This window comes from Heyndrickxia sporothermodurans, assembly GCF_003055045.1.
GTDB lineage: Bacteria > Bacillota > Bacilli > Bacillales > Bacillaceae_C > Heyndrickxia > Heyndrickxia sporothermodurans.
The window spans coordinates 1-57,671 of record NZ_NAZB01000023.1 but is presented as its reverse complement, the minus strand read 5'-3'; the positions used below and the strand labels follow the sequence as shown (position 1 = coordinate 57,671).

The following is a 57,671-nucleotide window of genomic DNA, read 5'->3' as shown; positions in this document are numbered from 1 at the left end:
CCAAATATAAACCATGCAAAAATGCCATCCATTGCTATAAGGATGGCATTTCTATTTATCTATGCTTCTATTGCATTAGATTGTTGATAAACGTCTTTATCAAGCTCTTTTGTCGCCTTACCTGTTAAAATTCCAGCTGTCATACTTCCACTCACATTTAAAGCTGTACGGCCCATATCAATTAAAGGTTCTACTGAAATTAATAGACCAACGATCGCAATCGGTAAGTTCATAACTGATAATACGATTAATGCAGCAAATGTTGCACCCCCACCAACACCTGCAACACCAAATGAACTAATTGCTACCACTAAGATTAGGGTAATAATAAACGATGGATCGGTTGGATTAATTCCAGCAGACGGAGCTACCATAATCGCTAGCATAGCTGGGTAAATTCCTGCACACCCATTTTGTCCGATTGATAATCCAAAGGATCCCGCAAAGTTTGCAATTCCTTCTGATACACCGAAGCTTTTCGTTTGCGTTTGAATATTCAAAGGCAATGTTCCCGCACTTGAACGTGAAGTAAACGCAAATGTTAAAGTAGGCAAGCTTTTCTTCACATACTTCACTGGGCTAAGCTTAGCTAATGAAATAAGTACTAAATGAACGATAAACATAACAATAAGTGCCACATAAGAAGCGATAACGAATTTGCCTAGTTTGGCAATTGCCCCATAATCACTTGTAGCCATTACTTTCGTAATTAGCGCAAGTACACCATAAGGAGTAAGTCGTAAAATTAACGTAACAATGCGCATAATAATTGCATATAACGTATCTATTATTTTTGCAAAAAATTCCCCTTGCTCCGGACTTTTTCTCCTAACTCCAAGGTAAGCCATTCCGACAAACGCCGCAAAAATAACAACTGCAATTGTAGATGTTGGACGTGCACCTGTTAAATCTTGAAATGGATTACTTGGTAACAATTCGATAATTTGCTGAGGAATTGTCATATCTTTCACACCTGTGACTTTTTCCTGTAGAAGTGCATTTCGTGCAGCTTCTTCTTCCCCTTGATTTAAATGAATCCCATCTAAATGAAAGCTTAAAGCCGAACCAATACCGATTGCAGCAGCAATCGCTGTTGTGCCTAGTAAAATTCCAATTACGAGGAAGCTGATTTTGCCAATATTTTTCGTCAACTTTAATTTTGTAAACGCGCCAACGATTGAAATGAATACAAGTGGCATAACGACCATTTGTAATAGTTTTACATAACCATTACCAACAATATTGAACCAATCTATTGTATTAACAGTTACACTGTTCGTTGTTCCGTATAAAAGATGAATGATAAAACCGAAAACAATCCCCAATCCTAAACCTGCGAATACACGTTTTGAAAAGGATACATGCTTCTTCTGCATCATAAACAATCCGAAGATTAAAAGCAGTAAAACAATTATATTGATAATAATAAGTAAAGAATTCACTTTTATCCCCCTTTAATAAAGTAATAAGATAGTGCAAGCAAAACTATATTACAATTAATCCAATCAGTCAAGTAGGAATTACTACGAAAATAAATTATTATTTTTTGTTATGCTTTTACAATATGTCAATTAAACGAAAAAAAGTCCTTTCTCAAAAAAAGAGAGAGGACTTCAACCAAAAAAGTTTAATAAGGGACCTTCATATAAATTATTGTCACCTCACCCGCAGACTGAATACACTGCGCTTTCCGCGGGTGAGGTGTGAGCCTCCTCGCACGTACCTCGCTGCGGGGTCTCACATTGCTCACTTTTCCCGCAGGAGTTTACGTGTATTCAGTCTGCTTAGTACTTTTATAATGTTTCTATTCTAATCAAAAATACTAAGTAGAAAGTCATTATTTCTCATATACTATTAGAAAACAGTCTTTAATAAATTACCTTCCAGTTGTCATTCACTGTTGCCTTAACTACTTTCTTTTCTAATATATAGTTCGCGATGAGCTCGGATACGTCTGTAGGAATATCTTTAATGACTGGCTTGTCCTTATACATAAAGTACTCGCCGCCGCCACCTGCACGGTAGTTGTTCATAACTACATCATATTGCCCATTGGGGTCGATTGGGTTGCCTTTATATTCAAGCTTAATGACCCGTTCACCTATTGGCTTTCTTATATCAACAATATACTCGATACCTTCCCACATATCATAGTTGAAATGCTGTGGCTTTGGAGTTGTAAAAGCCGGATTTACCTCTACTTCTCCTCCAGTATATTGTTTAAAATAGGATGCCGATCGTTCAAGTGCTTCTTTCATATCGTTACCCGTAATACGAATGACCTTTAATGTATTAGGGTAAATATAATTTGAAACAACATCCCTCATCGTTACATGCTCAGGAAATCCTGGAGATTGATTATCGAATAAAGCCGTATTTGAAATTTCCACACCCGCTACTTCCATTTGAACATGATTGATAAATTCGATTAATGCATTATCCGTCATTCTTGTTTTCATCGGGTCACGAACAAGCATGTCCCCTTCAATTTTGCCAATTGGTTGATCCAGCCATTTTTGTGTCGCTTCCTCATATTCTTTTACCTTTTCTAAAAGTTGAAGATCTGCTTCAACTCCTGAAACAGGAAGCAGCTCTGAGGACTTTTCAACACATTTCCATTTACCATTTTGATTCTCAAGCTTTAGCGAAACCTTTCCTAAAGCAATTCCATTATTACCTGGTTGCACGACAATGACATCATTGATTTTATTTCCTGCAATTTGGCGATGTTGATGCCCGGTTAATAATACATCAATCTCCTCTACCTCTTGACAGATTTGATAGCCTTGATTTTCTCCTGTTAGCGTTTCAGTTGGTTCACCGGTCTCAAGATCTCTCTCAAATCCTCCATGATAGGAAACAATGACTAGATCAACATTCTTTTCATTTCGTAAAAATGATACCCATTTCTTTGCAACCTCTACTGCATCGGCAAATTCAATTCCTTCAATATTTTCCGGCTGTTCCCAATTCGGTATATATGGGGTCGTTAAACCGAGGATACCTATTTTTAATTCATTAACTTCCTTTATTAAATACGGTTGTCCATAGTATGGCTCGCCTGTTTCTTTATTTAAAATATTCGCTGACAACCATGGAAAATTAGAGTCTTCTATTGCAGATGATAGTATCTCTTGACCGTAATTAAATTCATGATTTCCGAACACTGCTGCATCATACTTCAACTCATTTGCTAATAGAATCATTGGATTGATTTTTTGGTGATCGATTCTTGCGTAATGATAGGTAAGTGGAGTTCCTTGGATTAAGTCTCCGTTATCAATAAGAAGAACATTTTCATTTTCCATTCTTTCTTTTTTTATCAAAGAAGCAATTCTTCCTAAACCGACCTCTGCTTCCTTATTCGTTCCATAATTGATCGGGAAAATATTCCCGTGCACATCGCTAGTTTCCAGTATTGTTAATGTTAGTTGCTTCATTTCTTTACCACCTGTCTATTAAATGTCTGTAACTATTATAAACTAAAATTAATTTAACTCTCTACTATACCTATCTAATAGCAGAAGTTTGAATAATTAAAATATATCACAAAAATAAATAGTGCTATTAACCAAACTTTAATACTTGATTAATATCTCCTTAACAATTAACATTTATCTACTAAAAATTTAATAATAAAGTAATTTTCTTATTTATTTTATAGTCAAAATATTATATGCTTAAAGCGTATTCAAAAAAACTTTTACATTCGGAGGTAAATGTATGCTGAAAAAATTTGCTGCATTATTTCTAGCACTTGGTGTCGTTGCAATGGTAATGGCTGGGTGTGGAAAAAGCGATGACAAAGCAAAAGATGGCAACAAAGACGGTAGCAAAGGATTCGTTCCTAAGGAATTAACAATTGGGTTTGTACCATCTCAAAACGCTGAAACATTAGAGGCAAAAGCAAAACCTTTAGCAGAACTTCTAGAAAAAGAAATTGGTATTCCTGTTAAAGTTAAAGTAACTACTGACTATAACGGTGTTGTCGAAGCTATGGGTTCAAAACAACTTGACCTTGGTTTCCTACCACCTACAGACTATGTATTAGCACACGAAAAAGGATATGCAGATGTATTACTTCAAGCACTTCGTAATGGGGTTGATGCTAAAACTGGAAAACCAACTAGTGACCTAGTAGATTATTATTATTCCGGTGTATTAGTAAGAACGGATTCCGGTATCAACAGCGTTGCCGACTTAAAAGGTAAAAAAATTGGCGTTCAAGCACCTACATCTTCTGCGGGCTATGTTTGGCCGGCGGTTTATATGAAAAAAGAAGGTGTAGATATTCAAAAGGATATGACAGCTATTCAATTACAAGGTCATGATAAAGGTGTACAGGGTGTTCTTAATAAAGATGTCGATGCAGCGGCTGTTTTTGTTGACGCACGTAATATCTTAGAAAAGGAATATCCAAACATTTATAAAGATACTAAATATCTATTCTTAACTGATAAAATTCCTAATGATACAATTAGTGTTCGCCCTGATATGGATCAAAAATGGAAAGATAAAATCGCTGATGCGTTTGTTAAAATCGGAGAAGATAAAGAAGGAAAAGAAATTATAAAACAAATCTATTCTCATGTAGGATATACAAAATCTCAAGACTCTAATTTTGATGTAGTTCGAGAATACACTAAGAAATTTCAAGAAATAGGAAAATAATAAAAAGTTGTACTTAATAACTATGCATATTCACCCTTTCTAACGAGAGGGTTTTTTTATTAAAAAGATGTCTTTTATTGTTACAATCGTTATTCGAGTTATTTTATTTTCCAAATGTCGGTTATTAAGCGGAAACCATTCTAACTACTAGTTATGATCTAAAATTTTAGTTGTTTGAAAACTACTTGCCAGAGTATTTTACTCATTTCTACAAAAAAGCCTTAACATCTTCCTTTTTAAAGAATGTTAAGGCAACATTGATAATAGGAAACTATCAAAAGTTATATAATAATTATATTCTTAGATATATATTTCAAGAGGTGGCTAACTCCTATTTATTTAAAGACCAAACTATTGAGCCTTTTACAGATACATCGTTCTGTGCTGTGTCCAAATGAAGTCTATATTTTCCACCTGAGACTTTAACTTTTGTATTTACCTTTTCACCATGGTTAACCCCTCCACTTTTATAAACTTTCCCTTTACTATCTACAAGCGCCCAGTAAACAGCTGACCAAATTCCGATGTCACCATTAATTTTAACAGTAATTACTCCAGGGTTTGTTGTAATATAGCTACTATTTCTTGCCTTCACTCCATCTATATAAGGACTTAATTCCACCGAGGTATTAGTAGCAGCAGATGACGGGATTGCAAAAACTAACAAACTAAAAATTAAAGCTACAGGTAAAGATAATTTTTTAATAGAATTTTTCATAATGTTGCCTCCTAGTTTTATAATTTTGGTATTAACTAAATATTAATTTAATTTTTACCTGTAAATAATTATAATAAATTCTAGTAAAAGTTTTTATTGGGAAAATAAAGTGCATTTTACTCTATTAAAATAGTATTAATTTTCCTACTTTCCTAAATATCCTTTTTGAATCTATTATTTTTCTTTTTTTAATAATTTGTTTGATGTTTTTTAAAGATATAGAGATGCTTTCACCAACAATACTCTTGATAAACGATTCTTATGGTTTAAATTGAATTATTAATCACATGTTAGATCATGATACCCTTTTTTCACTTGATGCATAGATAAAAAATAAATACTTGAATAAATATAAAAAAAAGCAAAACCCACAGAATCTGTATGTTTTGCTTTTTTTTATTTATATTGGGTACAATCATACTAATCGTTTACGAATAGCAGCAGAGATTAAATCAATAATTGTTACCATAATGATAATTCCATAAAGAATAATCCCTACACGATCCCACGAGTGTCCGTTTAATGCAAAGATTAATGGGGCACCAATCCCCCCAGCACCAACAATACCTAAGATAGTGGCTGAACGTACACTAATTTCAAATCGATATAATGTATACGACATGAATGCCGGCATGATTTCCGGAATAATCGCAAACCATAATACTTGAAGCTTGTTTGCTCCCGAAGCAATTAACGCCTCTCTTGCAGTAAATTCTGTGTTTTCAATCGACTCCCCAAACAATTTCCCTAGCATACCAATTGAGTGGAAACCAAGTGCTAAAATACCTGCGAACGCTCCTAAACCAACTGATTTAATGAATAAGAGTGCCATAATAAGCTCTGGAAACACACGAATACAGCTTAAAACAATTTTACCTAGACTTGAAATTGCGCGGTATTTCGTCATATTTCTTGCTGCCCAGAATGCAAAAGGAACACAAAGAAAAGCTGAAATAAATGTACCTAATACAGCAATTGCTAATGTTTCAAGTAATGTTCGTAATAAATCCTCTCCTGCTGGATCGTAAATATAGTCCCAATCCGGATGAAAGAATCCATGAAAAATCGCCTTCAGTGCTTGAATAGCGGAATCTTTAAACGCAATGGAGGGTGCGCTTGCAAATGCCCAAACATAAATTGCGATAACGATAAGTACAATTGCCCAGTTTCTTATCCGTTTTCCTATTGGTTTTTTTAATTGATTTTGGCTCATAATAATTTCTCCCGAATCTTATTACTTATCGCATCTACTATGATAACCACGATAAATGTATAAATAATAATAGATAATACACGGTCATATTGGAAAAATCCTAGTGCATTATTTAGGAATAATCCAATCCCACCTGCACCTACATAACCTAGAATAGCGGCTGCACGTATATTAATTTCAAAGCTATATAAGAAAAATGATGCATAGTGTGCAATAACTTGTGGAATAACTCCAAAGAAAATCCATTGAATCTTATTTGCCCCAACTGCTGTCATCGCTTCTAGCGGCCCTGGATCAATCGTTTCAATTGCTTCATAAAATAATTTCGCAATAATACCGAAGGAAAAAACAGAAATTGCAAGGATACCAGGGATTTCACCAATCCCAAAAATCGGTACAAATAATGCAGCCAATAACAATTCCGGAATCGTACGGATTAAATTCATTATAAATCTAGCAATTTGATAAACAACTGGAATTCTCACAACATTACTAGAAGAAAGCAATGCTACAGGGATAGCCACGATCCCACCAAATGTTGTACCTAAAACAGCCATTCGAATAGTAGCTAACATTGGTTCTGTTATCGATTTAAAATAACTCCAATCAGGAGGAAACATTTCATTAAGCAAGGTCCCCATGTTTGGAAGCCCATCCCATAGCTTTTGAAATGATACATCTGTATTGAGTGCACTGGCCCAAATGATGACTACAATAAGTAAGAATGTAACAATCCCCTTAACTTTTGACGGTTTTTTCACCTTTATTGAGTTCATTCTTCCTTCTCTCCTAGCAACTCATCTTTCTTAATCTCACGTCCATAGATTTCAGAGAAGACATCATCTGTTGCCTCTTCAACAGGACCATCATATACTACTTCCCCTGCACGTATACCGATAATTCTTGTGGCATATTGACGGGCTAAATCAACAAAGTGCAAGTTTACAATTGTTGTTATTCCTAATTCCTGGTTGATTCGTTTCAAATCATCCATAACTTGTCTAGTTGTAAACGGGTCCAATGACGCAACGGGTTCATCTGCAAGAATAATTTTTGCTTCTTGCGCTAAGGCACGAGCGATCGATACACGTTGCTGTTGTCCCCCAGAAAGTTCATCTGCACGGGAATAAGCCTTTTCTTTAATGTTCACACGATCAAGTGCATTTAAAGCGAGATCCACATCTTCTTTTGGGAACATTCCAAGTAGAGTACGGACAGTAGAGTGATATGCCACTCTTCCAGATAATACATTACGAAGGACGCTAGAGCGTTTTACAAGATTAAAGTTTTGGAAGATCATACCGATATCCCGACGGATATGGCGAAGAGACTTGCCTCTTGCAGCAGTTATAGATTTTCCATCGATGATAATTTCACCATCAGTAATTTCATGTAGCCTGTTAATAGAACGAAGTAGGGTCGATTTACCTGCCCCCGATAGACCAACAATAACAACAAAGTCTCCCTTATTGATGGTAAGGTTTACATTTTTTAAACCTTTCGTTCCATTAGGGTAAACTTTCGATACATTTTTAAATTCTATCATTTCTAAATAATTTCCCCTTTTGGATAATATTTTAATATAAAATTAATCGCAAAATACAACAACTTACAACATTAAATTTACCAGTGAATTCACATAAACTCAAGCTAGATTTTGTATTTATACAAATTTTATATAAACTCAATAATAAATTTACAATCTAGTACTTTTTAATTATATAGTAAAATGCTATTCAATGTATATGGAAACGCTTACTAATTAAGAAGAGGTAGGCAATAGCCTACCTTCACTTTTTCTTTGCTTTGTTATTATTTTGATCTCTATTCTCTGTATTAAATTCAACTAATTCTTCACTAATTTCATTTTGATTTTTCGCATTATTGTTTCTTTGAGCATTGGCATTTCCGCGTTTTGTTCGACCCATTCTATTCCACTCCTTTTTAATTTGCCTTCATGATGTAGTCTAATTAAAAAGGAATGGAATATTCACTATTATCTTCTTTTTCGTTTTCCTTTTTCTTGCTGGCCTTTTTGTTTATGATTGCGAGTATTTCTTTTATGATTTTTATTCGTTTTCAATTGGTTCTTGCCTGACTCAGATGGAGTAAATTGTTCTTTTGCCGGACTAATACTTATCTTTTCAATTTTATGCTGGATTCCTTTTTCAATCATCTCAAGATAGGAACGATCCTTAGGTGCAACAAAAGTAATAGCCATCCCTTTTCCTCCGGCCCTACCTGTTCGGCCAATACGATGGATGTAGCTTTCCACATCTTCAGGGATATCATAATTAAACACATGGGTAACCCCTTCTACATCAATGCCCCTCGCCGCAACATCTGTGGCAACTAAATACTGGATTTTGGCTTCGCGAAAGAGCTTCATTACTTTTTCACGTTTTGCTTGTGATAAATCACCATGCAGTTCCTCTGTTTCATATCCAAAGCCTTTTAATGCATCATTTAATGTACTTGCTCTCCTTTTCGTACGGCAAAAAATAATTGCCAGAAATGGACGATATTGATCCATCATCATGCGTAAAGATGCTTGTTTTGCCCGATCGGTTGTTTCAACAACTAGTTGATCAATCTCATCCACTGTTATTTGTTTATTTTTAATTCGAATATCAACCGGTTTTTTCATATATTGGTTGGCGATTGAGCGAACTTGTTTCGTCATCGTTGCCGAAAACAACATCGTTTGCCGGTTCGATGGTAAGGCCGTTATGATTTCCTTTACTTCCGGCAAAAATCCCAAATGTAACATTTGATCCGCTTCATCAAGGACAAGCATAGATATTTCCGAAAGATCGATTGTTTCCCTCCTCATATGATCTAATAAACGCCCTGGAGTACTAATAACAATATGTATGGCCCCTTTTAACTTTTTCATCTGTTGGGCAACGTCCTGCCCCCCATAAACAGCTAATGCTTGAATGCTATTAAGTACTGCTGTGAAATTTTTTAATTCCGCAGTTATTTGTAAAGCTAGTTCCCTCGTGGGTGTAACAATTAATGCTTGTACATTCGGTTGATTAGGATCGACTTTTTCCAAGATTGGCAAAAGAAAAGCCAATGTTTTCCCTGTCCCTGTTTGGGCTTGAGCAATCACATCTTTCCCTTCAAGGAGTACTGGTATCGTCTCACTTTGGATGGGAGTGGGCTCGGATATACCATTTGATTGTAATCGTTTTTGTATAATTGGTTGAATACCTAGTGTTTTAAAATCAGGCAAATTTATCATTCCTTTAGGTTTTTAAAAATAAGCGAAATAAAGTGATAACATCGCAATGATATTATCACTGAGTATCTATCATACCATTATTCATTAATGTTAATGCCATATTCTTCAAACCAATAATGAATTTGTGCAAGATAGGCGAGTAATTGCGGACCTGTCATCAATTGTCCAAACCACGGGACTTGGAATGCCCTTCCTTCCGATTCAACAATCGCAAGTAACTGATCTTTCTTTAAAAACTCATAAAGAACAGAACTCTTTTCTTGTAAAATTTCATGTAGCCACCCTTTTACTGCCTTTGTATAAGCTGGATGGTGTGTTTTCGGGTAAGGACTTTTTTTACGATAGAGCACATCATTAGGCAGTATTCCCTCCAAAGCCTTTCTCAGTAAGCCTTTCTCACGATTATCATACATTTTCATCTCCCAAGGGATATTCCATGCGTATTCAACCAACCGGTGATCGGCAAAAGGAACTCGAACCTCCAGACTTGCTCCCATACTCATTCGGTCCTTACGATCCAGTAAAGTGGTCATAAACCAAATCATATTTAAATAAAATAATTGTCTCCTTTTTGCCTCAAGCGGATCTTCACCTTCAAGAATAGGGGTCTCCCTAACCGTTTCCTCATACTTAGTTAACACATAATCTTTAATATTCAGCTTTTTATTCCAGTGATCTTTTACTAAATCAACACGCTCATTCACCGACCTCATCCATGGAAATCCTTCCCGCTCCAAATCATCCTTTCGGTGGAACCATGGATACCCGCCAAAAATTTCGTCGGCACATTCACCAGAAAGACTAACAACAAAGTCCTGTTTGATTTCCTTGCAAAACCATAAAAGAGAGGAATCGACATCAGCCATTCCTGGGGTATCTCGAACGATTACTGCTTCCTTTAAATACTCCGCCAACCGCTCTTGAGTGATAACACGATTGTGATGGATGGTTCCAAATGTATTGGTTATTTTGTCTATCCAGTGTGCATCGGAATTAGGTTGAAAATCATTGGCTTCGAAAAATTGGTCATTTTCCTCATAATCGATTGAAAATGTATGCAAAGCACCTAATCCATTTTCTTGAAAGTGATTGGAGGCAATGGCCGTAATCGCACTGGAATCAAGCCCTCCTGACAAAAACGTGCATATCGGTACATCTGATACTAACTGTCGGGTTACCGCGTCTGTAAATAAATAGTTGATTTTTTCTGCTGTTTCCTCCACAGAATCGTGATGCTTCTCACTTTTCACATTCCAGTATCTCCAGACCTTTAGTCCATCTCTTGAGAAGGTAAATGCATGCGCCGGTCTTAACTCATTAATACCGAGAAATATCCCATGTCCAGGTGTTCTTGAAGGTCCTAATCCGAGGATTTCTGTAAGTCCATCTAAACCAATTTCAGTCTTTACCTCCGGGTGAGCGAGAATCGCTTTCAACTCCGAACCGAAGATAACCCCACCAGTATACTCCCGATAAAACAAAGGCTTTACCCCTAACCGATCTCTTGCAGCAAATAAATGTTGTTTCTTTTCATCCCAAATAGCGAATGCAAAAATTCCATTGAAATGATGAATGCAATCCTCTTCCCACTCTAGATAAGAAGTTAATAACACTTCTGTATCCGAGTGACCCTGAAAACGATACCCTTTTGCTAATAGCTCCTTGCGAATATCTTCCGTATTATAAAGCTCCCCGTTATAACATAACGTATAAGTATATTCACCCTTTTTCCGTGACATTGGTTGAATTCCGCATAGAGGGTCCACTACAACTAGTCGTTTATGTCCAAAAGCCGCGTGTTTTGTAAACCATGTATTTGTATCATCTGGCCCACGTCTAGATAAAGTTTCCGTCATATTTGAAACAATCTCATGTGTATTCGATAAATTTCTTTTAAAATCAACCCAGCCTGTTATCCCACACATATATTGCATCTCCTCCTTAACATGTATAAAAAACTGATACTTATTATATGTGCGTTCGCCTAATGGTTGAGTTGTCTACAAAAAAAAACGCAGATTTCCGATTCGAAAATCATGCGCTATTTTTGAGTTTGCCGTCCGGATTTTTTAAAGGTTAGAAAGTATAAATTTTATAGGAGTAATGTTCCTAATAAATATCTGCTTTGTCTAGCTCCAGCGCCTATCGACTAGAAAACTTCAGGACTTTTCCCTACGATAAGTCAACATCGATTCGCCTTACATCACCCGTGTTTCCTTTATCTCAGTCGAAGTCCCGTAAGTCTTTTACGTCGATTAGCAAGGCGCTTTCGCTTTTCTAATCATTTGATTAATTACTTCTGCAAATACGATTCCAATCGCAATAGCACCAGATATCATGAATGCTTTTGCAGCCATTTGTATAGCTGTATTGTAATCATTTGCTACGAAATGTCTCATTGCATCATAAGACATTCCTCCTGGAACGAGCGGAATAATTCCTGATACACTAAAAATAATAATCGGCGCCTTATATATTTTTGCAAATACTTGACTAATCACAGCAATAACGAACGCAGCAACCAAACTAGCTACTGCCGCGTTTGCATGTGAATTGATTAGTAAAACATATATGAACCAGCCAATCATTCCAACAAGTCCACAAAGTAATAATTTTTTCCTCGGTATATTAAAAATTATTCCAAACGCACCCGTAGCGATAAAGCTAGTAATCAGCTGTTGAATCATCACATATTTCCCTTCATTATAATATTGAAAAAAACGAAATAACTACAGCAATCCCTGTTCCAATAGCAAATGCTGTTAAAAATGCCTCTGCACCTTTTGAAATACCTGATACAAGATGTCCTGCCATTAAATCCCGTACCGCATTCGTTATGAGCAATCCTGGAACAAGGGGCATAACGGAACCAATAATAATCTTATCTATTTCATTTCCTAGCCCCGACCTCACAAAAAGGACTGCTAATAATCCGATGATGAGTGAGGCCAAGCATTCCGAGAAGAACTTTACTTGTACGAGGCGATGTAAATAAATAAAACCCGTGAAACCTAAACCTCCAGTAATGATAGCGGGAAGAAAATCATGCCACCCGCCATTGAACATAATTAAAAAACATCCGCTCGATATCGCTGCAGCGGTAATCTGTATCCAAATAGGATAGGCGAAATTCGTTCTTTCGATTACCTTTAATTCGTCAAAAGCCTCACTTAACGATAGTTCGCCACTAGTTAATTTCCGCGATATACTATTTACGATTGTTACTTTTTTTAAATCTGTTGAGCGTTCAGATACCCGAACAAGTTTAGTCGGCTCTGAACCATCGATTGAAAAAATGATACCTGTTGGCGTCACAAAGCTATGTGTTCCTTTAATACCGAACGCATAAGCAATTCTTGTCATTGTGTCTTCTACCCTATATGTTTCAGCTCCACTTTGAAGCATAATTTTCCCTGCCAGTAAGCATGTTTCCACGACTTTATAACTTTGACTTGTGTGAGTTTCCATACCTTTTTCTCCATTTATCATATTAAATTCATTATATATTAACACATCAATCAGCGTTGATTAAGACCTATTAAAAAAAAAGAGAGATGATTGAAAAATCACTCAATTGGTTCAACTTTATTGAAGTTAACAAAAAAAATATTTATACTAAAAGAACAAGTTTCCTATTAATACCCCTTTAATTAGTAAATACCACCTTAAAAATACATATATGAAGGAGACTAACATGCTAATAGGTTTAATCATTATTTTATTATTTGTTTTATTTCTACCTTTCTCCGTTAAGTTTGTTGAGCATAATTTAGAAATATTTTTATTCATTATGGGACTTGCTGCTGTATTAGTTAGTGGAGTATTGGATAAATCACTAATTCTTAAAGCATTGGAAGACCCTATAAATATTTCTCTGGCTGTTTTAATTGCCGGCTTATTATTTAGATGGCTTCAAAAGCCATTGGAGAAAATGATTCTTGGAATAAGCGGGGCTATGCCTTACCAATTATTCTTGGCACTAGTCGTTATTATTTTAGGACTCATATCTAGTGTTGTAACCGCGATTATAGCTGCACTTATTCTTGTTCTCATTGTGAGCGTCCTACGCTTGGATCGAAAGTCAGAAGTTCGTTTAGTTGTTTTGGCATGCTTTTCTATTGGACTCGGTGCAGCCTTGACGCCAATTGGTGAACCATTATCTACTCTTGCGATCAGTAAGCTTCATGAGGACTTTTTCTATCTATTTCGATTAATTGGCCCTGAAGTGATTTCCTTAGTGGTGATATTTGGTATATTAGCTGCGATTTTAGTTAGACCGAAGAATGATGAAGACAGTTTAAAAAGTGATCAAACCACGGAAGGCTACGGAGAAATTATTATTCGTGCATTAAAGATTTATCTATTTGTAATGGGATTAACACTTTTAGGAGCAGGTTTTGAACCGTTAATTACTAAATACTTATTGGATTTGAGTCCATTTATTTTATATTGGATTAATATGATCTCGGCTATTTTAGATAACGCGACTTTAGCTGCAGCTGAAATCAGTCCTGCTATGGGTCCATCAACTATTAAGGCAATCCTGCTCGGACTGCTTATCAGCGGTGGAATTCTCGTTCCGGGAAACATCCCAAATATCATTTCTGCGGGAAAACTAAAGATAACTAGTAAAGAATGGGCAAAGTTTGGGATTCCCGTTGGATTAAGCGCAATGGTTGTTTATTTTATTGTTTTAATCTTTATAAGCTAATTCAATCTATAAAAAAACTGTCTCCAACTAGAGACAGTTTTTTTAATATTATTCCAATCCTTTTGCTGCTTCTTTTACCATTTCGGCTACAGATTCTAGTCCGCCGCCTGATAGGTACCAGTAACCAGGATCTAAGTATACAATTTTGCCATTTTTGTAGGCATTTGTTTTCTTCACTAAGCTATTTTCGATAACTTTTTTCGCATTATTGCCTTCACCTACGGCAGCATCACGATCAATTACATAAAGAATGTCTGGATTTTTTTCATTAATGAATTCCATTGAAATGTTTTGACCGTGTATAGGGTCTGCTTCAATATCATCTGCTGCAGATTTTACACCAAATACATCATGAATTAGGCCAAATCGGGAAGCTGGACCATAAGCTGTTACTTTGCCACCTGAAGTTAATGTGATCAATGCTTTGGCATCACTTGCATCCGCTTTTTCCTTCAAGCTAGCAATTTCTTTGTCAATAGTTGAAAGTTCTTCTTTTACTTGAGCCTCTTTACCGAAGATTTCACCTAAAGTATTTACATTTTGTTTAAATGAATCCATATATTTTTTGCTATCAATTCCCATAAAAATTGTAGGTGCGATTTCAGCAAATTTATCATATGAATCTTGTTGTCTACCAGAAATAATGATTAGATCAGGTTGAATTTCATTAATTGCTTCAAAATCCGGTTCCTTTAAACCACCTACATTTTTATATTTTGCATCCTTATATTTTTCCAAATAAGCTGGTACATTTTGTTGTGGCACTCCCGCCACCGTATCGGATAATCCAAGCTTATCTAAAGAATCTAATGTTCCCATATCAAATACAACAACTTTTTGGGGATTTTTCTTTACAGGAGTCTCTCCTAATTGATGTTTAATCGTAAGTGTATCTCCCTTACTTTCTGAACCATTAGATTTCTTCCCGCTAGTTGAACCGCACGCTGCCGCAAAAATGGTCATTACTGCTATGATTAAAAATAATGATAATTTCCTTTTCATCATTACACCTCGATAAATATATTTTTTTATAAAAATTGTCATTGTAAAATTTTGCGATAATGAAATTCATTCTCAATGAAGGATAAACTGAATACGGGGCGCCATCCGTATGTTCAGTATTTCTTCCTTTTTTACAATCACAACGTTTTATCTTAATTAAGCATAGTAAACACAAATTTTGTTTTCATTGATATTTTGAATAGCAATATCCATTTCATAAATATCTCCTAAAACAGATGAATCAATAATATGATCAGTTGGCCCATTTTGAACGACCCTGCCATCTTTTAAAGCAACGACATGATCAGAGTAACAAGATGCAAAATTGATATCATGAATAACGATGACAACTGTTTTCCCTAATTCATCCGTCAGCTTTCTTAGAACTTTCATAATTTGAACAGAATGTTTCATATCAAGATTATTTAATGGTTCATCTAACAATATATACTCGGTATCTTGAGCAATAACCATTGCAATATAAGCCCTTTGCTGTTGACCACCACTTAATTGATCAAGAAATTTATGTTGAATACTTGTAAGCTCCATATATTCAATGGCTTCATCAACGAATTTCCAATCTTCTGCACTAAGCTTACCTTGTGAATATGGAAAACGGCCGAAGGAAACAAGTTCCCTTACTGTCAATCGGATATTAATATGATTTGCTTGCTTTAAAATCGCCATTTTCTTAGAAAGTTCATTCGTTTTGCACTTACTAACTTCCTTTCCGTCAATAGTGATTTCCCCCATATCCTTTGATATTAGACGACTCACCATTGATAGAAGGGTGCTTTTACCCGCCCCATTCGGTCCAATAAAGGAAGTAATTTTACCTTTTTCTATCGTTAAAGAAACATTATCTACTACACATTTATTACCGTACTTTTTTGAAACATTTTTGATTGTAATCATGCTTTACTCTCCTTTAAAAGTAGATAGATAAAATATACTCCGCCGACAAAGTTGATAATGACGCTTAATGTGGTTGAAAAAGTAAAAACCCTTTCAACAATAAGTAATCCGCCAACTAATGCAATAATACTGATAAAAACAGACCCGGCAATCAAATAAGAATGTCGATATGTTTTCAAAAATTGATAGGAAACGTTTGCTACAAGTAATCCTAAGAACGTAATAGGGCCAATTAATGCGGTAGAAATGGAGATGAGAACCGCTACAATAATAAGTAACCGTTTAACGACATAATCATAATCCACTCCTAGGTTAATCGCCTCTTCTCTTCCTAGTGAGAGCACATCTAAATATTTAGCAAACCGCATAAAATATATGAAAACCAAAATAACTAATATAATAGATAGTGTGAGTAAATCGGTATTGATATTATTGAAGCTGGCAAACATTCGATCTTGAATGATCATAAAGTCATTTGGATCGATAATAACCTGCATAAACGATGAGAAGCTTTGAAACAGCGTCCCCATCACCAATCCGACAAGTAAGAGAAAGTAAATATTTTGCCCTTCTCTTTTAAATAAAAACTTATATAAAAAACTAGCAAACAATACCATACATCCAACACAGAGAAGAAAATTAATATTTTTATTCATTACTACAGTACTTGTTGCACCAAAGATAAAAATGAGAAACGTTTGAATAAGCATATAGAGCGAATCCAAACCAATAATGCTCGGCGTTAAAATTTTGTTGTTGGTAATCGTTTGGAACACCACTGTTGAAAAGGCGATTGATGCGCCCGTAAGAACGATGGCGAGAATTTTTATGCTTCGTTTTGGCAGGACATACCCAGGAAAATTTCCTAATTGGGTAAATAAAAAGATTCCAACAAGGATTGCAGCCAAAACAACTAATATCCCTAGTTTGACTTTATTACGCATACGCCTTTCTCCTCATGAGCAAGTAAAGAAAAATACCGCTTCCTATGACCCCAACAGTTAATCCAATTGGAATTTCGTATGGATAAATAATGATTCTGCCTAAAATATCACAAAACAGTAAGAACACGGCACCTAACAAGGCTGTTTGAAATAGGTTTTTCTTTAAGTTATCGCCGTTATAAATGGAAACGATATTCGGAACGACTAATCCTAGAAAAGGAATTGTACCTACCGTCAAAAGAACGGATGTAGTAGACAGTGCCACAATAATTAAACCGATATTTACTACTAGCTTATAATTCAAGCCTAGATTCACTGAGAAATCCTCACCCATGCCTGCTATCGTAAATTTATTCGCAAATAAATACGCAAGAATGACAAGTGGGATACTAATATAAATCATTTCATATCTTCCCGACATAACCATGGAGAAATCCCCTTGTAGCCAAGAAGAAATGCTTTGGATCAAATCATGCTTATAGGCAAAGAATGTTGTGATGGAACTTATGATATTCCCAAACATCAATCCGACTAGTGGAATGAAAATAGCATCCTTAAATTTAATCTTGCCAAGGATATTCATAAATAAAAATGTACCTGCTAAAGCAAAAATGGATGCCATCAACATTTTTTCCATCATACCTGCCGATGAAAATAGGATTAAAGAAACAAGTATCCCTAATCTTGCTGAATCCATCGTTCCTGCAGTCGTTGGGGAAACAAATTTATTTCGAGACAACTGCTGCATAATTAACCCGCAAACACTCATGCTGACTCCCGCCAAAATGAGACTCACAAGCCTTGGAAAGCGACTGATCAATAAAATATCTCGTTGTTCCTCGGATAAATGAAAGATGTCCAATGGTGTAATATTTTTAACTCCGACAAATAATGAAATGACGGATAAAACAATAAATGCAATTATTAAAACGACTTTTTTCATTGCAAATCCTACTCTTCCCTTTTGAATGCTGGCAATTGGATATGTAATTCAATATTTACGATAATGAGATTCATTATCAGTAGAGGTAATAAAAAAAATGAATGCCATTATTCATAGAATGTTAATGTATCCATTATCTTTGATCCCCGCAAATGATATTCATTATCAATTACAATACTAAACATTTAAAATACTTCTGTCAACACTTTTGGTAAAAAAGACAATTTTAATCGAATTTCTATCCCTTCTATCATTGTATTATATATTAGGCTATAAAATTATGAATATTTTTTACAAATCCGTGAATATATATTATAATTTGACTAATTTTAAGTTGGAGAGAGGCTTGCAAAATGACAAATAAACCATCGTCTCTTAATAATAAAAGCATTGTATTTATTGGATTTATGGGAGTTGGCAAGACAACAATTGGTGAAGCCGTTGCAAAAAAATTGAACCGAGATTTTATCGATATAGATCAAGAGATCGAAAAGGAGTTTCAAATATCTACTACTGAAATTTTCAACATATACGGCGAAAAAATATTTCGCGAAAAAGAAAAGGCATATATCTCTGAATATTGTAGGTGTCCGGAAAAAATTATTTCCGTTGGAGGTGGGGCGTTCCTCCAGGATGAGATTAAAAACTTATGTTTATCCGAATGTATTGTCATCTATCTTCATTTATCTTGGGAAGCTTGGAAGGAAAGGCTCGATTTAATTATAGATAGCAGACCCGTTTTAAAAGGTCGAACATTGGAAGAAACAGAACAACTTTTCTATACTAGGCAGAACATCTATGCCTCACACCATCTAAAAGTGGAAACAGATCAACTGACTGTTGATGAAATTACTGATCGTATTGTCGATCTCATTCAAAAGACTCAATAAGACGGAACTTACTTGAGTCTTTATCTTTTACTATGGCTCTTTTCTGAAAAAATGTTGTTTTTTCACATATTAAGCACGCAGAGTGGATTGGAGCGGAAGGCACTTGACTCCTTCGGGATCAGCTGGACAGAGATGAGACCCCGCAGGAGCGGAGCGACGAGGAGGTTCATCGCAGAACCGCAAAAAAGCAAGTGCCTGTAGCGGAAAGAAACGGTTCATTCCCCAAAAACAACAAACATTACGAAAACAGCTTTTACTTTTTATTTTTGCTGCTAAGAATTCCACGACCAATTCGAACAATCAATCCGAAGAAAAGACCAATTCCTGCTAATATATAAACCATAGTAAAAATCTTTCCAAAATCCGTTTGCGGTACAAAGTCCGGGTGCCCAATCGTACTCAATGTAACAAAGCAAAAATACAATGCATCAAGTACCGATAGCCCTTCTACCTTTGTATAAAATATCGTACCTGATAAAAGCATCACAACAATTAATACAAAGATAACTTGGAATTCTTTCTCTTTAAAGGAATGGAATAATCCATGAAAAAGTCGTTTTAACGTAAGGATAAATGATACCAAGAAACTGCCTCCTAGTTAGTTTAGTTTGATTACTAATTATTTTAGAGAATTGTGGTTAGGGAGTTAAATGATAGTATCTACTTTTATGGCTAAATTATTGGATGATGTACCTAATTGAGTAACTAGTAATATTCAAAATAAACGGAGGTTTTCCGGTTATACTGCGGAATAGAGCTCGGTTTTGGGGATTTAGGCGGAGATTTTCCGATTAAGCAAAGCAAAATTACTCATTTTTGCGTTTTTCGAGTCATTAGTCGGAAACCTTCCGGCTATTTTAGCTAAATTTCAGTGCTATTTCCTCAATAAGGGAAATTTCTCCGCTTATCAAACTCGTTTCAGCATCTATTACACTTGTGGTTCCTGAGAAAAGAAGGCATAGAGAAATTACATCTCTATGTCTTTTTGACTGTGAAGTATGCTTTGAAGTTTATGTGGATTGATCCGTCATTTGATTGCAGAACCCTTTCTTACAAAACCTTCCCCAAAAACGCCTTCGTCCGTTCATTTTGTGGATGTTCAAAAAGTTCTTGAGGGGTGTTTTCTTCGACGATGTATCCCCCGTCCATAAAGATGACACGGTCGCCAACTTCTTTGGCAAATCCCATTTCATGGGTGACGACTACCATCGTCATCCCTTCTTGCGCGAGCTGCTTCATGACCTCTAGCACTTCACCGACCATTTCAGGATCAAGGGCGGATGTCGGTTCATCAAATAGCATGATTTTTGGTTCCATTGCTAATGCTCTTGAAATCGCCACACGCTGCTTCTGACCTCCTGATAGTGAATCAGGATAAACATTGGCTTTATCAGCTAATCCAACCTTCTTCAAAAGCTCCATCGCTTTTGTTTTCGCTTTTTCTTTTCCCCATTTTCTCACCATCATTGGTGCCAACATAATATTTTCTAAAACTGTTTTATGCGGGAATAGATTAAATTGCTGGAATACCATACCGACTTCTGTTCGGATATCATTAATATTTACCTTTTTATCCGTAATATCCGTTCCTTCTATATAGACATGTCCATCTGTAATTGACTCCAATAAATTTAAACAACGGAGAAAAGTTGATTTCCCAGATCCCGATGGACCAATCACAACGACTACCTCTTGAGGTTTGATTTCTATATTTATATCTTTCAATACTTCCGTTTGACCGAAGGATTTTTTTAAGCCTTTCACAGAGATCATTCTTTTGCAAACCTTCTCTCTAAATATTGGATTAAATAGGTTAATGATAGAGTGAGAATAAGATAAATGATAGCAATTGTAATATATGGCTCCCAAACCCTCATATAGGCACCTTGTGCTGATCTTCCCCAGTACAGCAGCTCCGGAGCAGCAATGATAGCAGCTAAAGATGATTCCTTTAATAGTACGATAAATTCATTGCCAAGCGGGGGAATCATTCGTTTAAATGCCTGTGGCAGAATGACCTTTTTCATTGCTTGAGCATGACTCATTCCTAGCGAACGCGCCGCTTCCATTTGACCTTTATCAATTGATTGGATACCAGCACGGAAGATTTCCGCAATATAAGCTGCGGAGTTGAGCGATAAGGCAACAATTGCTGAAAGAATTGGGTTTACCGGCTTCATAAACATCGGCATGACACCAAAATGAATAATTAAGATTTGTACAAATAAAGGTGTACCGCGAAAAATATTAATATACCATATAAACGGAAAACGTATTAGCTTCTTTGACATTTTTCCCATACCGATAAACAACCCAAGAATTAACCCTAAAATTGTTCCAGCAAGTGAGAGACCAATCGTAAGTAGCGTTCCTTGTAAGAAGAAGGGTAAATACTCTTTTACTATACCAAATTGAAAGTCCATCGTCTTTCTCCTTTAGGCTAAAAGAGGCAGACTAAATTAAGTCCAGCCTCTTTTGTTTTTAGTTAAAATACACTGTTGATTTCCGCTCCAGGTACTCGCTTTCCGCGGGCGGTTCGGGAGCCTCCTCGGCGCTTATCGCGCCTGCGGGTTCTCCAGTATACCGTTTTTCCCGCAGGAGTCTCACACCTTCCGCTCCAATCAACATAGCGTCAAAATCAACACTTAATTTTAATAAAGCCTTTATTTTTCAGCTGACTTTAAAGTATCGATATCCGGTTCTACTCCAAACCACTTTTTATAGATTTCCGTGTATGTTCCATTGTCTAGCACTTTATTTAATGCTTTATCGAACTTGGACTTCAATTCGCTTCCTTTTGGAAGGAGAATTCCATAATACTCAGAAGAAAAATTTGTCTTATCGTCAATTGTCTTCACTTTTTTATCGGGATTCTTTTTCACATATTCATTTGCTACAGCATTATCTGTCACAACCGCATCAACATCGCCATTTTCCAATGCCATAAAAGCCATAGCTGAAGTTTCGTATTTTAAAATATTTTTGTTATTTTCACCGAATAATTTTTCACTTGAGATTTGACCGGTCGTTCCATTTTGTACCCCGATCTTCTTACCTTCCAGATCCTTTGCATTTGTTACAGTTGAATCTTTGCCTACTACGATCATATTGATAGATTCAAAATATGGAAGAGAGAAATCATATGATTTTTTTCTTTTATCATTGATTGTTACACCGGCCATTCCTACATCAATACTCTCATCTTTAACTCCCGCTAGCATCGCATCCCAGCCTGTATTTTTAATATCAACCTTATATCCAGCTTCTTTGGCAACTGCATTTAATAAATCCACATCAAAGCCCTCCACTTTACCTTTCTTCATAAACTCAAACGGAGCAAACGTTGCTTCGGTACCGACACTTAAGGTTTTATCACCAGAGCTTGTACCATTTGAACTCTTTCCACAGGCAGATAGAATTAATATACAACTTACTAGTAAAGCCAATGCTAATTTACCGTTCCACTTTTTCATATTTATTCACTCATTTCTATATTTATTTATATGTTACTAAAGATATTAAACTGAAAATCTACATTTTTCAATACTATATTTTTATTTTTATTAACTTCTATTTCCGTGCCGTGTATAAATCGCGCATAATTATTAGCACAGCCAATGGACCCTTTGCTCCTCCTAAAGACACAAAAAGAGCCACAGTCAATATGACCATGGCTTGCCTCTAACTATCTATAAAAGCTTTTTAACCTATTACGTTATTCCTTATATCTCCCGTTACTATTGATTATTACGTATCCATTATCAGTCTTAATTGCTAAAGATTTATGTTGGTCAACTTCTTTAATTGAATATAGTAATGTTCCTTTTTTGAATTTATTAGAAAATGTTTTATTTTTATTAACATTTGTTTCATTATCTAAGTAAATCTGAATTTCTCCAACCTTCTTATCAATTTCAGCTTCTTTCACTTTTTCATCTGAAACAATATTATTGTACCCTTCCCAAACTACAAATGAATTCTTCCAATCTTTATTTGAGGTTTCTTTATCACCACAGGAGGCAATAATCATTATCAAAAATGGGAAAAATATATAGAATGGTTTTTTCATCAGATAATTCCTCCTCAAAGTGGGAAAGTGTACTAGTCTTACATTTCAAGCTCCGTAATCTTCTGCTTTAGTTCTTTTAATTTCCTTTCATACAATTCCTTTTGCTGTTCATCATCCGGAACTTCTTCAGCAATGAGATTAGCAAGCTGGAGTTCGAGTATGCTTCGCTCATTTTTTATTTTTTGAAGTTCACTCGACATATGTGTATTCTCTATCCACTCATCGTATGTGCCGGGATAATCGAAAACATCCCCATCCTCAAGTGAAATGATTCGGTTCGCCACTTTTCTTAGCAAAAAGGAGTCATGGGAAACCATAATGACAGCTCCCGGATACATCACTAATGCATCTTCGATTCGTTCTCTCGTTTCAATATCTAAATAATTGGTTGGTTCATCAAATACGAGTAAATTTGCGTGGGAAAAATATAATTTCACAAAGGCCACTCGGCATTTCTCACCCATGCTTAAATCTTTCACCTTTTTGAATACGTCCTCACGACGGAAAAGGAAACAGGCTAAAATTGTCCTTGCTTCTGTCTGTGTCATATTCGGTAAGGAAAGAACTTGTTCTAAAATCGTTTCTTCATAATCCAAGCTTTCTAACTCCTGCATGAAATAACCGATACTTAATTGCGGATTCTTTGTAATTTTTCCGTAGCTAGGCTCTAGTTTCCCTGTTAATAGCTTTAGTAAGGTGGTTTTTCCGATACCATTTTTCCCAACGACAGCTATTCGATCTCCCCGATTTATCTCTAATGATAACTGATTAAAAAGAGACTTTTCTGAGGAGTAAGAGAAAGAAACATCTGATAATGCCAGCATCGTTCTACTTGAAAATTCCTCCGTATCGATACGATAATTGATATTTTTCGTTTCAGCTGGTTTTTCAATTCGATTATTTTCCAAACGTTCAAGAGCCTTTTCTTTTGCCTTTAATCTTGTCATATTTTTATTTGCCTTTTTCTTTGCAAACGGGTCACGTTCACTTGCGGCAGCATGGGCTTTATCAAACCATTGTCTATACTGGCTCACCGCTTCAGCAAGCTTCTTTCTCTCTGTCTCTTGCTTTTGATATTGCAACTCTAAAGTTTTTTGTTCAAGTTGTTTTTGTTCATGATAGAAAGAATAGCCACCTTGATATTTTCTAGTACCTTTACTTGTCAACTCATAGGTAATCGTTGCTACCTTATCGATAAAATCCCGTTCATGAGAGGTAAAGAGAACGGCACCTTTAAATTGTGATAGCCATTGAACAAGCCAATCAATTGAATCTGAATCCAAGTGATTCGTCGGCTCATCCAATATCAACAGCTTTGGTTCATTTATCATCACTTTCGCAAGTTTCGCCCTCGTCTTTTGTCCACCGCTTAAGTTTTTAAACGGCTGTGACCAAAGTCCTTCTTCTAAGCCCACTTTTGAAAGTTGCCGTTCAATAGCCGCTTCCCAATCATACCCATTCCCATCGATATATTGCTGAAATACTTCCATATAGTCATCGGTATAATTATTTTGGTCTTCTGCCCGCTTTAACTTCTTTTTTAAATCAAGTAGATGTTGATTTTCCATCTCGACAAATTCTCTCGTCGTTCGTTCATCTGTTTCAGTGGATTCTTGGTCCATCCATCCAACTTCATTTTCCTTTACTTTCAATTGAACCGTACCTTTTTTAATTGGTAACTTTCCTAACATACTTTTAATAAAAGTTGTTTTTCCGACTCCGTTATTTCCGATTAATGCAATTCGATCACCGTCACCAATTTCAATTGATGCATTTTCAAATAAAATGTTTCCATTTATTTCAATCGTTATATCTTCAGCTCTTAATAAAAACATACACAGCCACCACCGTTCTATTTTTTTGGATAAAAAAAGCACAGGCATCTGCCTGTGCTAAGTTCGTGACGGTGTGGAAAAATTGGAGAACACAAAAAAAAGCTGATTTCCCCTTTTAAATCCGTACAATATTAAAGCTAGTATCAAAAATAGACATAATTATCCCATCACTCTGACAGCAGGCAGAGCCACTTTTTCGTATAAAATTTATTAGCGAAAAAAGTGTAAGGAAATCATAATGTCTAAATTCGATACCTCCTTTAAGTAGTTACTATTACTATACTCAATTTTGCGGAAAGTTACAACCGTTTCTCTAAGTTTGACCCTTATTTTAGGTTCATTTACTAAAAATAACGGAATCATTGTCCACTTAAGATCGTTTCCGTATCTATCTTTGTTTCTTTTTGATGTGGCTTCCTCATAATCAATGGATATAAGATTAACCCTACTACAAATAATCCAATTCCCAATAAAAATGTCATCATATCGGCTGTTCCTGTTTTGATCACCCAAAGGGAGTAAATAAGAGCCAAGGCAGTGATCATTCCATCCTTTATTCGCGACCCTTTAATCACATCATATGTTTCTCCAGTTAGTACGAGCTTTAATTGATAAATGGCTGAGACTAAATATGGGATAAGATAGGCTAATGTTGCTACAACCATTGCGAAATTATACGCTTGGGTAACTGTCCCCGAAATTGTTGAGAATAAAAAAATTTGGGTCATAACATTTGTTAGTGTTAATGAATTTCTTGGGCTTCCTGCTTTGTTTGTTTTAGCAAAAAAGGCTGGAAATAATCCTACTTTGGCAGCTTGATAAGGCACTTCCGAACTAACGACAATCCAACCGACTGTTGATCCAAATAATGAAACAAGGGCTAAAATGGCAAGAATAAACGGTCCTTTATTACCAACAACTACTCCTAAAGCATCTACTAAAGGTTTGGAAGAATCCTTTAAAACATCCTGTGGCAATGCTCCCATTGTTAATAAGGTAATTCCAATATAGATCACTAATGAAATTAATAATCCAATGATCGTTGCTTTTTTCACATCTCCTTGTGATTTAGCACGATTGGAAAGCATCACGGCAGATTCTATTCCAATAAACGCCCAAAGAGTAGCAATTGCAGCAGAATTCACTTGTCCGCCTAACGAAAAGGACTTACCTGTTGCATCAACAAATTCCTTCGCATTTCCTAAGTTTACTTTATCAAAAATAAAAATTGTAGCAACAATAAATAACCCGAAACCAATAACTTTAGCAACCGTAGCCATTAAATTCATTTTCCCCGCACTATTAAAGCTTTTGGAAAGAATAAGTTGGATTCCCCAAAGCATGATGGAACAAATAATAAATGTGATTGTTTTACCCATCTCTAATTGAAATGAGCCAATTGAAACTAACACTTTCGTACTTTGCATGATCGGAAAAAATGTTGTTAAATACCCCGCGAATGAAATGATTACTGAAGCGGTTGCTGCCCAATTGGCAGCCCAATATCCCCATGCCATGCTATATCCGGCAACTTTCCCGGTCTTCGGAGATGAAAATAAGTTTTGTGCATAGCTTTGTGGGCCGGCCTTTAAATTCGGTTTGCGAATCGCTAAATTTCCGAATACGAGGGCAATCATAAACACTCCTAACCCTGTTGCAACCCATGCCAGCGTTGAACCTAAAGGGCTGGACACTTGTGCTAAATTGGCAGGTAGCATAAAGATCCCGCCGCCAACCATATTTCCGACTACGAAAGTAATTAAAATCAAAAGCCCCCATTTATTATTCATGATGCCTCACCTTTCTATCTGAAAGTCTATTAAACTCGTTCTTTTTAATATGATTTTATTCTATACCAATCCTTTATTTTAGTAAAGTGGTAAATAGATGAAGTAATAAAGTCTAGAAAATAAAAAGATTAAAATTTTTCAATAGGTAAGATTGTTATAATGAACAGGAGGAGTTGATCGAATGGAAAAGATTAAGGTAATTGTATTCGATTTGGATGGAACACTTTACGAGGATACCCATCATTTTGATTATTATGCGAATAAATTATGTGAAAAGCTAGATATAGAGAAACAGGAGCTATTTAGAAAAGATTACGAAGCAATATTAGCAGGAGAACATTCATTAAAAATGGGCGCTGTATTCGATGTTGAACATGATTTGATTTTAACTCATGTAAATGGTCACGTTATCCAGGCACACACATGGGATGGTGAACCTCTTTCGGAGCATGAAGTAGGTGAGCTTTATCCCAAAGAGCTACAATTCAATTTCCACTCCATGTTAAACATCGGAGATTTATGGTGGGTTCCCGCAGCTATTGCTAGGCATTACGGCATTGATAATGAGTCTGCCGGTAAAGCTTTTCTGGAAACCAGACAATATATGATGACTCCTGAGTTTCAAATGAAAGTAGTTCCTGGTTTCAAGGAAGTACTCCAGCAATTATCAGACAATAGAAAACTTGTTCTTCTTACAAACTCGCCAAAACAAGATAGTGAGGTACTTTTGAACAAACTAGGATTCAATCATCTTTTTGATACACTCATTTTTGATGGAAAAAAACCAATTCAAACGAAGGATCATTTAACGAAGATTAAGGAGAAGTATCAAGTTGAGTATCATCAAATTCTATGTATAGGAGATAACGCAATCAATGAAATTTTTCCAGCGAAACGGCTAGGCTGTCAGACGATTTTGATTGACCCGCACGCGATTAGTAAATCGGAAAATGCTGATTATATTGTTTCTCATTTATCAATGCTAGTAAATATATTAAAAACCTTTGAAAGGTAAGACCCTCTCAATGAGGGGTCTCACCTTTTCTAAAGCAAACTTTTATGTATCCAAATCGCTGCCTGTGCTCCTTCACCCATAGCAATCGTTACTTGTTCAGAATGTGCAACGACATCACCTGCCGCCCAAACATTTTTAATATTGGTCATTTTTGTACGTGGATCTGTCAGGATATGTTGATTTTCATGTAGCTGAATACCAATGCTAGCAGCCAGTCCTGAGCGAACATCATTTCCACCTAGTGCAACAAAAGCATGTTCACTTTCAAAATGAAGGTTATTCTCCAGAACAACTCCTTTAAATTGCGATTCCTTTGTTATGACATTTTTGATCGCCTCATTATAGTAGGTAATATTTTTTAATTGTAATTGATTCTGTAGCTGTGCATCTATTTCAGTTTGTTCATGGTTAATATAAATGATGTTGTCTGTCCAATAGGTTAATGTAAGGGCCATATTAGCACCTACATTTCCAGCTCCAATAACAATTGTCCGTTTGTTTTTCACTTCATACCCATCACAATCAGGACACACATAGACACTTACACCAAGACAAGGGTAAATTTCTGGGAAGTTCGGAAGGCGATCCATAATTCCCGTCGCAAATAGAATACGATTTCCAGTATATTTTTTTTCATCTTTAACTGTACATACGAATGCATGATTTTCTTGCTCAATTGTCACAACCGTTTGATTAATAAATTCAACCCCTAAATCTTCGGCCTGACTTCTACCAGTTGTCCTTAAGTACTCTCCACTTACCCCATTTGCCCAACCAAGAATATTATGATAAGCCCGACACAGATTCGATCGTCCATTATGTGAATCAATGACAAGAATTTTGTGCTGATATCTCCCTAGTTGAATAGCCGCCTGTAACCCAGCGATTCCTCCACCGATGATGATACAATCATAAATCAATAGCGTTCACTCCAGCTTTAATTAGTATCGACATAGTTTTTCCAACTTTGCAGCATTTTATTTTTATCTCTTTTATAAATCACTTGAAAGATTAGTCAGAAACATCTTACTATTAATAAAAGATATCTTTTAAGAAGGAAGTGTTGTGATGAATTTTAAACCTCGCTGCATACCCGCAGAGTTGCAAGTTACCCAGTATTTAAATTGGAGAATGAGTTTATCTCCCAAAGAACATTCATACTATTTAAACCTAGAAAAGGGGTTTATTGGCGAACAAAGAGTCGACGAATGGCTAAAGAATTTGTCAGAGGATTGGCTTATACTTGATGATTTACTATTAGAATGCAATGGTACTGTCTTTCAAATCGATAAGGTATTGATTTCTAATCAGAAGATATACATTTTTGAGGTAAAAAATTACGAAGGGGATTTTTATATCGAAGCAGATAATTGGTATACACTTTCTGGAACTGAAATAAAGAATCCATTACTACAGTTGCAACGCAGTGAATCCTTATTTCGAAAATTACTCCAAGAGTTAGGATATCATTGTCAAATCGAATCCTATATTATCTTCATCAACCCCGATTTCCAACTTTATCAAGCTCCACGAGATCTTCCTATTATTTTCCCAACTCAACTTAATCGATTTCTAAACAAACTAGTTACAATATCACCAAAAATAAAAGATAAACATATAAAACTAGCAAAACATTTAGTATCCCTTCATATTCATACATCTCCTTACAAACGGACAATTAATTACAACTTTGATAATTTAAAAAAGGGGATCATTTGTACACAGTGCCACTCATTTATTGCTGAATTCCATAAAAATGTATTAATTTGCGATTCATGTGGTTATAAAGAAAAAGTAACATCTGCAGTTTTACGAAGCATAGAAGAATATCTTTTTCTTTTCCCTGAGAAAAAACTTACAGCAAATGCCATGTATGAATGGTGTGAAATAATACCGAAAAAGACCATTTACAAAATTCTCTCAAAAAATTTCAAAATCATTGGACATGGTAAATATTCGCATTATTTACGCTAAGACTGAGATAAACAATCATATTGAATCACTTATTGGACAAATGGTAAATTTTTGTGATATTAATAGGTACTTTTAATGCATTCTAGAGGATACTGAAAGTTCCTGAAGGTGTCTAGCACTTCCTTTTCTTCATTAGAGATACTTATTTTTGTTTTCTTGATCATGATGTGACTCATGAACCTCTTTGGAGGTACTTCCTTTCGTCCATTTGCTCATGATGTACCTCATACCCTCTTTTGAAGGTACTTTCTTCTGCTTTCTCTAGCATGATGTGACTCATGGCACTCTTTGGAGGTACTTCCTTTTATCCATTTGCTCACGATGTACCTCATACTCTCTTTTTGAGGTACTTACTTCTGCTTTCTCTAGCATGATGTGACTCATGGCACTCTTTGGAGGTACTTCCTTTTATCCATTTGACCAGGATGTGCCTCATACTCTCTCTTAGAGGTACTTACTTCCGCTTTCTCTAGCATGATGTGACTCATGGCACTCTTTGGAGGTATTTCTTTTTATTCATTTGCTCATGATGTACCTCATACTCTCTTTTTGAGGTACTTACTTCTGCTTTCTCTAGCATGATGTGACTCATGGCACTCTTTGGAGGTACTTCCTTTATCCATTTGCTCATGATGTACCTCATACTCTCTTTTTGAGGTACTTACTTCTACTTTCTCTAGCATGATGTGACTCATGGCCCTCTTTGGAGATACTTCTTTTCATCCATTTGACCAGGATGTGACTCATATCGCCAAAAAAAGGAATCACATACTTATTAAAATGAACCATTGTCAAATCATGCATTTCCGTTGATAATATTTTAGGATAGTATAGAAAATACAGAAAGGTGTTGAACATCTTGGGAAAGCTTCTGGCAAATTATAAATCGACCATTCTACTACTCCTTTCTATTATTATAGGCGGAATAGCAGGGGTTATCTTCGGTTCGAAGGCAACAATAGTGAAGCCTTTTGGAGATCTATTTCTTAATTTAATGTTCACCATTATTGTTCCGCTAGTCTTTTTTAGCATTGCTTCGGCGATTGCAAACATGAATGGAATGAAAAGACTTGGAAAGATTATGGGAAGTATTTTTTTAGTTTTTATTATAACTGCCCTTATTTCAGCTATTTTAGGTTATATTGGTGCAATTATCGTTGATCCTTTGAAAAATACAGATATTTCTTCTATTAAAAGCATTATGTCATCTTCAGGTGAACAAAAGGCGGATGATGTAACTTTTCTTGGACAACTTGTAAAAACATTCACAGTAGGAGATTTTTCGGAGTTATTTTCGAAAAGTAATATGCTTCAATTGATTGTGTTTTCGATTTTGTTCGGACTAGCAACAGCGATGGTTGGTGAAAAAGGTAAACCCATTGCGAATCTATTGTCATCCGGTTCCGCTATTATGATGAAATTTGTAAAGTTTATTATGTACTACGCACCAATTGGTCTTGGATGCTATTTTGCCACGGTTATTGGTGAGCTTGGTCCACAAATTTTAGAAGGTTATGTTCGTGCGTTTGTATTATATCTTATTCTTGCCATTATTTATTATTTTGGTTTTTTTACAATATATGCTTTTTTCGCGGGTGGCAAAGAGGGCGTAAAAGTATTTTGGAAAAACGCTATAACCCCCTCCATTACAGCGATTGCTACTTGTTCAAGTGCAGCATGTATACCTGTTAATCTGGAATCCGTTAAAAAAATGGGAGTTCCAAATGATATCGCAGAAACGATTGTTCCTCTTGGAGCAAACACCCATAAGGATGGATCCGTTTTCGGCGGGGTTTTAAAAATTGTCTTTCTTTTTAGTTTGTTCGGCAAAGATATGACAAGTGTAACTGGAATTCTAAGTATTATTGCCGTTTCATTTTTAGTTGGTGCCGTTATGGGCGCGATTCCGGGTGGCGGGATGATCGGGGAAATGCTTATTCTTAGCGTGTTTGGATTTCCACCAGAAGTGCTGCCGATTATTGCAGTAATTAGCACAATTATTGATGTACCGGCTACTTTATTAAATTCTACTGGTAACACAGTTTGCGCCATGATGGTTAGCAGACTTGTCGAAGGAAAGAATTGGCTGAAAAAAGCGTTCAGTAAAGAAAATGCGTTATCTTAATCTAGAGGTGTTTCACCCTCTAGATTTTTTGTTAACAACTAAGTATGATATAATCATGCAATTAAATGATGATTTTATGGAGGCAATATGCTTACTTTTGAAGAAAAATTAGCGATTATTGAATCGTTTCCAGAACTACAAAGAAAAGACGTTTCTTTAGGGCGAATTAATTTCCATTATGAGGAAAGTGCGTCAGATAAAAAGAATGTTGTCTATCATTTGCACCCGAACGGAAATGGTTTTGTCTATGCTGAGCTTTTGAATGGCTATGAAGTGAATGATAAAGGAATGACTAATATCCGTGACTTTACGGAGGAAGAACTGCGTACAATCATTCAAAAATCAATCCTTTCACTTGCTCCAAAAACAACGGTGGAATCGTCCATTGTAGGAGATCAATTTGAAGAAAAATGGATCAACCAAGACAATTTTACATTAGTCCTTGTGAATGAAGATGATATGTGGAATGTGTATGCAGGGCTCAATCTAGATGGAACATTTAACTCTTACGCAGAAGCTGCGGAATATTTAGACGAAGAAGGGTTCTCGAGATTATAGGAACATAAGTGTAAATGTAAAGTCCCCATTAGTAGTGCTGGTCTTTTCCAACCTATTGATGGGGACTTTTTATTTTTTCAATCACCTTTCTTTTCTCATAGCTTATCTGCACAATATTGTGTGTTACCGGACTTGCAGAACGACATAGTATAGAGATTATGGAGGTGAAATTGTTGAAAAAACTCTTTTTTGTCCCTTTTTTTCTTTTTGCTATCTTACTCACAGGCTGTTCTAATGACCCCGTACAAGATGACCTACTAAATTATATTAATAAAGAGATTGAAGTAGTAGCTGATTTGGAAAACAAGGCGGTTTCAAAATATGAAAGTGTAACAGGTGTCAATTATACAAATGATCAAACATTATACGATGCCTTATTGGATGAAATAATTCCTACCTACCAAGACTTCTTAAAGAAGTTGGAGGACATTAGCATTGAAACCGATGAAGTAAAAAAAATACATGAAAAGTATATTGATGCAGCCAATCTTCAATATGATGCATTTGTAAAAATACTAAATGCACTCCAAAAACAGGACATCACAATCATCGAGGAAGCGAACGGAATGCTTGCTGACGCCCGAAAAATGTTCCGCGACTATCAAGACGACATAAAAAAGTTAGCTAAAGAACATGACGTCGAACTGAAAAAGAACAAAAAAAATGCAGCATAAACACATTACTCCCGCCACAACTTCCTAGAAAAACCCAAATTGTCCACTACCGGTGGAAACTGTCCATATTCGGTGCCTGACACCAGTGTAAAGACACTTTGTAAAAACACCTTGTAAAGGTACTTTGTAGAGACACCAATGGTACACAAAGAGAGGCTAACCCCTTGTTCAAGATGGTTAGCCTCTCTTAAAGTTTGTTATTAAAAAACGGTTGATTACTGCTAGGACAATGGATTTGTCACTTTGTTCTGATTAGTTTTCTTCGATTTCTTTGCGGTTTTTCTTGAATAGTTTGGATAGTACTTCGTAGACGATTGGGACGACTACTAGTGTTAATAGTGTTGAGCTTATTAATCCACCAATAACGGTAATTGCAAGTCCTTTGGAGATTAATCCGCCGCCGCCTTCACCAAGTGCTAATGGAATCAATGCACCAACTGTTGCAATGGCTGTCATCAGGATTGGACGGAGACGTGTTGCTCCTGCCTCTAATACGGCTTTACGCATTGTCATTCCGTCACGTTCCATACGAATAATTCGATCGACAAGAACGATCGCATTCGTGACAACGATACCGATGAGCATTAGTAGTCCCATCATAACCGGAACAGAAATCGTTTCGCCAGCAAGAAATAATCCGACAAACGAACCGATTACAGCAAATGGTAACGAGAATAGAACCGCAAACGGTGCAACTCCTTCACGGAATGTAACAACAAGGATAAAATACACAATGGCAATAGCCGCTGCCATCGCTACACCAAGTTGTGTAAAGGCATCTGCCATATCAGCCTGAACACCACCAACTTCAGAGCTGACACCTTTAGGTAAATCTAATTTATTGATATCTTTATCTACCGCAGCGGTAACTTTTGATACGTCTTTGCTTTTAATTTCGCCCGAAACCGTTGCATAATATTCACCTTTACTTCTTGAAAGTGTATTTAACGTCGTGCCTTTCTTCACTTTTACAAGGTCAGAAAGTGGCATTGCTTTCCCTAATGCCGTCGGTATTTTCTTGTCCAAAATATCATCGATTGATTCAGGTTGGGCTGATTGTTCTTGTTGAACGATTACATCCAATGAATCTCCGTCTTTCTCTACTGTCGTTAAAACATCTTTTGTTTTTTGCGGATTTAACATTCCAACAATCTGACCTGTCGTTAATCCATATTTCATCAAGTTGTCTTGTTCTACACGGAATTTATACTCCACATAGGCTTCTTCAGCACTTGAAGAAACATCTTTAAGATCGTCATTTTTATTTAATAAGTTTTCTACTTTTGTGATCGTTTGGTTTAGTTTATTTAAATCTTCACTGTAGAAAGTATAGCTAACTTCATTCGATGACATTGAAGATGCAGAGAAGTTTTGGCTTTTCCACGTACCTGGTTGATCAATATTCTTGACATAGTCCTCAATTTTTTCTTTCACTTTCGGGAAGTCTTTCATGTCCGGATCGAAAATCAAGTACATTAGACCACCACCTGAGCCACCGCCCATCATCGCTGCTTGTGTGTCGCCAGGCTCTGTAACAGATACTTGAACGATATCAATATCGTCACGTTTTAACATTTTCTCTTCTACTTCTTTAATATGTTTTAATGTTTCGTCATGAAGCTCTCCTGCTTTCGGTGTGTATGTTAAATACATGACTTTTTCTTCTTCACTACCTAGAAAACTAAAGCCGATCAGTGGCGTCAATGCCAAGCTGCCAGCTAATAACACAATGGCAATGATGGAAGAAATCCATTTATGGTTGAGTGTTTTTTCCAAGAAACCTTTATACCAATTAGCAAGCTTGCCGGCTTCTTTATGACTCTTTTCCGTTCGTTCCCCATATAACTTTTTCTTAAATAAGAAATGAGATAGAGCGGGAACAATGGTAATCGCCACAAGTAATGAAGCACCTAGAGCAAAGGCCATTGTTAAGGCAAATGGCATAAACAACTCGCCAACCATGCCGCTAACAAAAACTAATGGGGCAAATACAGCAACCGTTACTAATGTAGATGACATAATTGGTTTAAACATTTCAATCGTCGATTCCCGTACAAGAGCACGGCCAGTTAATTTTTCGTCCTTCAAGTGCAGACGACGATAGATGTTTTCTACCACAACAATCGAGTCATCGATAACCCTACCGATAGCAACCGTAACTGCCCCGAGGGTCATAATATTTAAGGTGATTTCCATCCAGTTCAATAGCAAAAATGCCATAAAGATAGAAACTGGGATCGAAATGATCGAAATAAGCGTCGATTTGAAATCACGTAGGAAAAGAAGAATGATCAATACAGCAATTAAACCGCCAAAAATCGCCTTTTCAACCATCGTTGAGACTGAATCTTCAATCGGTTTACCTTGGTCAAGAGTAATATCGATTGCAAGGCCATCGTATTTTTTCTTCTCATCTTTTATAAGCTCTTTCACCTTGTTGACTACATCGACTGTATTAGCTTGCTGATCTTTTACAATTTGAATCGTAATTGCGTCTTTACCATTTGTGCGGGAAACAGATTCAACTTTTCCAACCTTTTTAATGGTCGCAATATCCTTAAGCTTCACAAATGGGGATGGATTCGTTGCAGATGGTGTAACAGGAATCAACATATTTTGTAATTCCTTCACAGTCATGAACTTACCATCTATCGCAACAGCCTGTTCACCTTCTTTAAATTCATAAAGCCCTAATGAAACAGACATGTTGCTTGCTTGAATAATTTCTTTCACCTTATCAGGCGTTAAACCTAATTTATCCATTTTATCTTTTTTGTAAGTAAGATCGACTTCCTCAATGTGTTGCCCGGTAGTCGTTGCGGATGCTACGCCATCAAGCTTTTGAATCTTTGGAAGAAGGGCATCTTCAACGGTTGACGTTAATTCAACAATATCTTCTTTTGAACTACTTACACTAAGAGCCACGACCGGCATCATATTCATACTAATTGCGGATGTTTTTGGTTTTTCCGCGCCTTCCGGTAATTCAAGTGAATCTAAGACAGATTTTAACTCTCGTTTTGCTTCATCCATATCAATACCATATTCATATTCCACTTGAATGCTTGCCATATTTGAATACGAATTGGAGTAAACGGATTTGACATGGTCAAGTCCCTCAACTGCTTGTTCAATCGGCATGGAAACATCATTCATTACCTTTTCAGGAGTTGCGCCAGGGTAGACATCTGATACCATCAAGTATGGAATTGAAATATCCGGAATTGTTTCCATTTTCATTCTTGTGCCTGAGTAAATTCCCGAAACGGTAATAATGATGGTTAATAACCAAACCGCAAGTTTATTCCCCAAAACAAAATTAACTAATCCTTTCACCTTTACACCTACCTTATTTGACATGTTGAACTCAATTACTTATACTAATGACCGATTAGTCAATTGTCAATAAAAGACCCTAGGAGTGAGCAAATAAAATGCAAAAAAAACAACTAATTATGGAAAAAGCGTTAGAATTATTTGCTGAGCAAGGATTCGAGGCAACTTCTGTACAACAAATCACCGATCATTGCGGGATCTCGAAGGGTGCTTTCTACTTGTCCTTTAAATCAAAGGATGAATTGATTTTGGCCATTATCGACTACTTTATGATGCAAATAACCGCTGAGGTTGACCGAATAGTCAAAAGCTCAATAAATAATGATAAACTTTTATATGAATTTTATTATGCTATTTTTCACGCATTTCATCAGAAATCAGATTTTGCACAAGTCATGATGAAGGAACAGTCCCATTCACTCAATCAGGAGTTATTCTCTAAATTGCAGTACTATAATCAACTGTTCGATCAATCGATTCTATATATGATTGACCGTCTATATGGAAAAAAAGCAGCTGCCATAAAATATGATCTTATGTACTGTATTCGAGGCTTTATGGGGACCTTTTCCCATTTGTTGTTCTTTTATAACTTTCCAATTGACTTAGAAAGCCTGTCCAAGTCTCTAGAGGAGAAAACCAATTTCCTTGCCCAACATACAACCATTCCCTTTATTTCTGAGGAATTGGCAGAGTTATGTAAAATAGCAATTCCAGAAGAATTAACAAAAGAAAAAATGATTAAGAGTATTAACCAAAAGATAATGGAACTAGAGGAATCTATAGAAAAGGAGTCCCTAGTCCTCTTAAAAGAGCATCTAATAAAACCCGTTTATAGCCCTGCCATCGTCAAAGGATTATTAGAAAATATTCGAAATCATCCTCAATGCAAATGGCTTTCCTATTTATTTAGTCAATATTTCGGGACTTAAGACCAGACCCTTTGTCAGATCCACCAAAAACAGCAGGAAGTTACACTCCCTGCTGTTCGTATTGGACTTGGTGTAGTTTCGCGAAGATGCCGCCTTTTTGGATGAGTTCGTTGTGTGTTCCTTCTTCGGCAATGCCATCCTCGGTAACAACGATGATTCTGTCGGCGCTTTGAATAGTTGCTAGACGATGGGCAATGATTAAGGTAGTTCGGTTCATTGCTAATTCATTTAACGCTTGTTGGATGATCCGTTCCGTTTCAGTATCAAGTGCCGATGTTGCTTCATCCAAAATTAAAATGGGCGGGTTTTTCAAAAACATGCGCGCAATCGCAATTCGTTGCTTTTGTCCACCGGAAAGCTTCAGTCCTCGCTCGCCAATTTGCGTTTCATATCCAAATGGCAGAGAATGAATAAACTCCTCTAAATGCGCACGTCTTGCGGCTTCTACGATTTCTTCTTCTGTCGCATCTAATTTTCCATAGGCAATGTTTTCACGCAACGTTCCAGTAAAGAGAAAAACATCTTGTTGAACAATCCCAATTTGTGATCTCAATGATTGTTTTGTCATCTCACGTATATCGATTCCGTCAATTAAAATTCTTCCTTCGTTCACATCATAAAATCTCGGAATTAGCGAGCAAATGGTCGTTTTCCCTGCACCAGATGGGCCAACAAAAGCAATCGTCTCCCCTGCTTGAATTGATAAATCAATACTTTCCAGCACAGGCTTATGTTCATCATAACTAAAGGAAACATTCTCAAACTCAATATCCCCGTGAAGATAAGAAATTTCAGTTGCACCCTTTTGATCCACGACTTCCGGTTCTTGATCAATCATCTCAATAAACCGTTTAAAACCAGCCATTCCTTTCGGATAGAGCTCCATAATTGCACTAATTTTATCCACAGGTTTAAAAAGCACGTTTACATATAGGATAAAAGAAACGAGCTCCCCATATGATAAATGATTATTGAAGCTTAACCATGCGCCATAGATCAATACTGCTAAAATAATGAATCGAGTCATCATATAGATCCCCGAATTACTAAACGACATCACTTTGTAACCGCTAAGCTTTGCCTTTCTAAAACGACGATTATTTTTTGTGAATCTAGTAATTTCATAGTTTTCATTTGTAAAAGATTGAACAACACGTACCCCGGAAACACTATCTTCCACACGGGCATTGACGTCTGCTATATCACTATACATTTGCTTCCATGCTTTATTCATTTTTATATTACAAACCGCAATTAACCAAATTAAAAAAGGAACAATAATAATTGTTACTAAGGCTAATTGAACATTAATCGTTAACATTATCCAAAATGCGCCAACAAAGGTCATAACAGCAATAAACATATCTTCCGGCCCGTGGTGGGCAAGTTCACCTATATCAAACAAATCATTCGTAATCCGGCTCATAATATGCCCTGTTTTCGTATTATCAAAAAAGCGAAACGATTGCTTTTGGACATGCTGAAATAACTGCTGCCTCATATCTGTTTCAATATTGATTCCGAGCTTATGCCCCCAATAATTGACTATATATTGCAAAAACGTACTCATAACATAAAGTGCAAGCAACCCGCAGCCCACTGACACAATCGTAGACCAATTTCCATCCGGTAAAAGGCTATCGATAAACCATTGCACAGCAAGCGGAAATCCTAATTCTAATATCGCAACAACGACCGCACTGAAAAAATCAATCATGAATAATTTCTTATGCGGCTTATAATATGAAAAAAACCTGCGTATCATGATGCATCCCCCATCAATTTCTATTCATCTTTAGCGATTATAAATTTTATCATGAATGGAAGCAATCAATTGTACATAATTATTATAATTTTTATTCTAATCGATGATTCGGATATGTAATACTCCCTATTGAACAACTGAATATTTATTATAAGTACAATAAATACAAATAGCGGGTACGTGCACCCGCTATTCCGAGGATTTCTTCATTCCCAACACCGACTTGACCGCCTGTTCAATTTCCTGATACCCTGTGCATCGGCAAATATTCGATTCAAGCCATTCTTGAATAACTTCATTTGATGCATCTGGGTGTTTCTGAATGAGAGAATGGCAATTCATAATAAATCCCGGCGTACAGTAACCACACTGAAATGCAAACGTTTCAACGAATGCTTCTTGAATAGGTGCTCCTCCTAGTCCTTCTATCGTAGTAATCTGTTTATCGACTGCTTCAACCCCTAACATAAGGCAGGATTTCATCGGCCATCCATCGATATTTACAGTACAGGCACCGCAATCCCCATTTAAACATCCAGGCTTTGCCCCAGTTAACCCAAGCGTATTTCGTAGTACATTAAGCAAGGTTTCTGCTGGCCTTATATTTACCGTCCTTTGCTCCCCATTTACATGTAATATAACGGAAACTAAAGTAGACATAACTAAACCTCACTCCTTCTCCAATTCTACCAAAATATCAATCAATGTATTTTTTAAAACGAAGAGTCGATACTCTGAAGAACCCTCTACATCATTTAAGACCGAAGAAGGAAGCTTTCCTATTGCTTGATTGACCCTTACTTCCAAAGAAAGTTGATTATTATTTAGAAACTCCTCCATTTCAAAAGCACGAAACGGGAAAGAGCATAGGCCACTTATAGCTACTCTTATCTTATTTTCCACCTTTAATGCCGCAACAGTAATAAGAGGGTAACCGGTATTCCATTGTTTCCGTTTTTTCACCGTCATGTATGGTGCACTAATCAACTTTTGATCGGTACTAACTTGGAGGAGAAATGACCCTTCATTCAAACAGAGACACTCCTTAAAAACTTCATGAATCGGATAAAATTTAATGCCATTATACTCAGCAACTACTATTAGACTATCAGCTAATAAAAAGGGCAGTACCGCTTCTCGATAAAAGATTTGGGCACAAATATTTCCGCCTACTGTAATTTTCGTACGAGCCGTATGATCGGCAATTTCACTTATTGTTTTAGCTAATAGTGGAAAGGGATTCGTTTCTTCGATTTGTACAAGCGAAAGACCTCCACCAATGATTAGGCGATCTTCACTAGCATATACGACGTTATATTCGGGGATTTTTTTCAAATCAATGACAGCATCTGTATACACTTTGTTTAATCTTCCAAGAGTGATGATTTCCGTTCCGCCTGAAAAAAACTTCGGCTTTCTCCCATCGAGCCTCAGTGATTGGTACAAAGATGTTGCTTGTTCAATGGTTGACGGTTGATAATAATCAAAATCATAGGGAATCACGTATGGTGCCCTCCTTTGTCCTCCATATCAGCTCCGGAATAAGGGGGAGGTGATGCAGCGATACTCCTGCCGCCTTCGATAAACTGTTCCCTAATGCAGCAGGCATTCCTAATATTCCGTGTTCCCCAACACCTCGTAAACCGTACGGAGCATCTAACATAGGGGTTTCGATAAAATCTACTAAATACTCGGGATTCTCCCCATAATGAATTGGACGATAGGTTCGTAGTTGAGGATTTAGCATTCTCCCTAACTCGTCAAAAATAAAAGTTTCTCTCCCTCCATAAGCAAGCCCCATACTCATCGCCCCCATCACTTGCCCTCTTGCTGTCTTTTCATTTAAAACCCTTCCAATATCCACAACTGTGCTTGCCCGAATAATTTTATAAGTATAATCCCTTCGATCAAATTCTACCTCCACGACCGAAGCACATACCGTCCATTCAGGACCGGGCTTCCCGGCACCTGTCTCGCGGTCAATATTTGTTAATCTTCGCAAAATATAATTTCCCCTACCGATAATTTGCCCCCCAATTGAGTTGCCATTTGGGTACATGTAGCCATAAACGATTTCGGGAAAATCAAGTCCAACGTTCGGATCATCTCTTAAAAATACACGCGAATTTGCCACTACTAAATCCTCTTGCGATACGCGTAAAACACATGAGGCAACCTCTTTTAACTGTCGTTCCACATCATCTGCAGCTTCCAGCAGTGCTCTTCCTGCCAGAAAAGTTCCTCGGCTTGCTACCGTTTTCCAATGTTCAGGCGTTGTTTGTGTATTCACTTCCATTCGAACATGAATCTTATTCACATCCATTTGTAAACGCTCGGCAAGCATTTGTGCAAGAACGGTTTTTGTTCCTGTACCAATTTCAATGACTCCCGACATTAAATTAATGCTTCCATCAGTATTAAACGTCAATATCACACCCGAGCTTGAATTAAGGTCAATGGTTGACGTTTTCCACCCACAGCTAGCCCCTTTTACACGGACAATTCGATCATTTACTTCTGTTATTTGACCTTCATCCCAATTCGCCAATTCCTTTACTCGATCAATGCATTTTCGTAAATCACCGACCATACTTTGATTAAGTACGACTTGCGTTGGAGTTGTTTGTCCGGGGAGAATTGCATTTTGGTAACGTAGATCGAATGGATCCATTTGCAATTTTTCTGCTAAAAGATCCATCGTTCGTTCGAATGCAAATAAAAGCTCAGAGTGACTGAACCCGCGAAACGGTGCTGCATAAGGATGATTCGTATACATACAGTACGAATTACACCATATATTTTCAATGTAATAAGGCCCTGTGCAGTCAACAGCTGCTGCTCTACTAAGATCAATAGATTTATCTGAGTAGGCACCTCCATCAAATAAAAAAGTGATTTCGGCTGCCTTTAATATTCCCTCCTTTGTACATCCTAATTTAATCGTTGCATCAAGTCCGATATGACATGGTGCGGAAAGCATATCCTCTTCTCTTGAATAGGCGAGTTTAACAGGACGCCCGCCAACGGCTTTTGAGGCAAGATAAGCAAGAATCTCCGTTTGTACAGACGCCTTGCCACCATATGCCCCACCTACAAGTGGTGTGTTAACAATAATCTTCCCGACATCTTCCCCAAAATAGTGGCTAATTAGCCTCTTTACCATAAAAGGTGCTTGGGAGGTCGTTGAAATGAGGATGGTTCCATCAGGTTTTATTTCTGCAGTCGAGCATCGCGTTTCCATTGCAGCATGATCCGAAGGTTTAAAGGAAAAACTTGCCTCGACTGTTACATCGCTCTCATTCCATCCTTGTTCGATTCTGCCTTTGCGAATTTTTTGTAAACTGGCTATATTCGTTCCTGGAACCGGATAAACTGAAGGGATCTTTTCGTATTTACCTAGGTTTTCGTGTATGATTGGAGCGTTTTCACTGAATGCTTCAGATGGTGAATTGACAACTGGTAGGGGTTCATATTGAATTTTAATTAGGTTCGCGGCCTTTTTAGCGAGGAATAGAGTATCTGCGACAACTAATGCGACAACTTCTCCATGGTAGCGAACCTTATCAACTGCTATCGGTGGACGGTCGCGCATTTCCTCTCCGGTTAAAGGAAATCTTTCACCAGCAATGACGGCCCTCACACCAGTCATCTTCTGAGCTTCTTCCGTATCTATTGATTTAATGATCGCATGACCTAATGGACTAATTACAGTAGCCGCATGTAACATGCCCTGTGTTGTGAAATCATTTATATATTTTGCATTACCTGTCACTTTATCAAATGCATCCTTACGTATGATACTTTTTCCTATTATATTCAATGTCTTCCCCTCCCCGACTTGTTTTTGTTTACTAGATTTCTAATCAATAGGTACTCTTTTTCTCGATCAACATCTACAAATTGCAACCGATCGGTACATTCCAAAGTCTTCCGTTTGCCAATTTCTTTTCCTCTTACTAGTTCTCTTGCACCTTGGTCTCCTTGTAACCGCATAATTTCCGAAAAAACGTTTTTTGCAAAAAGAACGGGAGGTCTTTGGATATGATTAAAAGATGCTGAAACAATGTCTAATTCCATATTTGATTTAAATATAGAAATCAATTGATTCACTATTTTTCTAGAAATGAAAGGTTGATCAGCAAGAAAAACCATTGCCGCATCTGCCCCTAGTTCTTTTGCTTTTTTCACTCCACATTTTAAAGAATACGATTGCCCATTATTCGCCTCAAGACATGGATACGAACGCCACATAGTTGTGTTCACTAAAGTGGAGGGAATCCACGTAAGTTTGTCTGCAGGATTAGTGATAACTATTGTATAATCAAGATCTGTCTGTAAAATTGTTTTCAATGCAATTGTTCCTAGGCTTTCACCACCTAAAGGTAGCTCAAGCTTATTCCTGCCCATTCTTTTACTCTGTCCAGCTGCAAGATAAATACCAACAATCATGGCGACCCCACTGTTGTTCGTTTTCTTAATACCTTTATCATCTCGGCAACAATGCTAATAGCAATTTCTTCTGCCCCTTTCGAACCAATATCCATACCTACCGGAGAGGAAATCCACTGGGGAATATCGCCACCACCAAGTAACCGTACTGTTCTTTTCTTAGGTCCTAATATACCGAGAAATGATAGTTTGTCATTTTTAATTAAGGATAGGAACTCTTTATCTCTTTGAAAATGACGACTCATAATCACGACGAAATCATGTTGTGTTAATTTTATTTTTTCATAAATCTCCTGTGGAAATCCTTGAATAATCGTATGTGCATTAGGAAAGTTGGCTTTATTGCAATGTGAGGGACGCCAATCACAGAGTATGACATGAAACCCAATATAGTCTGCAATATGTACTAAAGGTTTTGCGTCCTCACCAGCTCCAAATAAAATTAATCGCGGCTTCGGTTTAAATAGATGTATAAATGCTGGGGATAAGTTTTCAATAGTCATTAAACCACTTTGGATAAAATCATTCACTTCTATACTGTGAGGACATTTATCACCAAAGGCTTTGCCCTTTTCTGAAAAAAACTTGTTGATACGAGATTAAAATCATTATCAAATTGCTTTATTTGTAATACTGAATCACCCTCATCCAAGCATGTCTTCAACATGAATAAATTCTGCATTAATAGTTGATTTATCGGTTCTAACAATATATGCAAAATGCCATTACAGCCCGCTCCCTGACCCCAAGCAAGATCTGTTTCATCTTTCATATCATAGGTAAAAATCCTCGCTATTCCATCAAGAAAGACTTGTTCTGCTTTCCACCTCAAATCTTCCTCTAGACATCCTGCACTTAACAAACCGATTTGACTTCCATCATCTGCTATTAGCATGCAGGACCCTTCCTTTTTGTAGGCGGATCCTTCAACATGAATAATGGTTGCCAATACACTTTTTCCTTTTATCAAAGAAAGCTTTGATAAAATTTGAAAAATATCGTCCATATCTCACACCACTTTCAGGCTTACTATGTATAAATATATTCAGTTAGTGTGAAGAAATAGAATAGTTTCTTAAAATCCCTTAGGCGTTCTCTTGATTAATAAACTGTTTGGTCACTTGAACTAATGATATATGATACTGCTGCGCAAGTTGTTCTGCCGGCAAAAGGGATGGAAAATTACTGCCTTTTGAGAAAGATTGCTCTTTTTTCAGATTACCAATATCCCGATTAAATCGTTTCATCTGATTTGACCATACCCCTTTATCAGCTTCAGTCATCGTTTCTGACGATCCCCATTCTTTAAATGTTTCTGTTACATTGAGCAAATAACTATAACCATCGCTTATTTGTTTTGTTTTTTGATAAATCTCTTTTAAAATTGTTTTTTTCTTCATACAGAATGGGAAGTATCCAAACGTTTTGGCCGTCTTTTTTACATCCTTTTTCATTTGTTGAAGTTCCTGTACAGTCTTCTTTAATTGTTCTTTATATTCGTTCCCTTTGACAGGATAACAGCCACCAAAATCCATAATGAATATTCTGAAAACATGGTTGACAATTCGGAACTATACTCGTTAAATGCCGTAGCAGCCCTTTTTACAAAAGTTGATGGGAAGATATATACATTTACTATTATCGCTACCGCTGCACCGATTAACATATCTTTGATCCGATCAAAAGCATAGTGTTCAGACTTTTGCTCGAATACAAATACAAGCAAAATCGTTAATGCCACTTGCTCGATAGCGTTCATATCTAACTTAAACCATTTCGCAATAAAACCCCCACTTAAAATTAATATTCCTAAAGTTAATCCATTTAATTGAAGGGATTTGGCAACCATAATAACGAGGATAATTCCAAACACTGTTCCAATAAAACGATAAAAAGCAAAAAGGATCGTTTGATTAAGTAATGGTTTCATACATAAAATAACTGTCAAAGGTGCCAAATAGGGATGATGCGATCCCGTAAACTTTGCTAGTTCCCAGGATAATGCTGTGGCAATTGCCATTTTCCAAATGACAAGTGATTTATTTTCAAAAACTGGACTATTCTTCTTTTTCATTCCTTAACCATCCTTCATTAATTTCCTAAGTCCTATTTTTCATTCTTTCCAGGTTTTTATACGGCAGGTTTCCTATATGGGGAAATACTGTTCACCCAGCTATTCAAAAATAGGCACGACCGTACATACCTTTAAAGATGAATAAAAAATACTCCTCCGTTCATACTGTAATTAGAAAATATTTTTGGAATAAGCGGGGAAATAGTCCTAATTAATTCCTAGTCAAAAGGTTGCTTTTTTTAAAATAGGTTGCACTTATTTTGACTAATAACCATAAAAAACTTAGACTTATTATCGCATAAATAAGGAATATGAAAGAGGGACTTTTATGGCTGATATCGGATTACTTATTATTCGTCTTGTTATTGGATTAACTTTTGTTGGTCATGGAGCGCAAAAATTATTTGGCTGGTTCGGCGGAACAGGCATTAGTAAAACCGGTGAATGGCTTGAATCAATTGGAATCAAACCGGGAGGCACTATTTGGGCTATTTTAGCGGGGCTGTTTGAGTTAGTCGGAGGATTACTTTTTGCTGCGGGTGTATTTACACCGATCGGCGCCGGACTAATTGTTATTATTATGATCGACGCAATTCTGTCCGTTCACGGACGTAATGGGTATTGGTTAACAAATAACGGTTTTGAATATAATTTCGTATTGATTGCGGTTGTTGTTGGCGTAGCAATGATTGGACCGGGTGACTATGTACTTTTCCACAATCTATAGTTAGGAATTGCAAAGGCGTCTATCTAGACGCCTTTTCCATTGCACAATATGTTACTTTATATAAATCCCCACTACTTCAGTTGGAAATATTTGAGCAAATTAATACTTTTGAATAGGGCTGTTTTGATATGATGGCTATAAGTCAAATAAAGGAGATGAAGGGTAATGGACAAACGAGTTAGGCTTGGAAAAACAGACCTTTATGTCAATCCAATTGGTCTTGGTACAAATGCTGTAGGTGGTCATAACATTTATCCGGATTTAAAGGAGGAAACAGGTAAGGATGTTGTTCGAGAAGCACTTGAAAGTGGTATCAACTTTTTGGACACAGCCTTCATTTACGGCCCTGAACGTTCGGAAATATTAATTGGAGAAGTATTAAAGGAAAAAGGATTGCGCCAAGATACAATTATTGCTACAAAAGGGGCGCATAAATTTGTCGATGGCAAGATTGTAATGGACAATTCCCCCGCATTCTTAAAAGCAGCTGTGGACGATAGCTTAAAAAGATTACAAACCGACTATATTGATTTATTTTATATTCACTTCCCCGATACTGACACACCTAAGGATGAAGCAGTAGGTGCATTAAAGGAATTGAAAGACCAAGGTAAAATAAGAGCAATCGGTGTTTCTAATTTTTCTATTGAGCAATTAAAGGAAGCAAATAAAGATGGCTATGTAGATGTATTGCAGTCGGAATACAATTTATTTAAACGTGAGGCTGAGAAAGAGCTTCTTCCTTATACAGCAAAATCGAATATTTCTTTCGTTCCTTATTTTCCGCTCGCTTCAGGCTTATTAGGGGGTAAATATACAAAGGATACAACCTTTAATGACGGTCGCGCAAAAAGCCCTTTATTTACCGGCGAAACCTTTATTAAAAATCTCGAAAAGGTTGAACAAGTACGCGAAATTGCCCAAGCAAAAGGAGCAGAGGTCGCACATGTTGTACTTGCATGGTATTTATCACGTGAATCGATTGACGCACTCATCCCTGGTGCGAAACAGCCTGATCAAGTAAGAAGGAATTTAAAAACATTAGACATTCAATTATCGAATGAGGAAATTGATAAAATTGATCGGATTTTCCAATAAAACGTTTAGCAATTAGGATGGACGACAACACATCGTTCATCCTTTTTTATGAATTATCATATTTTTCTATTTCCGAAATATATGTATAGAGTTACAATGGATTTTGTATATTATTTTAGAGTAGGAGAATACAATTGAATACTGATACAAGTAAATTTCAAGATCAGACCCTTTTCAATATAACTTGGCCGCTTTTAATCGAATTAACATTGCACATGGGAATGGGGATTATGGCTACACTGATGCTCAGTCACTATTCCGATGACGCAGCATCCGGTGTAGGGGTAGCAAACCAATTACTAAATATATTTATTTTAGTGTTTACCGTTACCTCAATTGGGGCAACTGTTTTAATTAGCCAAAATATTGGTGCAAAGCAATATAAAAAAGCAAGACAGCTTTCACGCTCCGTTTTTGGCTTAAATTTCTGGTTCGGATTAATCATTGCTGTTATCGTATTTTTGTTTGGTGAACATTTACTTCGTTTATTTGATATTCACGGTAAAGTATTTGATTATGGATTTATTTTTGTCCGTATCGTCGGGGCATCACTTTTTCTTGAATCACTGTCACTTGCTTTAAGTGCTGTCCTTCGAAGCCATGGATATACGAAGGAATCAATGATTGTTACTGTTATTATGGATTTAATTAGTATTGGTGGGAATATCCTTGCGACTACAGGCATAATGGGCCTCCCGATTACAGGTGTAATCGGCGTTTCCTGGGCAATGTTCGCCGCACGAATTTTTGCGGTTGCAGCACTTATTTATTTTGTTTATAAAAGACTTTCTTTAAAATTAACGATTAAGGATATATTTCATGCGAAAAAAGAAGACGTTAAAAGCCTTCTTGCTATCGGGATACCATCTGCGGGTGAAAATCTGTCTTATCAATTGTCACAGTTAGTTATTACTGGGTTTGTTGTCGCTATTGGTACTTCGGCCCTAGCTTCGCGAATTTATTTATTAAATCTCTCTATGATTTGCTACTTATTTACATTAGCCATCGCACAAGGGACTCAATTATTGGTTGCCCGCTATATTGGTGGCAAGCAATATGAACGCGCACTTCGAAGGGGAATTAAGACTTTAAAAATTGCGATGTGTGCATCTTTTATTGCTTCTCTCCTGTTAGCCCTAGTTGGTTCGCCTGTATTAAAGCTTTTTACCGACAATCAAGAAATAATCGCAATCGGGCTTCCTGTATTATGGGCGATTGTCGTTGTTGAGCCGGGAAGAGCAATGAACATCGTTCTAATGAGTTCATTGAAATCTGCTGGAGATGTTCGTTTTCCTGTCATTATAGGGATCATTTCAATGTGGGGAGTGGCCGTTGTACTAAGCTACTTACTCGGAGTGCGCTTTGAACTTGGATTATTAGGCATTTGGATTGCACAAGGAGCAGACGAATGGTTTAGGGGAAGCTTCGCCTTAAGAAGATGGATGACTAAGCCTTGGGAACGGAAAACAATAAAGATTCGTACGGAAGTGGCAAAAGCTTCGTCGTAATAACGAGTTTAATACCCTATACAGAAAAACTTGAATTGTACCTTGTATTAAGGTTCATGATAAAATAAAAATATTATGATAACAGGGAGATGAATGTAATGAAAGACGAAATTATTAAAAGATTTACTTCCTATGTAAAAGTGGATACTCAATCAAACGAGGAGAGTGAAACATGTCCTTCTACACCGGGACAATGGACACTTCTTCATATGCTCGTAGAGGAATTAAAGGAAATTGGCATGGAAGAAGTCACAATTGATGAAAATGGCTATGTGATGGCCACCCTTCCTTCCAATACAGAAAAAGAGGTTCCTACAATTGGATTTTTAGCACATGTTGACACAGCGACAGACTTTACAGGAAAAAATGTAAAACCCCAATTAGTTGAAAATTATGATGGGCAAGATATTGTTTTAAACGACTCATTACATATTGTCTTATCTCCAAGTGATTTTCCTAATCTAGCCAATTACAAAGGACATACGCTAATCACAACAGACGGCACTACCCTTCTTGGTGCGGATAATAAAGCAGGAATTGCCGAAATTATGACGGCAATGGCTTATTTAATTCAGCATCCGGAAATTAAGCACGGAAAAGTGAGAGTAGCCTTTACACCTGATGAAGAGATTGGAAGAGGGCCACATAAATTTGATGTACCTGCATTCAATGCAAGTTATGCATATACAGTAGATGGTGGACCATTAGGAGAACTAGAATATGAAAGCTTTAATGCTGCTGGGGCAAAAGTTACTATAAACGGAAACAATATTCACCCTGGTTCAGCTAAAGACAAAATGGTTAACTCCCTCAAAATTGCCATGGAACTGCAAAATATGCTTCCACAAGATGAGGCGCCTGAATTTACTGAAGGCTATGATGGCTTTTACCATTTACTTTCCATGAGCGGCGATGTAGAACTAACAAAAATGAACTATATTATTAGGGATCATGATAAAGAAAAATTCAATGCGAAAAAGGCTAATTTAGAGCGGATCGTAAATGATTTGAAAGCTAAATATGGAGAAAAGAACATCACTTTAGAAATGAATGATCAATATTACAATATGAAAGACAAAATTGAACCAGTTAAACATATTGTCGATATCGCCTACGATGCAATGAAGCGTCTAGAAATCGAGCCTGTTGTTTCACCGATTCGCGGTGGTACCGATGGTTCCCAATTATCCTACATGGGACTTCCAACACCAAATATATTTACCGGCGGTGAAAACTTCCACGGCAAATTCGAATACATTTCAGTCGATAATATGATCAAAGCAACAAAAGTAATCGTAGAAATCACAAAAATGTTTGAAGAAAAAGCATAAAAGGTGTCAGGCACCGTCTGTGGACATTTGTCCACGAGAGGTGCCTGACACCTTTTTTTAAAATTGAAGTTTTTATTTATTCATTTGTGCTAGGAAGTCTCCAAGGAGGTCTTGTATGTCTTCGGATGGTTCTGGTTCTTCGTTTTCCTTTGTGTATGCCGATTCCTGTCTGGCTATTTGCCAATCAAAGTTTTCTAAATCGTCTTCTTGATTAGGCGTTTCTGGATCAGATTGCTGATTGTCATGCTTGATTTCATCGACATTAATTTCCATATCATCCGGATCTGTAGGTGATTCTTCAGTATAAAACGGGCTGTTGATTTCCTCAACGGAACCTTGGTTTATTGATGCTATAAGGGAAGCTGTCTTTACTGGATCAGTTAATAATTGATAAACGATACTTCCTAACAAGGCCTGTGACTGCTCATGCTTTAACCAGCTTCGTTGGGCTTTATTAAGCCTCTTTGGTAATGGAATCGTTAATGTCTCTCGATGTTTCGATAAAGATTGTCCTACCCCAGCCAAGACCATTTCCGCAATTTTACTTGAAAAGTTTCTTCTTTCTGTTTCTTTCATTCGTTCTAAATGTCTCAAAATGTGATCAGGGGTATCGGAGGGGAGACGGAATGTGATGGGCTGCCCCCTCTTCATCTCAATATCTTTCATCTAATCACCTTATTGGGTTTTAGCTAACTTCTTTTCTTCTTTTGGTTCAACTGGTTTATTTTTGCGAGAAAAATCCATGATTAATTTATAGTAAGCATTAGCCATCATCCAAATGCTTTCTCTTTCATCTTCAAAAAAGTCGATATTATATCCATCAAGATTGTTATTCATCGTTTTCAGATAATCTTTTAAAATAATTGAGCCTCCACCGATAAAATAGCAAATTTCAGTTTGCGAATTCTTTTGCCAAGTATTTCTTAAAATACGATATTGTTTTTTAGCTAAATCAAATAAAGTTCTATCTACAATATCATGTACGCTTGTCCGACTACCTTTAACCATAATATGGTTTCGATCGTTTTTCTTTGTAATGATTTCTACAACATCTCGTCTACTATCCAATTCAACACCATGTTTTGAGCGTATTTCTTCCCTTATGGATTCAAGAGACTCTGAAACACCTAAGTTATACCCTTGCGCCTTATCATCGTCTACTTTACGATTTTTAATTACAGCAATATCTGTAGATAGACCACCGATATCTTGAATAAGAATTCGTTTATCAATCAACTCTTTATTAATGATATTTAAATTGTTATCCATTACTAAATTAATATAAGCAGCAAAACCTTCCGGATACACTTTCACTTCATCAAATCGAATATTTACCTTCTTCCCTTGATATTTAGGAGTAACTAAAAATTCAACTTGATGCACAGATCCGAGTAGACGTGAACGAAAGCCTACATCTTTTCCTTCCTTCACTTCCCTAAGAGGTAATCCAGTACCTAGGGTATAATTTGCCTCGATAACATTATTGGATCGCTTAAACTTCTGACTATTTTCTTCACTTACAGCGTCTAGAGCTAGGCTTGCGAATAACATAACAAGTGTTTGGTCTTCTTCTGATTTACTGCTTCCAGGATCAAGCTCAGTAGAATTGTCACTTTTTGTCGCGAGGTGACCAACCCGATAAATGGCATTGTTATCTTTAAGAATGGGGGAGTGGACACGAATATGTATTCCTTCTATGGGGTTTTGTTGATCTAACTCCTCTAAACCTATGATAGGACGATCTTCTATATCTCTTGCAATGACATTTGGAATATTTATTTCGGTTTCCAGCTCTCCAAATATTCCTTTTAATGAGTCATTACCTACATCAATTGCTGCGATTCGAGAGTTTGTCAAAATCATCATCCCTTTCAATTTATATTAAGTTTAGCTATTTTTGAAAGTACTTATTTCAAAAAACAACCTAGTATAAAGGTTATAGAAACAGGTATGAACCGTCAATATGTCATAAAAAAGTAACATGAAGATTTATTAATAGAAACAATTTTGTAATCTTGTATACAGTTTCGTAAACATCACTCAAACAACAAGAATCCTTCTTATTTATGAATGTGTACACATTTGTTTACATGTACACTATAATGTATACTTCTGTACACGTTTAAGTGTACATGTTTACCTAAATGTATACATAACCTAATCACCTTCTTAACTTCTATTCCTTACGAATTGTTTATCCTCTTTAGGGTTATAGTAAAAATGACATTCTTGTTAGGAGGATTCATTTATGGATACACATGATTTTGTAAAAAAATTACATGAAGATCAGGAAAAGCAAGAAAAGAACAAAAACCGCGGACATGGCAGTCCAAATAAAGTTTTGCCTACAAAACAACATGGAACAAATAAATAACCCCTTATCACTAAAGCCATGAAAATAATCATGGCTCTTTTTCTTGCCAAAAAATTAAATTATTCAATAAGCCTATTGTATTTTTTATTAAAACCATATATACTACATTACAACACTAACGCACTAATCCTCGAGAGGAGGACATATTTTGAAATTAAACACAGATGGTTTAAAGCCTATTTATGTGCAAATTTCAGAGTGGCTGGAAAATGAAATTATTAACGGGAATTTAAGTACTGATCAAAAGGTCTATTCGCAATACCAACTTGCTGAAATGTTTACAATTAATCCAGCAACTGCCGCAAAGGGATTAAATATATTGGCTGATGAAAACATCCTTTATAAAAAGCGTGGTCTTGGCATGTTTGTCACAGACAATGCACAAGAAATCATCCTTTCCAAAAGAAAAAGCCAAACATTAAAAAGACTTGTTTTCGAGACAGTCCATGAAGCTAATACTCTAAATGTTTCGGAAGTTGAATTGGTACAAATGATTAAAAATGCAATTAAGGAAATTAAGGGGGTTGGAAAATGAATGCCGTTTATTGTAGCAATTTGGCAAAATCATATCCAAATGCGCAAGTATTGAAAAATATCTCTTTTACGATTGAGCCAAACACAATTACTGGGGTTATTGGAAGAAACGGTGCCGGAAAAACGACGCTTTTGAAAATTATTGCAGGATTTTTCCGTGAAACCTCAGGTGAAATTAAAGTATTTTCAAAAAATCCTTTTAATAATCTTTTCGTGTCTGCAAATACCATTTATATCGATGATCAAATGAATCTACCCGCTACCTTACAGCTAATTGAAATTTTAGAAGAGGGCCGTCGCTTCTATAAAAATTGGGATCATCAACTTGCACTTCGTCTATTTGACTATTTTTCTCTTCATCCTAATCAATACTATAGTAATTTATCTAGAGGGATGAGAAATACATTTAATATGGTTATAGGACTGTCATCTCGCTGTCCATTAACTATTTTTGATGAACCGACAACTGGAATGGACGCTGCAGTTCGAAAGGATTTTTACCGAGCATTATTAAAGGATTACATTGCCCACCCTAGAACAATTCTTTTGTCCAGTCATCATTTAGATGAAATTGAAGATATATTGGAAGATGTACTACTCATTAAAGATGGAAAAGTCCTATTACATCGGCCAATATCCGATATTAAAGAATGGGCAATCGGGCTCAAAGGGCAAAAATCACTCGTCGAACAATGGACTAAAAATAGTGATCTTCTCCATATTCAAGAGTTAGGGAATAATTCCCTGTATGCCGTGATTAAAAATGATCTTACTTCTTTTGATCTAGATAATATTCAATTAGCAGGAATTGAGGTTTCTCCTGTTTCAGCAAGTGATGTATGTGTTTACTTAACAAGCACATTTAAAGGAGGCATTGATGATGTCTTTAATTGAAGTGAATCTTCCTGAAATTATAAAGAGGCAGTATTTTTTCAAGCTTAAATCCTATAACCGAATCTTTAGTTCAATGGTAATCCTGCAGATAGTAGGAATCCTGTTTTCGCTGGGTGGAACTGGCGGCGGTGGTGGTGGTGGCAATAATATTGAGTATAATGTTTCATATTATTCTTCTACTACTATGATGTTTTTTACTTTTTTGTGGGCCTTTATTTCAGCGATTTTACTGACAACAAAAGCCAATAGATTTGATGACTTTTCATTTGTTACAACAAGAGTTTGCAGTCACCTATCTAACTTCCTAATTCTGTTAACAGCTAGCATTTTAGGGGGGCTAACATTCTTTTTATCAGGATTTCTGTTAAAAATGATCGTTTATTTCTTCGTAAATCGACAAGTATATACGGGCGCAGGATACGTACCGATGGATATTCTCATTGGGATTACTTCCTCTATCCTTTATGTATTACTATTTTGTGCCCTTGGTTATGTAACAGGAACACTCGTTCAGCTCCACAAAGGATTTATTTTATTACTGCCCGGACTTTATATCGGGTTAATTATTTGGGGAGATAATAATCGATTTGTACGTATTTTAAAGAATATTACGGAGTTTTTTACAACTGAACAATCTATTATATTATTTGGTATCAAAGTAATAATAACCGCCGGAATGCTTTTTGCCTTCGCCATCGCAATATCCAATCGAATGGAGGTTAAACAATGAATGCTGTAGGAGCCTTCATTCCCATAATATTTATTTTCTTAATTATTTGGGGAATCTTTTACATTATACAAAGTAAAAATAAAAATCAGTTGACTCAAAAGCATAAAAAACAACGCTTCTATTTATCTAACAAACGGATTTTCTGGATGGTCATTAGTTATATGCTCATACTCATCCTTGCTGCTGGCATTTATGCTTTTATCCCTCAAAAGCATACACCTGCTAAGGTTTATATTGATGACGCGGAATACGATAAGATTAGCAACCATCTATACGATGCGATAAATACTGGTAATATTGAACAAATTGACCCCTCCTTTATTAGCAGTAAGTGGGAAAAGAAATATACGGGGAAGCAATTGAAGATTGTCGCTCCTGAACCTGACGACATAACTCCCACTATTATAGTCGAGAGAAAAACGACAGACGATAAGCTAATAGAAGGAATTTTTTATAAAACAAAATCGTATGTTGATAGCATCGATGTTACCGAAAAAGTTCCATCCGACCAATTAAAATGGTCAAACAATACACTTACCTTGATTCCGCCTAAACCAGTAAAACTTAATTTTGCATTATTTCATAAAGATATGACACTCAAACAATTTACAGAGGAACCATCCTTAAGGGATGATGATTTCAACAGTAGCTTCGGTTTCCAAATTCTCTATTTACGCATCCCGAAAGACCTAAAAATAATCGAAAGTGAAGAAATAGGAATTCAATATGTTGGAGATTCAAACTAAAGATTTAGTGGGGATGAAGTATCTATTCATCCCCACTAAATTTGTTCAAAACCTACGCCACTACGCCACGCTTATTTTCAAATTGCTTATACTGTTCATCCTCCATAATCTTTTTCAATAGCTGAACAGAATTCCAAACCTCTTCATACGTAGTATAAAGTGCAACTGGTGCAAGCCTTATCCCATTTGGTGCGCGGAAATCAGGGATAACACCGTTCGCTTTCAATGCCCTACAAATTCTTGCTGCTTCTTTATGCTCCAAATAAATATGTCCACCACGGCGATGATCATCCAACGGATTCCCTATAGTAAACCCCATATCATTTAACTCATATGTGATAAGATTCATCATATATCGAGTGATTTGCAAAGATTTATTGCGCAGATGATCCATCCCCGCTTCTTCAAACATTTCAAGGGAACCGATTAACGGTGCCATACTCAATATATGTGGAGTCCCAATTTGATAAGCTCCGGCATGTTCCGCGGCGGATAAGATATGCTCCATATCGAATTGTTTATCCTTTTGTGAACTAAACCACCCTGCAAGACCGGGTAAACGTCCGAAGTGTCGCTTATTAACATACAATCCACCCACCGCACCAGGTCCACTATTTAAATATTTGTAATTACACCAAACAGCAAAATCCACATCCCATTCATCGAGCCAATGCTTTATTGCGCCGATGGAATGGCATAGATCAAAGCCGATGATAATTCCACGTTTGTGTGCTTCATTTGTCAATCGTTTCATATCTAAAATTTGCCCGCTCCGATATAACACGCTTGGCAAAAGTATTATGGCCACTTCCTCTGTCATTGCAGCAATAATATCATCTTCCTCTATCACTCGGCCATCTCGACTTTTCACTCGTAATAAATGTGTCCCAGGATCAAAACCTCTAAGCTTAAGCTGGCTTTGAAGGGTATAAATATCCGAAGGGAAATTTAATTCATCTGCAAGAATTTTGTTTCTTCTCCCATTTGGTTCAAAAAAGGTCGCAACTAATTGGTGAAGATTAGTCGTTGTGGAACCGCTTACGATTACCTCATCGTCCAAAGCACCAATTAGTGGAGCAATCATTTTTCCAAGTCGTTCAGATAGGTCAAACCACGGATAATCTCCTTCTGTCCATCCATCAATCCCAAAGTTTCTCCATGAATCTAGCAATTCCAATAATGACTTCTCCGCTCGTTTAGATAATAACCCTAGCGAATTCCCATCAAGATAGATGATCCCCTTTTTTTTATAAAATTCGGCCTGATATTTAGCTAACGAATCTTCGGCATCCAATTGGAGAGCATAATCCAGTGAATACTCAAATGTTTGTTCGTCCATTATGTTACCCTCCTAGACTCCCATCATCATTCCTTTTTCAAAAACGTACTTGGCATTACGACAGCTACTACTTCACCGCGAACACAAAGCTCATCATTTGCAAATACTTCCGTAGCAACTTTCCACTTTTTAGGGTGAATTTCCTCTACTGTCCCAATCGCTTTTAACGGAACACCATGTGGTGTGGGTTTAAGAAAGTCGACCTTTAGAGATGCTGTAACAAAACGAGGTGGTTCCGAACCATCTCCCGGTTCGTGACCGTTTTTTCTATGTAATGCTAATGCGGCTGAACCTGTACCATGACAATCAATTAATGATGCGATTACTCCACCATAAACAAAACCTGGAAGTGCCAAATGATCCTTTGACGGTGTATAAACAGTTACTGTATTTTCCCCTTGCCAGACTGTTCGAAAGTGGTGCCCCTCCTCATTTAATCGTCCACAGCCGTAACACCAAGCAAAACTATCTGGATAATCATCTTGAATCGCCTTTACACTTTGTTCTTCCATTACTACCCCTCCTCGTATAATAAGTTTT

57 protein-coding genes (1 of these 57 running past the window's edge) are annotated in these 57,671 nt (G+C 36.6%); 19 read left to right on the top strand and 38 right to left on the bottom strand.

Annotated elements, in window-relative coordinates:
• Nucleotides 1-10: the 3' portion of a succinyl-CoA:acetate CoA-transferase ScpC gene (locus tag B5V89_RS11465; RefSeq protein WP_108072091.1), read on the top strand. Its footprint begins 1,505 nt before the window's first position; 10 of the gene's 1,515 nt are visible here — the last part of the coding sequence; the start codon falls outside the window, past its left edge; its stop codon occupies nt 8-10.
• 49 nt (nt 11-59) lie between these two features.
• On the opposite strand, the gene B5V89_RS11460 is transcribed toward B5V89_RS11465, so the two are convergent.
• Complete coding sequence (locus B5V89_RS11460; RefSeq protein WP_181294661.1) at nt 60-1,379, bottom strand: L-cystine transporter; 1,320 nt, start codon at nt 1,377-1,379, stop codon at nt 60-62.
• Between the two features lie 489 nt (nt 1,380-1,868).
• On the bottom strand, nt 1,869-3,440 hold the full coding sequence (locus tag B5V89_RS11455; RefSeq protein WP_108072088.1) for a bifunctional metallophosphatase/5'-nucleotidase: 1,572 nt from the start codon (nt 3,438-3,440) through the stop codon (nt 1,869-1,871).
• A 283-nt stretch (nt 3,441-3,723) separates the two neighbouring features.
• Here B5V89_RS11455 and B5V89_RS11450 point away from each other — a divergent pair, with 283 nt between their 5' ends.
• Nucleotides 3,724-4,671 carry a phosphate/phosphite/phosphonate ABC transporter substrate-binding protein gene (locus tag B5V89_RS11450; protein WP_108072086.1) on the top strand — a complete coding sequence of 316 codons (948 nt, stop codon included), beginning with the start codon at nt 3,724-3,726 and terminating at the stop codon, nt 4,669-4,671.
• A 331-nt stretch (nt 4,672-5,002) separates the two neighbouring features.
• Here B5V89_RS11450 and B5V89_RS11445 read toward each other — a convergent pair whose 3' ends face one another.
• The 9 genes from B5V89_RS11445 to B5V89_RS11410 form a co-directional block, all read right to left on the bottom strand.
• On the bottom strand, nt 5,003-5,389 hold the full coding sequence (locus B5V89_RS11445) for a hypothetical protein (RefSeq protein ID WP_108072085.1): 387 nt from the start codon (nt 5,387-5,389) through the stop codon (nt 5,003-5,005).
• Between the two features lie 415 nt (nt 5,390-5,804).
• On the bottom strand, nt 5,805-6,602 hold the full coding sequence (phnE, locus tag B5V89_RS11440; RefSeq protein ID WP_181294657.1) for a phosphonate ABC transporter, permease protein PhnE: 798 nt from the start codon (nt 6,600-6,602) through the stop codon (nt 5,805-5,807).
• Nucleotides 6,599-7,378 carry a phosphonate ABC transporter, permease protein PhnE gene (gene phnE, locus B5V89_RS11435; RefSeq protein ID WP_108072082.1) on the bottom strand — a complete coding sequence of 260 codons (780 nt, stop codon included), beginning with the start codon at nt 7,376-7,378 and terminating at the stop codon, nt 6,599-6,601. Before phnE (B5V89_RS11435) ends, phnE (B5V89_RS11440) begins: the two co-directional genes overlap by 4 nt.
• Nucleotides 7,375-8,148, bottom strand: a complete 774-nt coding sequence (phnC, locus tag B5V89_RS11430) for a phosphonate ABC transporter ATP-binding protein (RefSeq protein WP_066230565.1) — start codon at nt 8,146-8,148, stop codon at nt 7,375-7,377. Before phnC ends, phnE (B5V89_RS11435) begins: the two co-directional genes overlap by 4 nt.
• A 244-nt stretch (nt 8,149-8,392) precedes the next feature.
• Nucleotides 8,393-8,530, bottom strand: a complete 138-nt coding sequence (locus tag B5V89_RS20100; protein ID WP_181294656.1) for a hypothetical protein — start codon at nt 8,528-8,530, stop codon at nt 8,393-8,395.
• A gap of 68 nt (nt 8,531-8,598) precedes the next feature.
• Nucleotides 8,599-9,849, bottom strand: coding sequence for a DEAD/DEAH box helicase (locus B5V89_RS11425; RefSeq protein WP_108072080.1), 1,251 nt, complete (start codon nt 9,847-9,849; stop codon nt 8,599-8,601).
• A gap of 77 nt (nt 9,850-9,926) precedes the next feature.
• Nucleotides 9,927-11,774, bottom strand: a complete 1,848-nt coding sequence (gene asnB / locus B5V89_RS11420) for an asparagine synthase (glutamine-hydrolyzing) (protein WP_108072078.1) — start codon at nt 11,772-11,774, stop codon at nt 9,927-9,929.
• A 330-nt stretch (nt 11,775-12,104) separates the two neighbouring features.
• Nucleotides 12,105-12,536, bottom strand: a complete 432-nt coding sequence (locus B5V89_RS11415) for a threonine/serine exporter family protein (RefSeq protein ID WP_066230574.1) — start codon at nt 12,534-12,536, stop codon at nt 12,105-12,107.
• 16 nt (nt 12,537-12,552) lie between these two features.
• The gene (locus tag B5V89_RS11410) at nt 12,553-13,317 is read right to left on the bottom strand and encodes a threonine/serine exporter family protein (protein ID WP_066230579.1); all 765 of its coding nucleotides are present in this window, start codon (nt 13,315-13,317) and stop codon (nt 12,553-12,555) included.
• A 226-nt stretch (nt 13,318-13,543) separates the two neighbouring features.
• On the opposite strand from B5V89_RS11410, the gene B5V89_RS11405 reads away from it, so the two are divergent.
• Nucleotides 13,544-14,560, top strand: coding sequence for a DUF1646 family protein (locus B5V89_RS11405; protein ID WP_107919844.1), 1,017 nt, complete (start codon nt 13,544-13,546; stop codon nt 14,558-14,560).
• 48 nt (nt 14,561-14,608) lie between these two features.
• On the opposite strand, the gene B5V89_RS11400 is transcribed toward B5V89_RS11405, so the two are convergent.
• From B5V89_RS11400 to B5V89_RS11385, 4 genes are all read right to left on the bottom strand, one after another.
• Nucleotides 14,609-15,562 (bottom strand): siderophore ABC transporter substrate-binding protein, encoded by a 954-nt coding sequence (locus tag B5V89_RS11400; protein WP_108072076.1) that lies wholly within the window; start codon nt 15,560-15,562, stop codon nt 14,609-14,611.
• Between the two features lie 156 nt (nt 15,563-15,718).
• Nucleotides 15,719-16,477 carry an iron ABC transporter ATP-binding protein gene (locus B5V89_RS11395; protein WP_066230592.1) on the bottom strand — a complete coding sequence of 253 codons (759 nt, stop codon included), beginning with the start codon at nt 16,475-16,477 and terminating at the stop codon, nt 15,719-15,721.
• The gene (locus tag B5V89_RS11390) at nt 16,474-17,421 is read right to left on the bottom strand and encodes an iron chelate uptake ABC transporter family permease subunit (RefSeq protein WP_108072074.1); all 948 of its coding nucleotides are present in this window, start codon (nt 17,419-17,421) and stop codon (nt 16,474-16,476) included. The genes B5V89_RS11395 and B5V89_RS11390 overlap by 4 nt, the downstream gene beginning before the upstream one ends.
• Nucleotides 17,414-18,364, bottom strand: a complete 951-nt coding sequence (locus B5V89_RS11385) for an ABC transporter permease (protein ID WP_108072072.1) — start codon at nt 18,362-18,364, stop codon at nt 17,414-17,416. The genes B5V89_RS11390 and B5V89_RS11385 overlap by 8 nt, the downstream gene beginning before the upstream one ends.
• Nucleotides 18,365-18,717: 353 nt before the next feature.
• On the opposite strand from B5V89_RS11385, the gene B5V89_RS11380 reads away from it, so the two are divergent.
• Nucleotides 18,718-19,254 carry a shikimate kinase gene (locus B5V89_RS11380; protein WP_108072070.1) on the top strand — a complete coding sequence of 179 codons (537 nt, stop codon included), beginning with the start codon at nt 18,718-18,720 and terminating at the stop codon, nt 19,252-19,254.
• A 253-nt stretch (nt 19,255-19,507) separates the two neighbouring features.
• On the opposite strand, the gene B5V89_RS11375 is transcribed toward B5V89_RS11380, so the two are convergent.
• The 7 genes from B5V89_RS11375 to B5V89_RS11345 all read right to left on the bottom strand — a co-directional run bounded on the left by B5V89_RS11375 (nt 19,508) and on the right by B5V89_RS11345 (nt 26,951).
• Nucleotides 19,508-19,837: a potassium channel family protein gene (locus B5V89_RS11375; protein ID WP_066230601.1), complete on the bottom strand. Its 330-nt coding sequence runs from the start codon at nt 19,835-19,837 to the stop codon at nt 19,508-19,510.
• Between the two features lie 467 nt (nt 19,838-20,304).
• Nucleotides 20,305-21,027 carry an amino acid ABC transporter ATP-binding protein gene (locus tag B5V89_RS11370; RefSeq protein ID WP_066230604.1) on the bottom strand — a complete coding sequence of 241 codons (723 nt, stop codon included), beginning with the start codon at nt 21,025-21,027 and terminating at the stop codon, nt 20,305-20,307.
• Nucleotides 21,024-21,677 (bottom strand): amino acid ABC transporter permease, encoded by a 654-nt coding sequence (locus B5V89_RS11365; protein ID WP_108072068.1) that lies wholly within the window; start codon nt 21,675-21,677, stop codon nt 21,024-21,026. Before B5V89_RS11365 ends, B5V89_RS11370 begins: the two co-directional genes overlap by 4 nt.
• Before the next feature lie 240 nt (nt 21,678-21,917).
• Nucleotides 21,918-22,727 carry a basic amino acid ABC transporter substrate-binding protein gene (locus B5V89_RS11360; protein ID WP_108072066.1) on the bottom strand — a complete coding sequence of 270 codons (810 nt, stop codon included), beginning with the start codon at nt 22,725-22,727 and terminating at the stop codon, nt 21,918-21,920.
• Nucleotides 22,728-22,969: 242 nt separating this feature from the next.
• Complete coding sequence (locus tag B5V89_RS11355) at nt 22,970-23,323, bottom strand: hypothetical protein (protein WP_108072065.1); 354 nt, start codon at nt 23,321-23,323, stop codon at nt 22,970-22,972.
• A gap of 38 nt (nt 23,324-23,361) precedes the next feature.
• Nucleotides 23,362-25,158 (bottom strand): ribosomal protection-like ABC-F family protein, encoded by a 1,797-nt coding sequence (gene abc-f / locus B5V89_RS11350; protein ID WP_181294655.1) that lies wholly within the window; start codon nt 25,156-25,158, stop codon nt 23,362-23,364.
• A gap of 359 nt (nt 25,159-25,517) precedes the next feature.
• Nucleotides 25,518-26,951 carry an amino acid permease gene (locus tag B5V89_RS11345; RefSeq protein ID WP_107919848.1) on the bottom strand — a complete coding sequence of 478 codons (1,434 nt, stop codon included), beginning with the start codon at nt 26,949-26,951 and terminating at the stop codon, nt 25,518-25,520.
• Nucleotides 26,952-27,129: 178 nt separating this feature from the next.
• On the opposite strand from B5V89_RS11345, the gene B5V89_RS11340 reads away from it, so the two are divergent.
• Complete coding sequence (locus B5V89_RS11340; RefSeq protein ID WP_108072062.1) at nt 27,130-27,963, top strand: HAD family hydrolase; 834 nt, start codon at nt 27,130-27,132, stop codon at nt 27,961-27,963.
• 29 nt (nt 27,964-27,992) lie between these two features.
• Here the strand turns inward: B5V89_RS11340 and B5V89_RS11335 are convergent, their stop codons facing one another.
• Entirely contained in the window at nt 27,993-28,883 is an 891-nt protein-coding gene (locus B5V89_RS11335) for an NAD(P)/FAD-dependent oxidoreductase (RefSeq protein ID WP_066230624.1), read from the bottom strand.
• Between the two features lie 148 nt (nt 28,884-29,031).
• On the opposite strand from B5V89_RS11335, the gene B5V89_RS11330 reads away from it, so the two are divergent.
• The gene (locus B5V89_RS11330) at nt 29,032-29,937 is read left to right on the top strand and encodes a nuclease-related domain-containing protein (protein WP_108072060.1); all 906 of its coding nucleotides are present in this window, start codon (nt 29,032-29,034) and stop codon (nt 29,935-29,937) included.
• Nucleotides 29,938-30,421: 484 nt separating this feature from the next.
• On the opposite strand, the gene B5V89_RS20095 is transcribed toward B5V89_RS11330, so the two are convergent.
• Nucleotides 30,422-30,568: a hypothetical protein gene (locus B5V89_RS20095; RefSeq protein WP_181294654.1), complete on the bottom strand. Its 147-nt coding sequence runs from the start codon at nt 30,566-30,568 to the stop codon at nt 30,422-30,424.
• A gap of 225 nt (nt 30,569-30,793) precedes the next feature.
• On the opposite strand from B5V89_RS20095, the gene B5V89_RS11320 reads away from it, so the two are divergent.
• The 3 genes from B5V89_RS11320 to B5V89_RS11310 all read left to right on the top strand — a co-directional run bounded on the left by B5V89_RS11320 (nt 30,794) and on the right by B5V89_RS11310 (nt 33,294).
• A complete protein-coding gene (locus B5V89_RS11320) occupies nt 30,794-32,062 on the top strand; it encodes a dicarboxylate/amino acid:cation symporter (RefSeq protein WP_373454615.1) in 1,269 nt (422 codons plus the stop codon).
• 87 nt (nt 32,063-32,149) lie between these two features.
• Complete coding sequence (locus B5V89_RS11315) at nt 32,150-32,620, top strand: hypothetical protein (protein ID WP_108072056.1); 471 nt, start codon at nt 32,150-32,152, stop codon at nt 32,618-32,620.
• Between the two features lie 173 nt (nt 32,621-32,793).
• Nucleotides 32,794-33,294 (top strand): hypothetical protein, encoded by a 501-nt coding sequence (locus tag B5V89_RS11310; RefSeq protein ID WP_425319831.1) that lies wholly within the window; start codon nt 32,794-32,796, stop codon nt 33,292-33,294.
• 252 nt (nt 33,295-33,546) lie between these two features.
• Here B5V89_RS11310 and B5V89_RS11305 read toward each other — a convergent pair whose 3' ends face one another.
• Nucleotides 33,547-36,630, bottom strand: coding sequence for an efflux RND transporter permease subunit (locus B5V89_RS11305; protein WP_108072052.1), 3,084 nt, complete (start codon nt 36,628-36,630; stop codon nt 33,547-33,549).
• Nucleotides 36,631-36,728: 98 nt separating this feature from the next.
• Here B5V89_RS11305 and B5V89_RS11300 point away from each other — a divergent pair, with 98 nt between their 5' ends.
• Nucleotides 36,729-37,562 (top strand): TetR/AcrR family transcriptional regulator, encoded by an 834-nt coding sequence (locus B5V89_RS11300; protein WP_108072050.1) that lies wholly within the window; start codon nt 36,729-36,731, stop codon nt 37,560-37,562.
• 40 nt (nt 37,563-37,602) lie between these two features.
• On the opposite strand, the gene B5V89_RS11295 is transcribed toward B5V89_RS11300, so the two are convergent.
• From B5V89_RS11295 to B5V89_RS11255, 9 genes are all read right to left on the bottom strand, one after another.
• Entirely contained in the window at nt 37,603-39,327 is a 1,725-nt protein-coding gene (locus B5V89_RS11295) for an ABC transporter ATP-binding protein (protein ID WP_108072048.1), read from the bottom strand.
• 189 nt (nt 39,328-39,516) lie between these two features.
• Nucleotides 39,517-39,987 carry a (2Fe-2S)-binding protein gene (locus B5V89_RS11290; protein WP_066230647.1) on the bottom strand — a complete coding sequence of 157 codons (471 nt, stop codon included), beginning with the start codon at nt 39,985-39,987 and terminating at the stop codon, nt 39,517-39,519.
• Nucleotides 39,988-39,996: 9 nt separating this feature from the next.
• Entirely contained in the window at nt 39,997-40,830 is an 834-nt protein-coding gene (locus B5V89_RS11285) for an FAD binding domain-containing protein (protein ID WP_066230650.1), read from the bottom strand.
• Nucleotides 40,817-43,147, bottom strand: a complete 2,331-nt coding sequence (locus B5V89_RS11280; RefSeq protein ID WP_108072046.1) for a xanthine dehydrogenase family protein molybdopterin-binding subunit — start codon at nt 43,145-43,147, stop codon at nt 40,817-40,819. Before B5V89_RS11280 ends, B5V89_RS11285 begins: the two co-directional genes overlap by 14 nt.
• Nucleotides 43,144-43,776: a nucleotidyltransferase family protein gene (locus B5V89_RS11275; RefSeq protein ID WP_107919856.1), complete on the bottom strand. Its 633-nt coding sequence runs from the start codon at nt 43,774-43,776 to the stop codon at nt 43,144-43,146. The genes B5V89_RS11280 and B5V89_RS11275 overlap by 4 nt, the downstream gene beginning before the upstream one ends.
• Nucleotides 43,773-44,279, bottom strand: a complete 507-nt coding sequence (locus B5V89_RS11270; RefSeq protein ID WP_108072044.1) for an XdhC family protein — start codon at nt 44,277-44,279, stop codon at nt 43,773-43,775. Before B5V89_RS11270 ends, B5V89_RS11275 begins: the two co-directional genes overlap by 4 nt.
• Before the next feature lie 29 nt (nt 44,280-44,308).
• Nucleotides 44,309-44,782, bottom strand: coding sequence for an XdhC family protein (locus tag B5V89_RS11265; RefSeq protein ID WP_108072042.1), 474 nt, complete (start codon nt 44,780-44,782; stop codon nt 44,309-44,311).
• A gap of 79 nt (nt 44,783-44,861) precedes the next feature.
• A complete protein-coding gene (locus B5V89_RS11260) occupies nt 44,862-45,230 on the bottom strand; it encodes a hypothetical protein (RefSeq protein WP_142406522.1) in 369 nt (122 codons plus the stop codon).
• A gap of 26 nt (nt 45,231-45,256) precedes the next feature.
• On the bottom strand, nt 45,257-45,850 hold the full coding sequence (locus B5V89_RS11255) for an FUSC family protein (protein WP_108072038.1): 594 nt from the start codon (nt 45,848-45,850) through the stop codon (nt 45,257-45,259).
• 328 nt (nt 45,851-46,178) lie between these two features.
• On the opposite strand from B5V89_RS11255, the gene B5V89_RS11250 reads away from it, so the two are divergent.
• From B5V89_RS11250 to pepT, 4 genes are all read left to right on the top strand, one after another.
• Complete coding sequence (locus B5V89_RS11250) at nt 46,179-46,577, top strand: DoxX family protein (RefSeq protein ID WP_107919859.1); 399 nt, start codon at nt 46,179-46,181, stop codon at nt 46,575-46,577.
• Nucleotides 46,578-46,742: 165 nt separating this feature from the next.
• Complete coding sequence (locus B5V89_RS11245) at nt 46,743-47,675, top strand: aldo/keto reductase (protein ID WP_066230670.1); 933 nt, start codon at nt 46,743-46,745, stop codon at nt 47,673-47,675.
• A gap of 134 nt (nt 47,676-47,809) precedes the next feature.
• Nucleotides 47,810-49,183: an MATE family efflux transporter gene (locus tag B5V89_RS11240; protein ID WP_108072036.1), complete on the top strand. Its 1,374-nt coding sequence runs from the start codon at nt 47,810-47,812 to the stop codon at nt 49,181-49,183.
• Nucleotides 49,184-49,281: 98 nt separating this feature from the next.
• A complete protein-coding gene (gene pepT / locus B5V89_RS11235; protein WP_108072034.1) occupies nt 49,282-50,514 on the top strand; it encodes a peptidase T in 1,233 nt (410 codons plus the stop codon).
• A gap of 72 nt (nt 50,515-50,586) precedes the next feature.
• Here pepT and B5V89_RS11230 read toward each other — a convergent pair whose 3' ends face one another.
• Nucleotides 50,587-51,180, bottom strand: a complete 594-nt coding sequence (locus tag B5V89_RS11230; protein WP_108072032.1) for a hypothetical protein — start codon at nt 51,178-51,180, stop codon at nt 50,587-50,589.
• A 9-nt stretch (nt 51,181-51,189) separates the two neighbouring features.
• On the bottom strand, nt 51,190-52,371 hold the full coding sequence (locus tag B5V89_RS11225) for a ParM/StbA family protein (RefSeq protein ID WP_108072030.1): 1,182 nt from the start codon (nt 52,369-52,371) through the stop codon (nt 51,190-51,192).
• Between the two features lie 391 nt (nt 52,372-52,762).
• Between B5V89_RS11225 and B5V89_RS11220 the strand changes: the two genes are divergently transcribed.
• The 5 genes from B5V89_RS11220 to B5V89_RS11200 all read left to right on the top strand — a co-directional run bounded on the left by B5V89_RS11220 (nt 52,763) and on the right by B5V89_RS11200 (nt 55,792).
• Nucleotides 52,763-52,888: a DUF4023 family protein gene (locus B5V89_RS11220; RefSeq protein WP_108072028.1), complete on the top strand. Its 126-nt coding sequence runs from the start codon at nt 52,763-52,765 to the stop codon at nt 52,886-52,888.
• A 148-nt stretch (nt 52,889-53,036) separates the two neighbouring features.
• Nucleotides 53,037-53,423 carry a GntR family transcriptional regulator gene (locus B5V89_RS11215; protein WP_108072026.1) on the top strand — a complete coding sequence of 129 codons (387 nt, stop codon included), beginning with the start codon at nt 53,037-53,039 and terminating at the stop codon, nt 53,421-53,423.
• Entirely contained in the window at nt 53,420-54,316 is an 897-nt protein-coding gene (locus tag B5V89_RS11210) for an ABC transporter ATP-binding protein (protein WP_108072024.1), read from the top strand. Before B5V89_RS11215 ends, B5V89_RS11210 begins: the two co-directional genes overlap by 4 nt.
• The gene (locus tag B5V89_RS11205) at nt 54,303-55,046 is read left to right on the top strand and encodes a hypothetical protein (protein ID WP_108072022.1); all 744 of its coding nucleotides are present in this window, start codon (nt 54,303-54,305) and stop codon (nt 55,044-55,046) included. Before B5V89_RS11210 ends, B5V89_RS11205 begins: the two co-directional genes overlap by 14 nt.
• A complete protein-coding gene (locus tag B5V89_RS11200) occupies nt 55,043-55,792 on the top strand; it encodes a hypothetical protein (protein WP_108072020.1) in 750 nt (249 codons plus the stop codon). The genes B5V89_RS11205 and B5V89_RS11200 overlap by 4 nt, the downstream gene beginning before the upstream one ends.
• Before the next feature lie 52 nt (nt 55,793-55,844).
• Here the strand turns inward: B5V89_RS11200 and kynU are convergent, their stop codons facing one another.
• Both kynU and B5V89_RS11190 read right to left on the bottom strand, forming a co-directional pair.
• Nucleotides 55,845-57,131 carry a kynureninase gene (gene kynU, locus B5V89_RS11195; protein WP_108072018.1) on the bottom strand — a complete coding sequence of 429 codons (1,287 nt, stop codon included), beginning with the start codon at nt 57,129-57,131 and terminating at the stop codon, nt 55,845-55,847.
• A gap of 26 nt (nt 57,132-57,157) precedes the next feature.
• Complete coding sequence (locus B5V89_RS11190) at nt 57,158-57,643, bottom strand: PaaI family thioesterase (protein ID WP_108072230.1); 486 nt, start codon at nt 57,641-57,643, stop codon at nt 57,158-57,160.
• Between the last annotated feature and the right edge of the window lie 28 nt (nt 57,644-57,671).

What these genes read in the sequence shown, in the direction of transcription:
- B5V89_RS11460 (WP_181294661.1), bottom strand. Translation starts at nt 1,379, where the DNA reads ATGATGCAGAAGAAGCATGTATCCTTTTCAAAACGTGTATTCGCAGGT.
- B5V89_RS11455 (WP_108072088.1), bottom strand. Translation starts at nt 3,440, where the DNA reads ATGAAGCAACTAACATTAACAATACTGGAAACTAGCGATGTGCACGGG.
- B5V89_RS11450 (WP_108072086.1), top strand. Translation starts at nt 3,724, where the DNA reads ATGCTGAAAAAATTTGCTGCATTATTTCTAGCACTTGGTGTCGTTGCA.
- B5V89_RS11445 (WP_108072085.1), bottom strand. Translation starts at nt 5,389, where the DNA reads ATGAAAAATTCTATTAAAAAATTATCTTTACCTGTAGCTTTAATTTTT.
- phnE (WP_181294657.1), bottom strand. Translation starts at nt 6,602, where the DNA reads ATGAGCCAAAATCAATTAAAAAAACCAATAGGAAAACGGATAAGAAAC.
- phnE (WP_108072082.1), bottom strand. Translation starts at nt 7,378, where the DNA reads ATGAACTCAATAAAGGTGAAAAAACCGTCAAAAGTTAAGGGGATTGTT.
- phnC (WP_066230565.1), bottom strand. Translation starts at nt 8,148, where the DNA reads ATGATAGAATTTAAAAATGTATCGAAAGTTTACCCTAATGGAACGAAA.
- B5V89_RS20100 (WP_181294656.1), bottom strand. Translation starts at nt 8,530, where the DNA reads ATGGGTCGAACAAAACGCGGAAATGCCAATGCTCAAAGAAACAATAAT.
- B5V89_RS11425 (WP_108072080.1), bottom strand. Translation starts at nt 9,849, where the DNA reads ATGATAAATTTGCCTGATTTTAAAACACTAGGTATTCAACCAATTATA.
- asnB (WP_108072078.1), bottom strand. Translation starts at nt 11,774, where the DNA reads ATGTGTGGGATAACAGGCTGGGTTGATTTTAAAAGAAATTTATCGAAT.
- B5V89_RS11415 (WP_066230574.1), bottom strand. Translation starts at nt 12,536, where the DNA reads ATGATTCAACAGCTGATTACTAGCTTTATCGCTACGGGTGCGTTTGGA.
- B5V89_RS11410 (WP_066230579.1), bottom strand. Translation starts at nt 13,317, where the DNA reads ATGGAAACTCACACAAGTCAAAGTTATAAAGTCGTGGAAACATGCTTA.
- B5V89_RS11405 (WP_107919844.1), top strand. Translation starts at nt 13,544, where the DNA reads ATGCTAATAGGTTTAATCATTATTTTATTATTTGTTTTATTTCTACCT.
- B5V89_RS11400 (WP_108072076.1), bottom strand. Translation starts at nt 15,562, where the DNA reads ATGAAAAGGAAATTATCATTATTTTTAATCATAGCAGTAATGACCATT.
- B5V89_RS11395 (WP_066230592.1), bottom strand. Translation starts at nt 16,477, where the DNA reads ATGATTACAATCAAAAATGTTTCAAAAAAGTACGGTAATAAATGTGTA.
- B5V89_RS11390 (WP_108072074.1), bottom strand. Translation starts at nt 17,421, where the DNA reads ATGCGTAATAAAGTCAAACTAGGGATATTAGTTGTTTTGGCTGCAATC.
- B5V89_RS11385 (WP_108072072.1), bottom strand. Translation starts at nt 18,364, where the DNA reads ATGAAAAAAGTCGTTTTAATAATTGCATTTATTGTTTTATCCGTCATT.
- B5V89_RS11380 (WP_108072070.1), top strand. Translation starts at nt 18,718, where the DNA reads ATGACAAATAAACCATCGTCTCTTAATAATAAAAGCATTGTATTTATT.
- B5V89_RS11370 (WP_066230604.1), bottom strand. Translation starts at nt 21,027, where the DNA reads ATGATCTCTGTGAAAGGCTTAAAAAAATCCTTCGGTCAAACGGAAGTA.
- B5V89_RS11365 (WP_108072068.1), bottom strand. Translation starts at nt 21,677, where the DNA reads ATGGACTTTCAATTTGGTATAGTAAAAGAGTATTTACCCTTCTTCTTA.
- B5V89_RS11360 (WP_108072066.1), bottom strand. Translation starts at nt 22,727, where the DNA reads ATGAAAAAGTGGAACGGTAAATTAGCATTGGCTTTACTAGTAAGTTGT.
- B5V89_RS11355 (WP_108072065.1), bottom strand. Translation starts at nt 23,323, where the DNA reads ATGAAAAAACCATTCTATATATTTTTCCCATTTTTGATAATGATTATT.
- abc-f (WP_181294655.1), bottom strand. Translation starts at nt 25,158, where the DNA reads ATGTTTTTATTAAGAGCTGAAGATATAACGATTGAAATAAATGGAAAC.
- B5V89_RS11340 (WP_108072062.1), top strand. Translation starts at nt 27,130, where the DNA reads ATGGAAAAGATTAAGGTAATTGTATTCGATTTGGATGGAACACTTTAC.
- B5V89_RS11330 (WP_108072060.1), top strand. Translation starts at nt 29,032, where the DNA reads ATGAATTTTAAACCTCGCTGCATACCCGCAGAGTTGCAAGTTACCCAG.
- B5V89_RS20095 (WP_181294654.1), bottom strand. Translation starts at nt 30,568, where the DNA reads ATGAGCAAATGGATAAAGGAAGTACCTCCAAAGAGTGCCATGAGTCAC.
- B5V89_RS11315 (WP_108072056.1), top strand. Translation starts at nt 32,150, where the DNA reads ATGCTTACTTTTGAAGAAAAATTAGCGATTATTGAATCGTTTCCAGAA.
- B5V89_RS11300 (WP_108072050.1), top strand. Translation starts at nt 36,729, where the DNA reads ATGCAAAAAAAACAACTAATTATGGAAAAAGCGTTAGAATTATTTGCT.
- B5V89_RS11295 (WP_108072048.1), bottom strand. Translation starts at nt 39,327, where the DNA reads ATGATACGCAGGTTTTTTTCATATTATAAGCCGCATAAGAAATTATTC.
- B5V89_RS11290 (WP_066230647.1), bottom strand. Translation starts at nt 39,987, where the DNA reads ATGTCTACTTTAGTTTCCGTTATATTACATGTAAATGGGGAGCAAAGG.
- B5V89_RS11275 (WP_107919856.1), bottom strand. Translation starts at nt 43,776, where the DNA reads ATGATTGTTGGTATTTATCTTGCAGCTGGACAGAGTAAAAGAATGGGC.
- B5V89_RS11270 (WP_108072044.1), bottom strand. Translation starts at nt 44,279, where the DNA reads ATGACTATTGAAAACTTATCCCCAGCATTTATACATCTATTTAAACCG.
- B5V89_RS11265 (WP_108072042.1), bottom strand. Translation starts at nt 44,782, where the DNA reads ATGGACGATATTTTTCAAATTTTATCAAAGCTTTCTTTGATAAAAGGA.
- B5V89_RS11260 (WP_142406522.1), bottom strand. Translation starts at nt 45,230, where the DNA reads ATGAAAAAGGATGTAAAAAAGACGGCCAAAACGTTTGGATACTTCCCA.
- B5V89_RS11255 (WP_108072038.1), bottom strand. Translation starts at nt 45,850, where the DNA reads ATGAAAAAGAAGAATAGTCCAGTTTTTGAAAATAAATCACTTGTCATT.
- B5V89_RS11250 (WP_107919859.1), top strand. Translation starts at nt 46,179, where the DNA reads ATGGCTGATATCGGATTACTTATTATTCGTCTTGTTATTGGATTAACT.
- B5V89_RS11245 (WP_066230670.1), top strand. Translation starts at nt 46,743, where the DNA reads ATGGACAAACGAGTTAGGCTTGGAAAAACAGACCTTTATGTCAATCCA.
- pepT (WP_108072034.1), top strand. Translation starts at nt 49,282, where the DNA reads ATGAAAGACGAAATTATTAAAAGATTTACTTCCTATGTAAAAGTGGAT.
- B5V89_RS11230 (WP_108072032.1), bottom strand. Translation starts at nt 51,180, where the DNA reads ATGAAAGATATTGAGATGAAGAGGGGGCAGCCCATCACATTCCGTCTC.
- B5V89_RS11220 (WP_108072028.1), top strand. Translation starts at nt 52,763, where the DNA reads ATGGATACACATGATTTTGTAAAAAAATTACATGAAGATCAGGAAAAG.
- B5V89_RS11210 (WP_108072024.1), top strand. Translation starts at nt 53,420, where the DNA reads ATGAATGCCGTTTATTGTAGCAATTTGGCAAAATCATATCCAAATGCG.
- B5V89_RS11205 (WP_108072022.1), top strand. Translation starts at nt 54,303, where the DNA reads ATGTCTTTAATTGAAGTGAATCTTCCTGAAATTATAAAGAGGCAGTAT.
- B5V89_RS11200 (WP_108072020.1), top strand. Translation starts at nt 55,043, where the DNA reads ATGAATGCTGTAGGAGCCTTCATTCCCATAATATTTATTTTCTTAATT.
- kynU (WP_108072018.1), bottom strand. Translation starts at nt 57,131, where the DNA reads ATGGACGAACAAACATTTGAGTATTCACTGGATTATGCTCTCCAATTG.
- B5V89_RS11190 (WP_108072230.1), bottom strand. Translation starts at nt 57,643, where the DNA reads ATGGAAGAACAAAGTGTAAAGGCGATTCAAGATGATTATCCAGATAGT.